We start from the raw sequence: 57,671 nt of genomic DNA, 5'->3' as shown, positions 1-57,671 counted from the left end.
GACCTGGACATGGACCAGAGTTCAGCCGTCCAACGTCCCAGGCTCCGTCAAAAAACGAATCAATTTTCGGCGCTTCACGCAACTGCATGATGCGCGCAGCCGAAGAAACGCATCAATTGGTTAAGAATTCGTAATCTTGCGCGGCGTGATCTTTCGATCTTCGCCACGCAACCTTGTGAAGTAAATCAGGCGAACGAAGCGGGGGCTTTGAACAATCACATCGAACTGATCGTCAAACGACGTTGGTAACAGCTGTTTCCGCACAGAAAGTGCGGTTAGCTGACCAGACCTATGAGCGCCTTTCAAATGAAAATGCGCGATTTCAATCTATGTACTGGTACTTGGATATGAATATGGCTGACAACTATGCTGACAGTAGATTATCAAGTGGTTCATTAATTTTCGGTTTCGACAGCTTTGAGCAGATCGCGCGCAGCTGGACCTTTACGGCGGACACCAAAGACTTCGGCGACGAAATCGTCACCAGGAGATTTACCGGTGACACGCATGCGGTTTGCTGTCCACTGCTGTACATCGCAGCCACCTCCGCCGGTTGTGAACCGATCCTTCACGTCGGCTCCCAGGCTCCTTTGCCGTCGGCGCTACGGCACCCGTCAAACACCTTCTTCCTGTCCCTTCTGACGACAGGCTACAGCGACGCCGCCGACGACGTCCTGTCCATCCCAGACCTTGCTGCCGACCACGGCACCATCGTCGCCGATCTCGATGACGCTTTCAGCGTCACGCCCCAGGCCTCGTTTTTCGGCCACGTAAAGCTTTCCTCTCAATCACAGATGGCGCCGTCGGAACAACCGCGGCGTCAAACTTTTCAATGCTCAGGAGCGACCCAATGACCATCATCACCACCTTCACCCCGCTCGATGAAGACCTTGTCAACCTGACCACCCTGGGCAACCAGTCGGACCCTTCCATCACGTGGCTGGCCGACGGCGGTTACATCATTACGTGGGTCGGCAATGACAATGGCGGCGGTGGGTCGGGTATCCTGTTGCAGCGCTATGATGCTGAAGGCAACGCCATCGGCACGGAAACCATCGTCAACACCTACCTGGCCAACAATCAGACCGCGCCGGCGATCACAGGTCTGGCCAATGGTGGCTATGTCGTGACCTGGGTTTCGAACCTGCAGGACGGGTCCGGCACCGGCATCTATATCCAGCAGTTTGATGCCGCCGGCGCTCTGGTCGGATCGGAATCGCGAGTCAACACCACCACCTCCAGCGCCCAGAACCAGCCGACCATCACCAGCTTTGCCGATTCCAGCTATGTCGTGAGTTGGTCCAGCGCCAGTGGTGACGGTTCAAGCTACGGCGTATTTGGTCAGCGCTACAATGCCGACGGCAGCAAGGCCGGATCGGAATTCCTCATCAACACCTATGCCTCGGGCGATCAGTCGGCTTCGTCGATTACCGCCCTCGATAGTGGCAATTTCGTCGTTGTGTGGCAGTCCGCCAACCAGGACGGATCGGGCTACGGCATCTATTCGCAACGCTACAACAGCTCCGGCGTCGCCCAGGGCTCAGAAACACGCGTCAACACCACGACCGCCAGCAACCAGCAGTTCCCGGCCGTCGCCGCCGACGCCGACGGCAACTATGTCGTCGCCTGGCAAAGCCCGACCAGCGCCGACATCTATTTCCAGCGTTACAACAGTTCCGGTACGGCCCAGGGCTCGGAAACCATCGCCAATCCCGGTGCCACGTCCGGCGTTCAATCCGGCGTCTCGGCGGCCTATTTGAACACCGGCGGCTTTGTCCTGGTGTGGACCAGCACGGTCGGCGACGGCTCGGGCAGCGGCATCTACGCCCAGCGCTTTACCGCGTCAGGCGTAGCGGATGGCAGCCTCGTCCTGATCAACACCTATACCACCGGCGATCAGACTGCCCCGTCGGTCACCACGCTTGAAAACGGCAGCTATGTCGTCACCTGGACCAGCGCCGATCAGGACGGCAACGGCACCGGCATCTACCATAAGATCGTCGAAGCCAACACGGCTCCGCAACTGACGGACGACCAGGCCAGCCTGGCCAACGGCACCGAGGATAACGGCTACTTTGTTTCGATCGCCAGCCTGCTTGAGGGCGTGACGGATGGCGAAGGCCACGACCTGACGATCGCGGCCGTAACCGGTAGCAACTTCACCGCGGTCTATAACGGCAGCACGGGCTTCGACATCACACCTGCGGACGATTTCAACGGCACCCTGACCCTGAATTACACGGTTGCAGATGGCCATGGCGGGACCCTGGCACTTACCCAGAGCCTGGTCATTGACTCCGTCAATGACGCTCCGACCAATGGCGGCACGACCAATGTTGCGGTCACCGAAGGCGGCGCCACCGTTTCGGTCAACGCCCTGGCGGGTGCGGATGATGTCGACGAAGGCACCGACCTCTATGTCGTCCTGACCGACGAACTGCCGGCCGGCGTCAGCTATGTCGGCGAGACCCAAAGCATCGACTTCGAGGACTACACCGCCGGTTCGGTGGTTGGCCAACATGGCTGGACCGACGCCTCGCCGTCGTCGCCCGCCAATGCCATCGTTGACCTGGCCGGCAACAACGTCCTGCGCCTGGCCAATGACCCGACCTCGGGTGACTTCGGCGGCCCCTACACCCCGGCTCTCAGCATCCGTGCGGGTGAAACCGCCTCGGGCGCCGAGGTCAATGGTATCGTCTTCTCGTTCAGCTTCATGGCTGTGCAAGGTGCAGCCGATGGTTCGCGCATCGAAATCGATCTGGCGACCGCGGGCTCCGACCGCCAGAACTTCATGGCCCTGGAATCGGTCGCCGGCGGCATCCGCATCCTGCAGAACACGCCGAACGCCGACGGTTCCTGGGAAAGCAACGACTTCAACTTCGGCACCGGCAATGTCACCCTGGCCGATGGCGTCGACGCCAGCACCTGGCACACCCTGACGGTCGTTGCCACCTTCAACGATGGTTCCAACAACGACGTCCTCAACTACTATCTCGACGGCGTCCTCATTGGCACCGGCGGCAGCTTCGAAGATTATAACGGCGGCCGTACCGGCATCGTCGACAGCATCCTGTTCCGCGCTGGCGACCCGGCCGGCAACCCCTTCCCGGCTGATGGTGTCGGCCCCAACCGCCAGGGCTTCTATATCGACAATCTCGGTATCCAGTCCTTCGACACGGAAGCGTCGTTCACCTTCGATCCGACCGACCCGGCCTATGACTATCTGGCTGCCGGCGAAACCACCGTCGTCACCGTCAACTACGGCATCAGCGATGGCACCACGACAACCGACGACGCTGTCACCTTCACCGTCACCGGCGTCAATGACGCACCCGTAGCCCAGGACACGACGGCAACGACCGAGGAAGACGAAGCCGTCACCATCGATGTTGCCAGCCTGATCTCGGACGTCGATTCTGACACCCTGACCGTGACCGCCTCGGTCGCGGAAGCTGAAGGCACGGTCACCGTCGACGGCACGGTCATCACCTTCACCCCGGCGGCCAATTTCAACGGCGCGGCCTCGATCACCTATTGGGTGTCCGACGGCGATCTGACGGACCAGGGCACGGTCAGCGTCACGGTCAACGCCTTTGACGATGCGCCAGTGATCGGTGCTTCGCTCGACGACACGGTAGCAGAAGGCGCTTCGATCACCATCGACGCCCTCAGCAATGTCACCGATGTCGACAGCGGCAGCCTGACCGTCCTCCCCGGCACCCTGCCGGCCGGCGTCACCTTTGCCGGCTCGTCCTTTACCCTGGATGCGACCCACGCCGCCTATAACGGCCTGGGCGTCGGCGACACCGCCGACGTTGTTATCAACTACCAGGTCACGGACGGCGTCACCCCGGTAACCAGCTCGATCACCGTCACCGTCACCGGCACCAATGACGGCCCGACCCTGGGCTTCTACCAGGGCTTCGAAGCTGACAGCACGGGCGTCATCACGGGCGGTAGCTACGGCACCCTGACACGCTACACCAGCCCCTATGGCGATATCGAAGCCGCCGACGGTTCGGCCTTCGCCGTTCTGACAGAGGCCGGTGGTTCGGGCGCCTTCACCCGGTTTGACGGCTACCGTTCGAACTTCGTCGATGGCCTGACGACCGGCGTCAAGGTCTATCTCGACACCGCCTGGGCCACTGGCCAGGGCTTTGACTATTCGGTTGCCGCCAATGGCAGCGACAGTATCCACCAGCGCGACTTTATCGTCCACGTCGCCAAGGACGCCACGACCGGCGAACTGCTGATCAATGCTGACAATGGCACCAACTTTGCCGTCCGCGCCGACCTCGACACCCTGGTCGACTCCGCCGAGATTACCGCCACCGGCTGGTACACGATCGAGCATGTCTTCAGCGATGCCGGCGGTCAGTTGGCCGTGGAAATCCGGCTGGTGGCTGAAGACGGCACCGTCGTCTTCTCCAAGACCCTGTCGTCACCGCTAGACACCATCCCGGCCGAGGTCGGCGGTAACCGCTACGGCTGGTTCACCGACATCACGGTTGCTGGCGGCCTGGCCGTTGACGGCCTGAGCCTGGGCGACCTGGCCGGCGCCGTCACCGAAGACGGCACCCTGTCCTCCACCGGCATTGTGCCGTTCGGCGATGTCGATCTGACAGACGAACACACCATCGCTGTTTCGGGCGACATGGGTAATCTCGGCACCCTGACGGCCGAGATCACCACGGACTCCACCGGCACGGGCAAGGGCATCGTGACCTGGTCGTTCAGCGTCGATAACGCCGCTGTCCAGCACCTGGCCGCCGGCGAGATCCTGGAAGAGACCTACACCCTGACCCTGGACGACGGTAATGGCGCAACAGCGACACAAGACGTCACCATCGTCATCAACGGCACCAATGACGGCCCGGAACTGACCGGCGCCCAGACTGTGCTGACCGAAGGCTTTGAAGACACCGCCTACCTGGTGACCGATGCCGAACTGCTGGCCGGCTTCAGCGACGTCGATGCCACCGACACCCTGTCGATCGAAGATCTGGTAGCCAGCGACGGGGCCATCGTAACCCCCACAGTCGGCGGCTACTCCATCAGTCATCCGGCCAACTACAATGGCCTGATCACGCTCAGCTACAACGTTGTTGACGGCAACGGCGGTTCGATCGCCGGTACCCTCACATACAACCTTGCACCGGTGAATGACGCCCCCGTAGCCCAGGACACCACGGCCACGACCGATGAAGACGAAGCCGTCACCATCGACGTCGCCAGCCTGATCTCCGACATCGACTCCGGTTCGCTGACGGTCACCGCCACGGTTCCGGAAGCTCAGGGCACCGTCTCGGTCGACGGCACCGTGATCACCTTCACCCCGGCCTCCAACTTCAATGGTGAAGCCTCGATCAGCTACACGGTTTCTGACGGCGAACTGACCGACACCGCCACCGTCACCGTCACCGTCGATCCGGTCAATGACGCCCCGACCAATGGCGGCACGACCGATGTCGCGGCCACCGAAGGCGGCGCCACCGTCTCGGTCAACGCCCTGGCGGGTGCGGATGATGTCGACGAAGGCACCGACCTCTATGTCGTCCTGACCGACGAACTGCCGGCCGGTGTCAGCTATGTCGGCGAGACCCAAAGCTTCGACTTCGAGGACTACACCGCCGGTTCGGTGGTTGGCCAACATGGCTGGACCGACGCCTCGCCGTCGTCGCCCGCCAATGCCATCGTTGACCTGGCCGGCAACAACGTCCTGCGCCTGGCCAATGACCCGACCTCGGGTGACTTCGGCGGCCCCTACACCCCGGCTCTCAGCATCCGTGCGGGTGAAACCGCCTCGGGCGCCGAGGTCAATGGTATCGTCTTCTCGTTCAGCTTCATGGCTGTGCAAGGGACGGCCGATGGTTCGCGCATCGAAATCGATCTGGCGACCGCGGGCTCCGACCGCCAGAGCTTCATGGCCCTGGAATCGATGGACGGTGGTATCCGCATCCTGCAGAACACGGCGAACGCCGACGGTTCGTGGGAAAGCAACGACTTCAACTTCGGCACCGGCAATGTCACCCTGGCCGATGGCGTCGACGCCAGCACCTGGCACACCCTGACGGTCGTTGCCACCTTCAACGATGGTTCCAACAACGATGTCCTCAACTACTATCTCGACGGCGTCCTCATTGGCACCGGCGGCAGCTTCGAAGATTATAACGGCGGCCGTACCGGCATCGTCGACAGCATCCTGTTCCGCGCTGGCGACCCGGCCGGCAACCCCTTCCCGGCTGATGGTGTCGGCCCCAACCGCCAGGGCTTCTACATCGACAATCTCGGCATCCAGACCTTCGACACGGAAGCGTCGTTCACCTTCGATCCGACCGACCCGGCCTATGACTATCTGGCTGCCGGCGAAACCACCGTCGTCACCGTCAACTACGGCATCAGCGATGGCACCACGACAACCGACGACGCTGTCACCTTCACCGTCACTGGCACCAATGACGGACCGACCATCACCGGAACCCCGGACGATAGCGGTTCGGTCACCGAAGACGGTACCCTGACGGCCACAGGCTCGGTCGACTTTGCCGATGTCGATCTCAGCGACAGCCATACGGTCACTGTTTCCGGAACGGGTCTTGGTAGCCTGACCGCCGAGGTAACCGAAGCCGCCAACAGCGCCACCGGAAGCATCAACTGGAGCTTCAGCGTCGACAATGCTGCCGTCCAATATCTGGCCGAAGGCGAGACCCTGCAACAGACCTACACCCTGACGCTCAACGACGGCAAAGGCGGCACGGCAACCCAAGACGTCACCATCACCATCACCGGCACTAATGACGGCCCGGTCGCCAGCGCCATCACCGGTGTGGAGGCAACGGAAGAAACCGCGGTTGTTATCGATGTCGCCGACCACGTCAGCGATGTCGATGACGACACCCTCTTTGTAACCGCGGCGACCAGCCCCCAGGGCACGATCACCAGCATTTCCGGTACGCAGTTTACCTTCACACCGGCTGCCAACTTCTATGGCGAAGCCACGATCACCTACACCATCTCAGATGGCTCGTTGACGTCGCAAAACACCATCACCGTCGATGTCGCCAACAGTTACGACATTCCGTACCTTACCGGGCCGGCGGCGGAACTGGCGGACGGCCTCGAAGACACCGGCTATGAACTGGCTCTGGCCGATCTGGTCCAGAACCTTGCCAATCCCGATAATGCAGAACTGACGATCGGCAACTTCTATTCGGCGGAAGGCACCGTCACCGACAATGGCGATGGCACCTTCCACTTCTCGCCCATCGCCGACTATTTCGGTTCGGTGACGATCAACTACGAGATCGACAACGGTACCGATCAGGTCCTCAACTACGTGACCTTCGAACTGCTCAACAAGAACGATGCTCCGACGGCGCCGGAAACACCAGCCAGCCTGGGTTCGGCTGCTGAGGCCGGCAGCTTTACCGGCACGGACGCCGACCTGCTGGCAGGTTGGAACGACATCGACTTCGACCTGGATCCGGGCCTGCCCGCGCTGACAGTGACGTCGATTTCTTCGTCGGTCGGGACCGTAACCCGCGACGGCAATGACTTCACCATCGACTTCTCCGGCGCTGCCGATGACTTCAATGGCGAGGTCACCATCACCTACGTCGTGTCGGACGGAACCACCACGGTCGAAAGCACGCGCACCCTGACCGTGACTCCGACACCCGATGCGCCGGAGATGGCCGATCCGGCCGATCTGCCCGCAACGGCAGAAGACACAGCCATCACGGTGACCACGGCCAGCCTGTTGTCAGGCATCACAGATCCCGACGGTGATACTGAGTTCACCATCGCGTCAATCAGCGTGAACCACGGTCAGATTGTGGCGGACGGCGATGACTATAGCTACACGCCCGATCCGGACTTCTTCGGCACGGTCACGATCACCTACACAGTCTCTGACGGTGTCAGCACGTCTGCGCCGCTCCAAAACAGCTTTGAGGTAACTCCGGTCAATGATGCCCCGGCCGGCGATGCAGCCACCGTCACCGGTGTCAGCGAAGATGTTGCCAAGGTCTTGACCAAGGCTGAACTTCTGGCAGGCGTCACCGACATCGACAGTGCGTCGAGCAGCTTCTCGATCACGGCCATCAGCGCAACGGGTGGCACGATTGTCGACAACGGTAACGACACCTATACCTTCACCTCGACGGCAAATTACAATGGTGCCGCCTCGATCAGCTACACCGTCTCCGACGGCGAAGACTCTTCCAACTACACCAGCAACTTCACCGTCGCGGCGGTGAATGATGCCCCGGGTGGTACGGCGGCGACCGTGACAGCCGATGAGGATGTCGCAAAGCTGCTGACCAAGGCCGACCTGCTGGCCGACGTCACCGACATCGACAATAGCTTCGCACAACTGTCGATCACCGCCATTAGCGCCACCGGCGGGACGATCGTCGACAATGGCAACGACACCTATACCTTCCTGTCGGACGCCAACTATCATGGTGCGGCATCGATAACCTACACGGTGTTCGATGGCGAAGCCTCGACGCAATACACCAGCAACTTCACGGTCGCCTCGGTGATCGACCTGGTCACGTCCAGCACGACCACCACCCTGGGTGCGACCGACGAGGATCTGTTGCTGACCGGTACCGGCAATATCGATGGCACCGGCAACAGCCTCGACAACAAGCTGACCGGCAATTCGGGCGACAACAAGCTGGATGGCGCAACTGGTCAGGATACCCTGTATGGCATGGGCGGCGACGACATCTACATTATCGACAATAGTGAGGATGTGGCGTCGGAAGAAAGTACGCCGGGTATTGATGACGGCGGGTTCGACACAGTCCGCACCTCGGTGTCCTACACCCTGGGCAACTTCATCGAAGCCATCAACCTGAACGGCACCGGCAACATCAGCGCCTTCGGCAATGCCGGCTCCAACTTCCTGACCGGCAATGCGGGCAACAACCTGCTGGACGGTGGCCAGGGCGCGGACATCATGGCCGGCGGTCAAGGCAATGATACCTTCATCGTCGATACGCTCGGAGAATTCGCCACCGAAACGGCGGGTGGCGGCACCGACCTGGTGGAGGCCTCTGTCACCTTCACACTGGGCACCGAAGTTGAAAACCTGACCCTGACCGGGACGGATAACATCAACGGCACCGGCAACAGCCTGGCCAACATCCTGACCGGCAATTCGGGTATCAATATCCTGGCCGGTGGTCTGGGTAACGACTCCTACTATGTTCAGAACACCAGCGACAACGTCTCGGAAGCCACCAACGCCGGTACCGATATTGTCTTTGCGACGGCGACCTACAGCCTGGCGGGCCGACAAGTTGAGAACCTGACCCTTCTGGGGATCAGCAACCTCAATGCCACCGGTAACAGTCTCGGCAATATCCTAATCGGCAATGTGGGTAACAACATACTGGACGGCGGCGCAGGACACGATCGACTTGACGGCGGACTGGGTACCGACACCAATATCGGCGGTACCGGCAATGATACCTACATCATTGACAATACGTCTGATGTGATCACCGAACTGGCCGGTGGCGGGGCGGATCTGGCTGAGTCGACGGTTTCCTACACGTTGAGTTCGGATGTCGAAAACCTGACCCTGGTCAGCACCGGCACCAACGCTCTGAACGGAACGGGTAACGCCATCAACAACACCTTGACCGGCAGCCGCGGCGGGAACCAACTCTCTGGCCTGGGCGGTTTCGACCTCCTGATCGGCGGCGCTGGCAACGATCTGCTGGACGGTGGCACCGGGGCCGATACCATGTATGGTGGTGCCGACAGCGACACCTATATGGTCGACAATGCCGATGACATCGTGTCGGAAGAGACCGTTTTGGGCGTCAACGACACCGGCAACGATCTGGTCGTCGCAAGTGTTTCCTATACCCTGGGCAACTTCGTCGAACGCCTGACCCTGAGTGGCGCTGGCAATATCGATGGCACGGGCAATAGCCAGAACAATACGATTGCCGGCAATAGCGGCAACAACGTTCTGGTCGGCGCCGGCGGCGCAGATACGATCTCCGGCGACGCCGGGACGGACCGCATCATCGGCGGCACGGGCAATGATAACATGACGGGGGGTGCCGATGCCGATACCTTCGTCTTTGCGCGCTCCGGCGGCGGGATCGACCAGGTCACGGACTTCCAGGCGGGCCTTGACCGTCTGGCCTTCACGGCCATCGATTTCGGCTTTACCGCCGGCCATACCCTGACGGATGCTCAGTTTAACCTGAATGCGGCCGTCGGAACCACGGGTCAGTTCGTTTACAACACGGCGACCAACACCCTGGTCTGGGACTCCAACGGCACCGGAAGCGGTGGCGTCACGACCCTGGCCACCTTCGGCAATGCGCCGTCGCTCACCAAGGCCGACTTCATTTTTGAATAGGTCACGACGGCGTTTATTGAGAAGGGCCGACGGGAAACCGTCGGCCTTTTTCTTTGTTCCTGCCCGCCTTTCTTGAGACGACCTCACAGCAGGCGATTTGTCAGTTCGGAGTCGGCATCGCGCACCAGGCCAGAAGCAGCAACGACTTTATCGGCATGCGCTCTAGGCAAGGCACGGGGGCTCTGTTAAAGCCACGTCATGTCGATGTTTGGGACCGTTATACGAATTTGACGCCCGGTGCGGAAAAGCCGCGCCGGGACGATGCTTCACCTTTGATTCTCCTTGGCCCTATTGCCGACACACTATTACCTGACGAAAAGCCATGCCCGATACCGACCCCAACATGACCCGCGATTACCGCGAAACCGTCTTCCTGCCGCAGACCGATTTTCCCATGCGCGCCGGCCTGCCCAAGGCCGAGCCCGAAATGCTGAAAAAGTGGGACGAAGCTAATCTCTATCATGCCGTCCGCAAGGCGCGCAAAGACGCCGGCGCGCCTTTGTTCGTGCTGCACGACGGCCCGCCCTATGCCAACGGCAATATCCATATCGGCCACGCCCTCAACAAGCTCCTGAAGGACTTCGTCGTCCGTTCACGCTTCCTGCTGGGTTATGACGTCGATTACGTTCCCGGCTGGGACTGTCACGGCCTGCCGATCGAATGGAAGATCGAAGAGGAATTTCGCGCCAAAGGCCGCAAAAAGGATGAGGTGCCCGCCGCCGAGTTCCGTAAGGCCTGCCGCGAGTACGCCCTGAAATGGATCGATGTACAGCGTGAGGAGTTCAAGCGCTTAGGGGTCCTGGGCGAATGGGATCAGCGCTACGCCACCATGGACTTCGGCACCGAGGCCAAGGTGACGGCCGAGTTCCACAAGTTCCTGATGTCAGGCCAGCTCTATCGCGGCTCCAAGCCAGTGATGTGGTCGCCGGTCGAACGCACCGCTCTGGCCGATGCCGAGGTCGAGTACCACCCGCACGTGTCGCCAACCGTCTGGGTGCGTTTCCCGGTAACCAACACCGCCAGTTCCAGCGTCTTTGGCGATACTGCTGAAGAAGCCGATGAACTGAACGAATTGATGGCCGGAGCCCATATTGTCATCTGGACGACGACGCCGTGGACCATCCCGGCCAACCGCGCCGTCAGCTTCAACCCGAAAATCGCCTATTCGGTCTATGAGATCACCGGCATGAAGACAGAGGCCGAACTGGGCTTCGCGCCGTGGGCCAAGCCGGGCGACAAGCTTATCCTGGCCGACAAGCTGGCAGAAGCCGTGCTGATCGCGGCCAATGCGGCGGCGTGGCACAAGGTCGTCGACGTGCCGGGCCACGTCATGTCCGGCCTGGTCCTGGCGCACCCGCTGGCCGCGCTCGATGCCGGTTACGGCTTCGAAGTACCGATGCTGGGGGGCGATCACGTCACAGACGATGCCGGTACCGGGTTTGTCCACACGGCGCCCGGCCATGGTACGGACGACTATCTGGTGTGGCTGAAGTCCGGGCGGTCGCTCGACTCGATCCCCGAAACGGTCAACCCGGACGGCGCCTATTATCCGCATGTCCCGCTGTTTGGCGGCCTGCAGGTATTGGAGGTCGAAGGCAAGAAGGCCGGCAAGTTCGGTCCGGCCAATGGCGCGGTCATGGACAAGCTGATCGAGGCCGGCCACCTGCTGGCGCGCGGCCGGGTCGAGCACTCGTATCCGCATTCGTGGCGTTCCAAGGCGCCGGTTATCTTCCGTAATACACCGCAATGGTTTATTCGCATGGACGGCGATGACCATAATGACGACTCGTTGCGTACCAAGGCTCTTCGCGGCATCCATGCGACGCAGTTCTACCCCGACACGGGCCGCAATCGCATCGGCGGCATGGTCGAGACGCGGCCGGACTGGCTGATCAGTCGCCAGCGCAACTGGGGCACGCCCCTGGCCATGTATGTCGACAAGACGACCGGCGAACCGCTGAAGGACGAGGCCGTCAACGCCCGCATCATCAAGCTGATCGCCACTGAGGGCGCTGATGCCTGGTTCACGCGTCCGGATGCCGATTTCCTCGGCAACGGCTACGATCCAGGGAATTATGAAAAGGTCACCGACATTCTCGATGTCTGGTTTGATTCCGGCTCGACCCACGCCTTTGCCCTGGAAGACCGCCCGGATAACGGAGGGGACACCGCCTGGCCGGCCGACCTCTATCTCGAGGGTTCGGACCAGCACCGTGGCTGGTTTCAGTCGTCGCTGCTCGAATCCTGCGGCACGCGCGGGGTGGCCCCGTTCAAGGGCGTGCTGACACACGGCTTCGTCCTCGACGAGAAGGGCGAGAAGATGTCGAAGTCCAAAGGAAATGTCGTGGCGCCCCAGGACATCGCCAAGGAGTCAGGTGTCGAGATCCTGCGCCTTTGGGTTGCCCTGTCGGACTATTCCGAAGACCTGCGCATCGGCAAGGAGATCCTGCAGACCACGGTGGATGCTTATCGCAAGCTGCGCAACACCCTGCGCTATCTGCTTGGCTCGCTGAACGGTTATGACTCTTCCGAAGCGGTCGATTATCACGACCTGCCGTCGCTGGAACGCTATGTGCTGCACGAAGTCCATCGCCTCGACCAACAGGTACGCGCCGCCTATGAGGCCTATGACTTTTCTGCCGTGATCCGTCCGGTCAGCGAGTTCTGCTCGCAAACCCTGTCGACTCTGTATTTCGATGTCCGCAAGGACTGCCTCTATTGCGACCAACCGTCGTCATTGAAGCGGCGCGCCTGCCGTACCGTTCTGAACATCCTGTTCGAGCGATTGACGGCGTGGCTGGGGCCGATCATGACCTTCACCGCCGAAGAAGCGTGGACGTCCCGCTTCCCGAATGAGACGGCCAATCTTTTCCGCACGCTGGATGACGTGCCCGAACGCTGGGCCAATCTGTCGGAGGCCGTGCGCTGGGGCAAGATCGAAACCGTCCTGTCGGTAGTCACGGCTGCACTCGAGGAAAAACGCCGCGACAAGGTCATCGGTTCGGCGCTGGAGGCCGCGCCCGTGGTCCATATCGCCGACATCTCCCTCTATGAAGCCTTTGCTGACAATTCCGGCGACATGATTGACGCCGCCGAGGTCTTCCGCACCTCGCAGGCGACGCTCAGCCTGGACGCCGCGCCGGAAGATGCCTTCCGCCTGGAGGGTATCGCGATGGTGGCCGTGAACTTCCAGTTGGCAGAGGGCAAGAAGTGCCAGAGATCGTGGCGAATCCTGCCCGAGGTCGGCAGCGACGCCCGCTACCCTGACCTGTCCTTGCGTGACGCCGAAGCCGTCGCTGACTGGGATGCTGCCCATGCGTGAGGATATCGACAAGCTTGTGGCCGAGTTCCGGGCCCCGATTACACCCATCGGCCTGAACCTGTTCTGGATCGTGATCGTCATCGTGCTGGCCGACCAGGTAACAAAAGAATGGGTTTTGTCCGGCTTGAAGCTGCAACTGGGTGAGAGCGTCAAGATTTTGCCGTTCTTTAAGATCAGCATGGTGCACAACGAAGGGATCAGTTTCGGTCTGCTCGGTTCCGGCGGTGCCATGCGCTGGGTGCTGACTCTGTTCCAACTGGTCGTGGCGGGGCTCTTGACCTGGATCATTTTCCGGGTTCGCCGGCCGTTGCTGGGGATTGCCTTCGGGCTGATCGCCGGCGGGGCCATCGGCAACGCCGTCGATCGGATTCGCTTTGGCTATGTCGTCGACTTTGTGGACTTCGCACCGATTTTTCCGTGGGTCTTCAATGTCGCCGACAGCGCCATCTGCATTGGCATAGCGTTGCTGGCCTGGTTCTTCTACCAGACAGAGCGCGAAGCCAAGGCTGCACCGCCTCAGATGTGACCGTTGTCGGGCGTGACCGTTTCCGGTTAACCCCTTGGCAGACGGCCATAAACCAAGTATCACTCCCTGTCCGGGCGGTTGCGCCCGCGGCGGGGGCAAATGGAGCTTACTACATGAAGTCGCTTAAGGTCGCGGCCGGATTGATGCTTTTGGCGGGAGTGGGCCTGACGGGCTGCGAATCCACCAAGAGTGCGCTGGGTCTCAACAAGGTCGTGCCGGACGAATTCCGCGTCGTCACCAAGGCGCCACTGGTCGTTCCGCCGGACTATGCCTTGCGTCCGCCGTCGCCGGGTGAACCGCGGCCGCAGGAATTGCAGCCGGAAAGCGCGGCGCGCCAGGCCCTGCTGGGTCAGCGCGATGCCGTCAACCGGACCCAGGGCGAGCAACTGTTCGTCGCCCAGGCTGGCGCCGAAAAGGCCGACCCTCTGGCGCGTTATGTCGTCGACGACGAGTTCGGCGATCTAACCTACAAGGACGCCAGCTTCGCCGATACGGTGCTGTTCTGGCGCAAGAAGGACACGACCGTGGCCGGTTCGAACACGGCGATCGGGGCGGAAGTCGCACAGGTCGATGCCGTTGCCGAGGCCGAGCGCGTCAAGGCGCTGACCGGCGACCAGCCGATCGTCATCGCCCAGAAGAAGGAACGCAAGTTCAAACTTCCCGGCCTGTGATTGCAGAAAATTCACTTGTGAGATTTTAGAAAAAGGCGTTCCGTCGGGACGCCTTTTTTCGTGGCATGTTTTGAGCTCAAACGCCGGACCAGGCGCCCCCCAATGGCTCGCCGCATAAGCGGCGGCGGCCAAGATGCGTTATCTGGCGCCCTTGCCATGCTGCTTCGCAGCTTGGCGTAAACCAGAGGAGGATACCATGGTGTCGCTGCGTTCCCTTTCGCTTGCCCTGATCCTGATGCTGGGGGCGGCCCCCGCCTTCGCCAGCCCGGAATGCGCTGCCGATGCCACGACGCAGGCCCGCGTCTCGGCCGCCTTGGCCAGGGCCGACCGTCCCGCCGACCAGGTTGAGCGCGATGCGGTCCGCAAGGCCGAGATCGACTTTCTGCTGAGTCACATCAAGCCAGGCGACCGCGTGTTGGATATTGGCGCGGGTCAGGGTTATGCCTCATATCTGCTATCGACGGCGGTATGCGACGGCAAGGTGGTGTCGCAGAACCCGCAGAGCTGGGTCGACTACTACAAGATGGGTCCAGCGCGCGATGCCATGGCGGCGGCGCGGCCCAATGTCAGCCTGATGACGGCCGACTTTACAGCCATACCGGCGCCAACTCAGCCCTATGACGTCATCTTCCTGGGCATGGTCTATCACGACACCTACAACTATCAGCCGGCCGACTATAATGTGCAGACTTTTCTCGGCCTGCTGAAGGCACAACTGAAGCCGGGCGGCGTGGTGATCATCACCGACCACGATACAGCGGCGGGCGTGGGTATTACGCAGACCAATACGCTGCACCGAATCGAGAAGGCGCGCGTGCTGGCCGACTTCCATGCGGCGGGATTTGTGCTGGCCGAAGACAGCCCAGTGCTGGAAACCGACGAGGACCACAGCAAGAACGTGTTCGACCCGACGGTGCGCGGGCATACGGATCGGATGGCATTGGTGTTCAAGCGGCCATAGTGTGTGAGGCTCGACGGTTCGTAAGCGTTTGACCACGAACCGCCGCTACGCGGCTTCACGAAAAGCACGAACTTCAGGACGTGCTTGAAATTATGCCAACCCGAGATAATACCAACCCTCGATGACCTTGACTCATCGCGGGTTGGCATTTTCCTTGGCCCCGCTTCGCATCGAGACAGGGGCCGCCCCACGTGCAGATACGCCCTAAAGTTCGTGCCGTTCGTGTGGTTCGTGGTCAAAAACTTCCTTTCTTAACAACCGCGACGACTCCGGCTAGTATGAACCGATGTCGAACATTCAGCGTCTGCCCCAGGATACCATCAACCGCATTGCCGCCGGGGAGGTCGTCGAACGCCCCGCCTCGGCCGTCAAGGAACTGGTCGAAAACGCCATCGATGCCGGCGCCCGCCATATTGACATCCGCGCCGAACAGGGCGGGCTCAGCCGTATCCTGATCGAAGACAACGGCTCCGGCATGGCCGGCCCTGATCTGGAACTGGCCGTCGAGCGCCATGCGACCTCCAAGCTGAAGCCTCAAGCCGACGGTTCCTGGGACCTGCTCCATATTCAGACGCTCGGTTTCCGCGGCGAGGCCCTGCCCTCCATGGGGTCCGTCGCCCGGTTGAACATCGTCTCCAAAGCCAGGGGCGCCCAAGCCCTCGCTATCCAGGTCGAAGGTGGCGCGGTGTCAGGTCTCAAACCCGCCGCCTTCGGTGGCGAACACGGCACCCGCATCGACCTGCGCGATCTTTTCTATGCCACGCCGGCGCGGCTGAAGTTCATGAAGTCCGAACGGTCGGAAAACATGGCGATCGCCGAAGAGGTTAAGCGCCAGGCCATGGCCCACGAAGACGTCGGCTTTTCGCTGGAACTGGACGGCAAGCGCGTGCTGAAACTTTATGCCGAACAGCCCGGGTTCGAGGGACGCCTGCGCCGGTTGGCGGCCATTCTGGGGAGCGATTTCGGCGACAATGCCCTGCTGATCGACCAGTCCCGCGAAGGCGTATGCCTGACTGGCTATGCTGGCTTGCCGACCTTTTCGCGCGGCAACGCCATGCACCAGTACCTGTTCGTCAATAGCCGGCCGGTGCGTGACAAACTGCTGACCGGCGCATTGCGCGCCGCCTATGCCGACTTTTTGGCGCGCGACCGCCATCCCCTGGCCGCTCTGTTCGTCGAAATCGACCCACAAGACCTCGATGTCAATGTCCACCCGGCCAAGGCCGAGGTCCGCTTCCGCGATCCCAATCTGGTGCGCGGCCTGATTATCGGCGCGCTGAAGCACGGCCTCGCCTCAGCCGGCCATCGCGCTGCCACCACGGTCGCCCAGACGGCCCTGACCGGTTTCCGGCCCGAGAGCGTTCAACCCTTACTCACCGAAGGAAGGCGAGTTTGGCAAGGCAACGACGACTGGCAGAACCGGCCGACACCGTCCCAGCTTGCCGCTGTTCGCCCCTTCATGGCGCCGGAGCCGTTCGCGCCAACGGCCCGAGTAGAGCCCGGTCACGCCGCGCCCTTCGCGCAAGGTGTGTCCGAAGCGGCAGTGCTGGAACGCGCACCTGAGGTTATCGCCGCCCCGGCAGAGTTTTTTCCGTTGGGCGCGGCGCGAGCCCAGATACACGAGACCTATGTCATCGCCCAGACTGCAGACGGCCTGATCATTGTCGACCAGCATGCCGCTCATGAACGCCTGGTCTACGAGCAGATGAAAGTCGCGATGGCCGATGGTCACGTGCAAAGCCAGGGCTTGCTGATACCGGAGATCGTCGATCTCGAACGCGAGGAGGTGGCCCGGCTGATCGCCAGACGCGACAACCTGGCCGAGATGGGGCTGCAAATCGAGGCTTTCGGCCCGACCAGCGTCCTCGTCCGCGATGTTCCTGCGCTTCTGGGGGATTGCGACATCGCCGGCCTGGTCCGAGATCTGGTCGACGATCTGACCGAACACGGCGAACTGCTGGCGCTGAAGGAACGGATGGCCGAGATTTGCGGCGACCATGCCTGTCGCCACAGCGTGCGGTCGGGTCGGCGGCTCTCTGCCGACGAGATGAACGCCTTGCTGCGCCAGATGGAAGTCACCGCGCATTCCGGACAGTGCAACCACGGCCGCCCGACCTATGTTGAGTTGAAGCTTAAGGATATCGAGAAGCTGTTCGGCCGCCGGTGAGTGCCTGGCGTTAGCTACCTTGCAGCCCACATAAGCAGAGGGATGCGGCAACCGCATCCCTGATCTTGCGCACTTATATCCGACCTAAGGATTTCATATGGAAACCCGCGAACCGGAGGGCGCGCAGGCGTGTTTGAAATATCAGTGGGTCAGGTTGAGAATGATGAGGCCAAGCCCCATGACGACACCCCAGGCCTGAACGCTAAGTCCCGCAATCAGCAGGAGTTTCAGCGCGTCCGGCCGGCGCTTGGACGCCTTGGTTTTCACCGCATGAGCCGATTGATAGTCCATGTCATCACCCCTAGTTTTCTAGTTTTACACTACGAGGCGTTGCAGCAAGTTTTATGCCTTGCTTATCATTTACGCCTTGTTAACGACATATTGTGGATAAGACCGGCTAACCGTCAATACATAATCTCGTGCCGTGAGCCAAAAATACCACTCGCAGGCGCGAAACGTAATTTTTTATTATACAATTCAATGACTTATTAAATGTAAATTTTTTGTTTAAGAAACAAAACCTGCGCCGCGCCGTAGGTTTTAGTGTTGACTATTTCCCACACCCCTGTGACAAAATCATCCTCATCCACGCCCCGTTCAAAGACGATTGTGGCATTTTCGGACAGCCAGTTACCGCTAACAAGAACGTCCAAAGCCTTCTCACCCAAGCCTTTGCGGTAGGGAGGATCGAGAAAAACGAGATCAAAGGCTTCGCTTTTCGGGCCGGGACGGACGCCCAGGTCGGTCGCGTCCCGGCGATGGACACGCGTTGTGCCAAACAGACCGAAGGTCTCTACATTGTCCCGAATCGCGCCACGCGCCGTCTCGTCGGTCTCCACGAACAGGCAAAAGGCGGCGCCGCGCGACAAGGCCTCCAGGCCCAGAGCGCCGGAGCCGGCAAAGGCATCCATCACCCGGGCACCGTCGAGGTCGGGCGCCCAGTCGGCATGGGCCAGGACGTTGAAAATGGCTTCGCGCGCACGATCTGAGGTCGGACGCGTCGTGCGTCCATCCGGAGTCGTGAGGTTGCGCCCCTTGAACTGACCGCCAACGATACGCATCGTGCCGTCAGGTCTCAGCTGTCACGCGACGGCTTGCGGCCGAAGGACGGCTTGCCGCCGAATGAGGGTTTGCCGCCCGGACGCGGGCCACCAGGACGCGGGCCAACAGGACGGGGCCCCTCGGAGCGTGGCCCATCTGAGCGTGGCCCATCGGAGCGTACCCTGTCGGATCGCGGGGCGTCTGAACGGGGACGGTCTGAACCGCCGCCACCAAACTTGCCGCCCGGTTTGCCGCCGAAGCCACCCGGCCGCGGCCGGTCGCCGTAGCTCTTGCGCGCTTCACTGCCTGCACCGTCGCGGCCCTTGTAGGCAGGACGCTCACCCGACGACCGGTCACTGGCTGGCCGGTCATTGGTTGGGCGGTCGGAAGGCCGTGCACTGGAGGGGCGATCACCGGAAGGGCGAAATGGCTTCTTGTAGCCGCCGCCAGCTGCGTCGCGATCCTGTCGTGGTGCATAGGGTTTCTTGTAGCCCTCGCCGGCCGGGCGTTCGGCACGCGGCTTGCTGTCGTAGGGCTTGGATGTGTGGGGTTTGGAGGCGTCGCCGCCGCCACGATCCGGACGGGGGGTATAGCTGGAACGAGCGTCGTCGCCTGCCGGACGGTCGAAGCGCGGCTTAGCCCCGAATTCACGCTTGGCGCGATCATAAGCACCGGCCTCACCCTGGGCCGGGCGCGGCGCATAAGGTTTCTTGGCATAAGGCTTGGAGGCGTAAGGCTTTTGGGCGTCACCGCCGCTGCGGTCGGGGCGCGGAGTATAGCTCGAGCGGGCGTCATCGCCGGCCGGGCGGTCGAAGCGCGGCTTGGGCCCGAATTCGCGTTTGGCGCGGTCGTAAGCGCCAGCTTCACCCTGAACCGGCCGCGAGGCATAGGGCTTCTTTTCGTAAGGCTTCTTGTCGTAAGGCTTCTTGTCGCTGCCGGCGCCACGGTCCGGGCGCGGGGTGTAGGTCGAGCGGGCATCACCGCCGTCACGAGGCGCGCCATAGGACTTGCTCTGAACTGGTCGCTCGAAGGGGCGTTCCGGCTTGCGGTCGCGGGCTTCGCCGTCGCCTTCGAAGCGTGGACGCTGATCGAAATCGCGTTCCCTGTAGTCGCGCTTTTCCTCAAAAGCCGGCTTGCCGCGTGGTGGTTTCCTGTCGAACCGGTCACCGCCACCGCGGCGGCCGCCCAAAGCTTCACCACGAGCCTCGCCGCTTCTAAACGACTCGCGCGGGGCATCGCGCGTCTGGGAGGCGCTTTCCGGCGGCAGATTTTTCAACGGCACGACATCCGCCAGCAGTTCGCGAATAACGCGCGGGCCGACTTCTTCGACCTCGCCACTTTCGAGATTGCCGAGTTGGAACGGGCCATAGGCCAGGCGGATCAGTCGGTTAACCTTCAGTCCGATCGATTCCAGCACCTTGCGGACTTCGCGGTTCTTGCCTTCGGTGATGGCCACCGTCAGCCAGACATTGGCGCGACCGTCGGCCTTTTCGGCGATCTTGTCGATCACGGCCTCCATCGGGCCGTAGATGACGCCGTCGACCGTCGTGCCGTCCTTCAGCGAGTCGAGGCGCGCCTGCGAAGTGTTGCCCAGCGCGCGGACTCTATAGCGCCGGACCCAACCCGAAGACGGCTTTTCCAGCGAACGGGCCAGTTCACCATCATTGGTCAGCAGCAGGAGGCCCTCGGAATTGAGGTCGAGACGCCCGACCGAAATGACGCGTGGCAGGTGCGACGGCAGTTGTTCAAACAGGGTCGGACGGCCTTGCGGGTCGGAATGGGTGGTGATCAGGCCGACAGGCTTGTGATAGCGCCACACGCGGGTTGGTTCGGCCTTGCCGATAACCTGCCCCTCGACGGTGATAACATCGACCGAAGACACCAATACGGCCGGGGTTTCCAGGATGCGGCCATTGACCGCGATTTTCCCCAGGCCGATCAGGCGCTCGACTTCGCGGCGCGAGGCCAGGCCGGCGCGGGCCAGGACCTTGGCGATGCGTTCGGTAGCCTTCGGGGGGGGCTTGCCATCCTTGCCGCCGTCCTTCTTGAAACCCTCCTTCTTGAACCCGTCCTTCTTAGCAAAGGGTTTCTTGGTGAAGGTCTTTTCGGGTGTTGGGGTCGCTTCGTTCGGTTGCGAAACGTCACGCTCTCCAGCGTTACTCTCGTCGGTCACGGTCATATCCTTGAATTGTACTTGACGCCGCAGGCGGAGCCGTCTTTGAAAACGCTATGAAAAGCGAAGACGAAACCTTGATGCAGACGGCGCTGGACCTGGCCCATGAAGCGGCCCGGTCCGGTGAGGTGCCGATAGGCGCCCTAATCTTCGATCCGTCAAGTAAAACTGTTGTGGCTACGGCAAGAAATTCGCCAATTTGGCTTAACGATCCGTGCGCCCACGCGGAAATCCTGGCCTTGCGCGCCGCGGGGCAGACCATCGGCAATTATCGCCTGAGCGGCTTGTGGCTTTACGTCACGCTGGAGCCTTGTGCCATGTGCGCCGGCGCCATTTCCCACGCCCGGATCGCCCGGTTGATCTATGGCGCTTCGGATCCCAAGGGCGGCGCGATCGCCCATGGGCCGAAGTTCTTTGTCCAGCCGACCTGTCACTGGCGGCCGGAGGTCAGCGATGGCGTGCTGGCGAAGGACAGTTCGACCCTGCTCAAAAGCTTCTTCAAGGAAAGGCGCAAGGCGTGACCAAGCCCCCTGTAACGCCCGATATTGTCAACCGCGTGCTCAGCCACCCGGACGTGCTGACCAATATCGCCATCGCCTGCATCATCCTGCTGATTACGCTTTGGGTGTCGAAGTGGCTGGCCGACGGCGCCAAGAAACTGGTCCGCCGCTTTGTGCAGAATGACGCCGACCGGACCCTGCCGGAATTCATGTCCCAGGTTATCCGCTGGCTTTTGCTAACGGTCGGCGTGGTGGCGGCGCTGAGCCGGCTGGGGGTCGAGACCACCTCCTTCATCGCCGTTCTGGGTGCCGCGTCCCTGGCCATAGGCCTGGCTTTACAGGGAACGCTGGGAAATGTCGCCGCCGGACTGATGATCCTGTTCAACCGGCCGTACCGGATCGGCGACACGGTCAAGATCGGCGAGGTTACGGGCACGGTCCATCGCCTGGGACTGTTCGCCACCGAAATCAACACAGCTGAAAACCTGCGCGTCTTTGTGCCGAATACCAAGATATTCTCCAACGAAATTAACAACTTCACGACCAATGGCGCGATCAAGATCGAGGTCAAGCTGGAGGTCGGCATGGCCACAGACCTGACCGCCTGCCTCGACCTGCTGCTGCATGTGGCAAAGGCTCAGGCCGGGCGCATGGAGTCGCCTGAGCCGTGGGTGGCGCTGCAGGACTTCGCGCCCAGCGGCATGATCTTCAAGGTCGCCATTTTCGTGCCGCCGAATGCGGCGCAGGGCGCCCGGACACGGTTGATCCTGGACCTCAAGGCGGCTTTGACCGCGGCAGGGATCGAAGTGCCCTACCCGCATCAGGTTTCGGTGGAACGCCCCGGGTAAAAATGTCATTAGAGCGGGATGAGTTTTGATGGAATCAACACCCCGCTCTAAGTTTTTGTTTTGTCGCGCAATTTATCCGAAAAGTGCGTCACACTTTATCGGATTGCGCTCTAAGATGACAATTCGCTTGCATTCGGCGGCACCGCTTGGTTTCAATACAAACCAGTTGCCGCTGTCCGCAGGAGCGAATGTGAAGCATATTGTGTTGGGAATGGCGCTGCTGATGGCGCCCGCCGTGGGGTTTGCCGATCCGGTCGAGCAAACCAAAGGGAAGTTCGAGGACAAGTTCCGCCAGCTGGAAGGCGAGGCCTGGCCGACCCCGACCGACTACCGCAACGCCGCCGGTGAGCCAGGTTACCGTTACTGGCAGCAGAAAGTGGACTATCGCATCAAGGCGACGCTCGATGAGGCGGCCAAAACCATCACCGGCAGCGAAACCGTCACTTACCAAAACAACTCTCCCGACACACTGCGTTATCTGTGGCTGACGCTCGATCAAAACAATTACAAGCGCGGTTCAATCGCCGAGTTGACGCGCACCACCGCCGGCAAAGAACTCACGACCTCAGGCGTGCGCCGCGCCAAGCGGATGCAGACCTGGGAAGGCGGCTTCAACGACCTGAAGGTGACCGATGCGGCAGGCGCACCCCTGCCCTTCACCGTGGTCGATACCCTGTTGCGCATCGACCTGGCGCAACCGCTGAAAAGCGGAGAAACTTTAACATTTTCAATGAACTGGTCGTTTCCCATCCCGGAAACCAGGGTGGTCGGCGGTCGGTCGGGCTACGAATGCTTCACCAAACCGGGCGAAGACGGAAACTGCATCTTTTTGGGGGCGCAGTGGTTCCCGCGCCTGGCCGTCTATTCCGACTACGAAGGCTGGCACAACAAGGCCTTTGTTGGCGCCGGCGAATTCACCCTGGAATTTGGCGACTATGAGGTCGAGCTGACGGTACCCGCCGACCATATCGTCTCGGCAACCGGTGAATTGCAGAATCCGGAAGCCATATTAAGCGCTGCCCAGGCAAGCCGGTTGGACCAGGCGAAGACTGCCGCAGAACCGGTCTATATCGTCACGGCTCAAGAGGCGGCCGCGGCGGAAAAGACCAAGGCGGCCGGCACCAAGACCTGGCGCTTCACGGCCGGCAATGTCCGCGACTTTGCCTTTGCCTCGTCGCGCAAGTTCATCTGGGACGCCCAGGGCGTCAAGAATGCCGATCCAGCCCATCCCGTGGTCATGGCCATGTCGTTTTATCCAAAGGAGGCGCGCCCGCTGTGGGACGCCTATTCCACCAAGTCGATCGCCCATACCTTGAAGGTCTATGGCGATTTCGCCTTCCCCTATCCCTATCCGACGGCTCAGTCGGTCAATGGTCCGGTCGGTGGCATGGAATATCCCATGATCACCTTTAACGGGCCGCGGCCGATCAAGGACAAGAAGACCGGTGAACTGACCTATACCGAACGTGCCAAATACGGGCTCATAGGGGTCGTCATCCATGAGGTCGGTCACATCTGGTTCCCGATGACCGTCAATTCCGATGAGCGCCAGTGGACATGGATGGACGAAGGTATCAACTCCTTTGTCGAGTTCCAGGCGCATAAGCAGTGGGACAAGAAGTTTCCCTCGCGCCGGGGCGAGCCGCGCGACATGATCGAATACATGGTCAGCGAGAACCAGGTTCCGATCATGACCAATTCGGAATCGATCCCTCAGTTCGGCAATAATGCTTACGGAAAGCCGGCCACGGCCCTGGTCATCCTGCGCGAAACCGTCCTGGGTCGCGAAACTTTCGACTTTGCTTTCAAGGAGTATTCCAGGCGCTGGGCCTTCAAGCGACCGACCCCCTATGACTTCTTCCGGACCATGGAGGAGGCCTCCGGCGTCGATCTCGACTGGTTCTGGCGCGGCTGGTTCTATTCCACCGACCACGTCGATATCGAGCTGGTCGACATCAAGAAGGCGCGCATCAACACCCGTGATCCCGAGATCGAAAAGCCATGGGAAAAGCTGCAGGACGACGAAAAGCCCGACTCGCTGACCGAGATGCGCAACACCGAACCGACTGTCGTCTCCACCGATCCGAAAACGCGCGATTTTTATGACGAAACCACCGCGTTCACGCCGACCGTCAAGGCGAAGAAGAAATACGCCGACGCCATGAAGGACGCCGAACCGGAGCTGAAAGAAGCGTTGGCGGTCAAGGATAGCTTCTACAACCTGACTTTCCGCAACAAGGGCGGGTTGGTCATGCCGGTGATCGTCAAGCTCGATTTCACCGACGGCACGTCAGAAACTGTGCGCATTCCTGCCGAAATCTGGCGCATGAATCCTGTTGAGGTCACTTGGCAGTATGTGACGCCCAAGACGCTGAAACAGGCCGAACTTGACCCGCTGTGGGAAACCGCCGACGCCAATACCGCCAACAACGCCTTTCCACGCCGCATCGATTCCGTCACCTTGGGGATCACCGATTCCGAAGAACCAGCCAACCGGATGAAAGACATGGAACTGATCGTCACGCCCGACAGCACCAAGACAGCGCCGCAAGCCAAGAAAGATGAGAAGAAGTGAAAATGCTGCTTCTGCTGGCGGCCGCCGGGCTGATGGCGGCCGGCGCCGCCCAGGCTCATCGCGGCCACCATACCCTGTCGGTAGTTGAGATCGGCGACAGCGGAGAGGTCACCGTCACCCACACCCTGTCGGCGCACGATACCGAACCGGAACTGGTCGAATTGGCGCCCGATGCCGCCCCCAGCGTCGACGACCCATTGGCACTGAAGGCTCTGGAGAACCATCTGTCCCAGGCCTTCACGGTCAATGGCCAGGCTCTGGAGTTTATCTCGCGTGATTTCCAGGGCGATGATCTTACCTTCGTGTACCGCGGCAAACTACCATCACAACCCGCCGTGGTGACCATCGGGTACGGCTTGTTCCCCGCTACTGAGCATCCGCCGGAAGGCGTGGTCAATGTCCGTGCGGGCGGCGTCACCCAGACGCTGCATTTTGAAGGCGGCGACGCGCCGAAAAGCGTCCGTTTCGCCGCCGCTCCCTAAACGTGTGTTGGACAACAATCGCTGTATGACTACGGTTGAGATTGCGAAACCGCTTGCCGTTTTGTGTGCGCGCCGCTTCGATTTTTTCCCAACGGGCTCTGATCAGAATCGGATACCAACCGCCAGTGACACGACCGGCCAGGTCTTGGTACTGTCGAGGTCTTTCTCGATTGACTGGCGCTCCTGCTCCAGTGACGACTGGTAGGCTGGGTTGCTGGCGAAGCTGCCGTCGGAGGTCAGGGTGACCTTCGGCGCGCCCTGGAAGAAGGCGCCAGCTTCCAGGCTGATCACCGCCGGGTAGAGACTCCATTCGGCGCCGACGCCGAGATAGGGTGCTGTCTTTTCGTAGCGGGCGCGTGCCGTCAGCGTGCCAATCTGGTCGGGCGTGTAAGTCGCGCCACCGATTTCGGCATTGCCGGTCGGGCGCGCCGAGGCGTCGATCTTGTTGCCGTTCGAATAGAGGCCGGCCGAGACAAAGACGGGACCTTCGTTAAACGGAAAGAAGTCGGCCTGAACGCCGACCGAACCCAGCTTGAAATTGCCGTTATACCGAATGTCGTCGATCTCGTCGTCGTAATCGATATCAAGCGTCTGGGCTATGCCTCGCAGACGAATGAAGGGCAGTATCTTGGCCCCACCTTCAACGCCGACACCGAGGGTGCTGGCGCGGGCAGCGATATAGGGATCTTCTATAGCCTGGGCCGAAGTGGCGGGCAGCAGGACGGCGGCTACAGAAAGGGCGGCCGAGGCCAGAACGAGCTTGCGCATGGGGATGTCTCCGCTGAGGATGGAATCACTCAAGCGTAGGAAGCACCCCGTCGGGTTACAAATTGGTTAGTGGCCGAATTATGTGAGGACGGCGTAAGCTCAAAACTGATCGGCGATCCGGACGTCGGATGCGACCTGGTTCCTGGCGATATCGCGGACCAGTTTCATAAAGATCAGGGTCGCTAAGACCGACAGGGCGCCTCCTGCAACAATAAACACCGAACCCAAAACCTCCAATTCAAAGCGATCGGCAATTCGAAGCAACAGATTGCTGATCAGGAAGGTCCACCACCAAATGATCAGTAGCGGCGGAGCCGCCGCGGCATAGCGGCCGTTGGTTTGCCCCATGGCTGTAAGCCAGATATCGCGCATGTACTGATAGGGCTTGTAAAGGGAGGCGAAGGGCACAAACCACCAGCCGACCGCCCACCCCGGATGCAGCGTCAACGTCGGACGGATCGCCATGGTATTGCGCGTGGCGCCGTAGAACCAAACCAGTGCCACCACACCCCCGATAACCGTTGCGGTCACATAGAGCAGGCCTGCGAGCGCGGAACCAATCGCCATAGGATCTTCCATCGTCTCGTAATCAAAGGGAAACCCGGTTGCGACCGGCACGACATTGCACAAAGCATAAAGAGCCAGAGCCCCGGCCTTGACGCCCGCCAGGATCAAAGTCCACGTCGTCAGTGCCTTAAGTGGCCGAAAATGGTAGTTTTTCTTTTGCATCATTGCCCCCCTTATTATCGTTCAAGCTAGCCCAGGCCGACCCGTCCGATATCGTAAAAGCGCTTGGCGCGCTGTTCCACCAATTGTTCCGGCGACAGGAAGCTGAGCGCTTTCAGTTCCTCTTCCAGGACATCTCCCAGCGATTCAATCATGAACTCCGGATCGGAATGGGCGCCGCCCGCCGGTTCTTCGACAATACGGTCGACTATACCCATCTTCAGCAAATCGGGCGCCGTGATCTTCATCCGGTCAGCGGCATCCCTGGCGCGGGCGCCGTCCTTCCAAAGGATAGAGGCAGCGCCTTCGGGTGAAATAACGCTGTATATCGAATGCTCCAGGATCAGGACGCGATTCGCCGCGGCCAGCGCTATGGCGCCGCCCGAGCCGCCCTCGCCCGTTACGGTCGCCACCATGGGCGATCTCAATGTCAAACCGCGCTCGGTCGAGCGGGCAATCGCCTCGGCCTGGCCACGCTCTTCGGCGCCGATGCCCGGCCAGGCGCCGGCCGTGTCGACAAAGGTCAGGACCGGCAGGCCGTATTGCTCGGCCATATCCATCAAGCGCACTGCCTTGCGGTAGCCTTCCGGCCGGGCCATACCGAAATTGTGCTTCAGCCGGCTGGCGGTATCAAACCCCTTTTCATGGCCCATGACCACGACAGCCTGGCCACGGAACCGACCCAAGCCGCCGACGATGGCCTGATCGTCGCCGAACTTGCGGTCACCGCGAAGTTCGACGAATTCGGTAATCAGGCCGCCGATATAGTCGACAAGGTGCGGTCGTTCGGGATGGCGCGCGACCTGGGTTTTCTGCCACGGCTCCAGCCGGGCATAGGTTTGCTTGCGCAGCACTTCGGTGCGATCGCGCAGGGCCTGCAGTTCCAATTCAAGATTGGCGCCGCCGGATTGAGACAGGGCGGACAACTCCTCGATCTTGGCTTCGAGGTCGGCGATCGGACGTTCGAAATCGAGATAATGTCGCATCAGGTCGCTCTGTGAATGGCCCAAGTGTTCGCGCGAAGCGCAAATTTGCAATGATCTTCTAAGGGAGCAGCGCTTTAACAGCAAGTCTGCGCAACGGAAAGCGGATTCTTCTTAGCTGACTCTGGTCCTGGACAGGGGGTGATGGGTCTCGACGACCTCGCGCAGGCGTTCTCCTGCAACGTGGGTATAGATCTGAGTCGTCGAAATATCGGCATGGCCCAGCAGCATCTGGACGACGCGGAGGTCGGCGCCGCCTTCCAGCAGGTGGGTGGCAAAGGCATGGCGCAGCACGTGCGGCGACACCCGCGCCGGATCGATCCCGGCCTCAACCGCCGCCTGGTCCAGCAGTTGCCCGACCCGGCGCCGGGTCAGGTGGCCTTCCTTTCCGCGGGAGGAGAAAAGGTAAGGGTTCGCCTTATCTCCGCTGGGCAGGAAGGTATAGCGGATATCGAGATATGCCTTGATCGCCGCCCGTGCCGAAGGGTTCAGCGGTACAAGACGTTCCACGCCGCCCTTGCCCTTGATGATCAGAAAGGCCGGGTCGCGAGCAACGGCGTCCAGTTTCAGCCCGACCAACTCCGAGATGCGCATACCCGAAGCGTAGGCCATCTCGATCAGGCATTCCAGACGCACGGCCTGGTTGGGCGCGATGGCATCGGCGGCGTTGATTAAGGCATCTACCTCGTCGCACTCCAGGATCTTGGGCAGTTTCAGTCCCTTCTTAGCCGCGGCGACTTTGCGCGACGGGTCATGCGTCATCAGGCTTTCGGCGACGCAGAAGCGATAAAACTGGCGCACGGCCGAGCGCTTGCGCTGCAGGGAGGACGAGGCCAGACCGCGCGCCGCCAGGCCTTCAAAATACCCCCCGATATCGCTCTCACCCAGGCCCAGCAAACCCTGCGGTGAAACCTTGCATATCGTCATCAGGTCGTCGAGATCGCGGCCATAGGCGTCCAGGGTCTGTCGGGCGGCATTGCGCTCGACAGCCATCATCTGCAGGAATTGTCGTACCGGATCGAGGCGGGAACTGGGGTGGGACATGAGGGCTTTAGGGGCTCTGGCGGGTTTTTTCCCGTGGAGTCTGGCAAAGCCCCCCTAACATCGTGTAAAAGTTTCGTATTATGACTCCTTTCTCCTTTTCGCGGCCGTGATATGACCGCGACACCCCAGCCTGCGGCGGCGCCAGAGCCCGAACGCCCCAGTTTTATTCTGCCCAGGACCGTCGCCCTTATCGGCTTGATGGGGGTCGGCAAGACCACGATCGGCAAGCGCCTGGCCGAACAGTTCGCCCTGCCCTTCGTCGACGCCGACGAGGAAATCGAAAAGGCGGCCGGGCAGAGCGTTGCCGACATCTTCACGCACTACGGCGAACAGGGCTTCCGCGACGGCGAGGAACGGGTTATTGCCCGCCTGCTCGATTCGCCGGTTCATATCCTGGCCACCGGCGGCGGCGCACTCACCTCCGTCAAGACCCGCGAACGGCTGAAGGCCAAGGCCATCACTGTGTGGCTAAAGACCGATCTGAAGGTACTGTCCCGTCGCGTCGCCAACAAGCCGCACCGGCCGCTGCTGCGTGATCGTTCGCCGATGGAGGTGCTGAAGGAGCACGCCCGAATCCGTTATCCGCTGTACGAAATGGCCGATGTCGTGGTCGATACCGGCGACCAGTCGCACAGCAAGGCCGTCGAGATGGTGCTGAACGCCCTGCAAGCCTATGTGGAGTCCCAGGCATGATCACCCGCATTCCCGTCGAAGGCGTTGGCTTCAAGGCCTATGAGGTTCTGGTTGGCAAGGATCTGTTGAAGGACGCTGCCGGCTATATATCCCCGTTCCTGAAGATCCGCCGCGTCTTTATCGTCACCGACGCCAATGTCGCGCCGCTGCACCTGGCGCCGCTGGAGGCGCAGTTGACCGCTGCGGGTATCACCGCCCAGCACCTCATCGTTGAGGCCGGCGAGCAAACCAAGTCGTGGGAAGGTTTAAAGACTGTGACGGACGCCTTCGTCAGTGCCGGTCTCGACCGCAAGGACATCGTCCTGGCCCTGGGCGGCGGCGTTGTCGGCGACCTGACCGGTTTTGCCTGCGCCGTCTATATGCGCGGTATCGACTTCATCCAGATCCCGACAACCGTCCTGGCCCAGGTTGACAGCTCCGTTGGAGGGAAAACCGCCATCGACCACCCCCAGGGCAAGAACCTGATCGGCGCCTTTCACCAACCTCGCCTGGTGCTGTGCGATCTGGACGTCCTGACCACCCTGCCCGCCCGCGAAGTGCGCTGCGGTTATGCCGAGATCATCAAATACGGCCTGTTGGGTGATCGCGATTTCTTTGACTGGTTGGAGGCAAATGACGCAGGTGTGTTGGCGCTGGAGCCCGAGGCCATTCGCCATGCCGTCGCCCGCTCGGTCGAGATGAAGGCGCAAATCGTCGCCCAGGACGCGCGCGAAGGCGGCGCCCGCGCCCTGCTCAATCTGGGCCACACCTTCGGCCATGCCCTGGAGGCCGAGGTCGGTTTCGGCGACCTGCTCCTGCATGGCGAGGCTGTGGCAGTCGGCATGGCGCAGGCCTTCCGCTACAGCGCGGCCACAGGTGCCTGTGCGGCGGGCGACGCCAACCGCGCCATTGCCGCCATCCGCCACGCTGGCTTGCCAACCGCCATGTCCGACATTTATTGGAAGGATGGGCGCAACTCCCCCTTCGACCCCGAGCGGCTGCTGGTCCATATGGGTCACGACAAGAAGGCCGAGGGCGGAACTCTAACCTTCGTCCTGGTTGAAGGCATCGGCAAGGCGTTCGTAGCCAAGAAAGTCAACCGTCAGTCGATTCACGATTTCCTGGTGCGTGACGGAGCGCACTTCCAAGAGGCTTAAAATGCTGATCGCCACCCTGCTGGTTCTGGCGCCGTTTCTGATCGTCCTGTTGTTTTCGTCAGCGCTGTTTTCTGCCGGCGAGACCTCGCTGACGGCTGCCTCGCGCGGCCGCATGCACCAACTGGAGCGCGACGGCGACAGGGGTGCCAAGCGGGTTAATATCCTGCTGAGCGACCAGGAAAAGATGATCGGCGCCATTCTTCTGGCCAACAATGTCCTCAACATCGGCGCGTCGGCCCTGACGACCAGCGTCCTGGGTGGTTTGTTTCCGGGCTACTGGGGCGTGGCGATATCGACGGCGGTGATGACGGTGCTGATCCTGGTATTCGGTGAAGTTCTGCCCAAGACTCTGGCCATTCTTAAACCCGACGATGTCGCCCGCAGCCTGTCGCCCCTGGTCATGTGGACCGTCTATATTTTCGGACCCGTCGTCCAGGCCGTGCAGTGGTTTGTGCGTGGCACGCTGCGGCTGTTCGGCGTCAGGCTGTCGATGGAGGTCGACGTCCTGGCGGCGCACGAAGAGATCCGTGGCGCCGTGGAGTACCACCACGACGAAGGCGCCGTCGAGGCGGAGGATCGCAACATGTTCCGCGGCGTTCTGGATCTCCAGGATCTGGACGTCAGCCAGATCATGGTGCACCGCAAATCGATCGACATGATCGACGCCGACCTGCCGATGGCCGAGATCATCGAGGCGGCGCTGAACTTCAGTCATACCCGTATCCCGATGTACCGCGACAACCCGGAAAACATCATTGGCATCCTGCATGCCCGCGACCTGATGGCGGCGGTGACCCGCGCCCGGGGCGATCTCGGCTCGGTCGACGTCATGGGCATTACCCGCACACCGTGGTTCATCCCCGATACCACCAACCTGAAAGATCAACTGGCCGCCTTCCTGAAACAGAAGCAGCACTTCGCGCTGGTTGTCGATGAATACGGCGCCTTGCAGGGCCTGGTGACTCTGGAAGATATCCTGGAAGAGATTGTCGGCGAAATCGATGACGAGCACGACGCGGTCTTTACCGCCATCCGGAAGCAGTCGGATGGCTCGATCCATGTCGACGGCGATATGCCGATCCGCGATCTGAACCGCGCCATGGACTGGGGCCTGCCCGACGATGTCGCCGTGACCGTGGCCGGCCTGGTCATCCACGAGGCGCGGACCATCCCCGAGCCCGGCCAAACCTTCCTGTTTTACGGTCGCCGGTTCCAGATTATGCGTCGTCAACGCAACCAGATTACGGCGCTGAAGATCACGCCCGTGTCGGTGGCAACGGGACTAAATTCCGAGGCCTGAGCGAGACTGGTTTCAAGGGTTTGAACCACGGATGGACACAGATAGACACGAATTTCCGGGTCCTTCGGAACCTGCTGCGTAGCGACGCCTGTATAATGTTTGGAACCGCGAAGGAACGCGAATGAACGCGAATAAGAAGAGCTCCAAAGGCGCTCAATAGCTTCGGTTGTCAAAATCAACCTGAAGAAGTAAATTTTCACGAGTATTCGCGTTCATTCGCGTTCCTTCGCGGTTCCAAACACTTCAGGCGCCGTTTCGCGGTTGGTGCGGGACGACCCGGAAATCCGTGTCCATCCGTGATCCAAATGACAAAATGACCCGACCGGGCTCAGACGTTCCAGCCAGAAAAAGGCCCTCCGGATCACTCCGGAGGGCATTTTTCATCAGTATTTCCACTCTTCAACCGGCTGGGGGGCCGGATCGGGCTCAGGTTCAGGTTCGTCCTTACCCTGGGCCTGGAAGGCCGGCGAGATCAGCTTCCCTAAGAAGTGCGAAATCTGGTCGATCACCGTATAGGTCGCCGGCACGAACAACAGTGACAGCAGGGTCGAGGTGATCAGACCACCGATCACTGTCACCGCCATCGGTTGACGGAAGGCGTCTTCGCCGACAACCACCGGGATCATGCCGGCGCCCATGGCGATGGTGGTCATGACGATCGGACGGGCGCGCTTCTTGGCGGCTTCGAACAGAGCTTCGGTCCGCGTCATGCCGTCCTTGATAGCCACCATGGCGTACTCGACCAGCAAGATCGAGTTCTTGGCGGCGATGCCGACGAGCATGATCAGGCCGATAAAGGCCGGCATGGACATGCTCATCTGGAACAGTAACAGGCCGACAAAGGCACCGCCAAAACACAGGGGCAGGGCCAGGATGATGGTGAACGGATGCGAGAACGACCCGAACAAAAGCACCAGAACCACGTACATCAGGGCGATGCCGGTTAAGATGGCGATCCCGAAGTTCAGCGGCATTTCGGCAAAGTCTTCCGTGTCCGGATTGACCACGGTGCGGACACCGGGAATCTGGTTGGCCTTGATCTTCGTCATGGTCGGCGTCTTGGCAACCGCCCCATCCGCGACACCTGTCGGCACTCCGTTCAGGTCGGCACGGATGGTCGCCGTGCGCGTCCGGTCGAGACGGTTGATCTGGATAGGGCCGGCACCGAAGCTGATGTCCGCCACGGCCGAAAGCGGTACCGAAGTGCCGAAGCGGGTCGGCACCATGAGGTTGTTGAGATTGGCGACGTCGAGACGGGCATCCTCCTTCAGCAGGACACGGATCGGCACCTGGCGGTCGCCCTGGTTGAACTTGGCCAGGATCTGGTCGATGTCGCCGACCGTGGCGACGCGGGCCACCGAACTGATGTCCTGAGTCGAAACCCCCATCAGAGCGGCCTGGTCAGGCTTGGGCGTAATGACGATTTCCGGCCGGGTCAGATTATCTTCCGAACGAACATTGGCCAGTTCCGGCAAGGCCTGCATCTCGCGCTGGAGCTGAGCCAGGGTCGACATCAGAATCTTTTCGTCTTCGCCCACCAGGATGTAGGCCACGCCCGTACCACCACCGCCGGCTTGGCCAAAGCTGGCGCGTACACCGGGATAATTCTCAAGCTGCCTGGAGAAAGCCTGTTCAAACTGAGGTTGCGACAGGTCTCGTTCCGGGCCCTTGTAGATATGGAACTTGCCGTCCTCACCCGTCTTGAACCATTCGACATGCCGCGACGTCAGATTGGCGACGATGGTGGCGCTGTTCATATTGATGGTGGCGTAGGTGCTCTCGACCTCGTCGCGAGCGTGGAGTTCACCGATGACGCGTTTGACGATGGCATCCGTCTCGGCCAGGGTCGAGCCGGGCGGCAGCGAGATGTTCATCACCGACATGCCGGAATCCTCGGGCGGGAAGTTGTCGCTGGGGATCAGGGTCGAAAGGCCCAGCGATCCGATGAAGAACGCAATACCTCCGATGATCACGGCCCAGCGCCCGCTGAGCAGCGACGTCTTCATTCTAACCACGATGAAGAAAGTACCGACCAGCAGAAGTACGCCGAAAACGACAAGCCGCATCGAGGCGACCAGCGGACTTCCAGCGAAGAAGGCCCCGATGAAAAGGAGAGTACCGGCCAAAGCCACGATCCAACCGAGCAGCGGCGGGAAGTTCTTCGGCTTCGCCATCCAGATCAGCCCGCCCAGCAAGACCAGAAGGCCGAGAAGGCTGAACAGTATGACGACGGCGGTATTTCCCTGAGCTGCAGCGGCGGCGCTCGCCGCGGCGGCAGCCTGTCCGCCTCCGGGCTGAGGCATGGCCATGGCTACCCCGAGCAGGATCAATCCGATGGACCCGATCAGACCAAATTCCAGCGCCGCCCAACGGGCCTTCATGTACTTGTTGTGGAACAGGAAGAACAGGATGAGCGTTACCAGGAACACGGCGCCTCCGACGCCGGAGATGACCAGGTTTTTACTGGTAAACCCTGCGATGACGCAGGCCAGCAAGACCGTCACCCCATGGAACAGGATGTACCAGCGCCACTTCAGGTGACCTTCCAGTGTCCACTTCAGCATCGCTTGGTAGGTGGGCATCCAGAAGGGTACATCATGGTCGTGCTCGGCGTTGGCGCGCAACAGGTAAGCCCCCATCAGCGGGGTCAGTGTCCGCGCCACCACTAGCGAGAAGAAGACGCTGACGCAGGTGGCCACCGCAAAGCTTTCGAAGAACTGGCCGACAATGCCCGGCATAAAGCCGGTCGGTGCAAACACCGCGATCAGGGTTGCCGTGGTCGCCACGACGGCCAGGCCGATTTCGTCAGCGGCTTCGATGGCCGCCGGATAGGGTTTCTTGCCTTCGCGTATATGCCGGACGATGTTCTCGATTTCCACGATGGCGTCGTCGACAAGAATGCCGATGGTCAAGGACAGGGCCAGCAGGGTCACAACGTTGAACGACTGGTTCAGCAGCGCCATGACAAAGAAGGTCGGCAGCAGTGACATCGGCATGGCTACCGCCGAGACGAAGGTCGCCCGCCAGTCGCGCAGGAACAGGTACACCACCAGGACGGCCAGAATCGCCCCGATCACCAGGGCCTCCATCGACGCACGGAAACTGCGGTCAACCTCCTCGACGCTGGAAGTTACCTCCTCGATTTCGACATTGGGGTTCTGCTTTTTCAAATCATCAATGACTTTGCGAACCCGCTCCGCGACATGGTGTTCGGACGTGCCGCGCGTGCGCTGGATACCAAAACCCACCACTTCGTTGCCATCGAAGCGGGCGCGGGCCCGCGGCTCGGTCCAGGTGTCGGTGACGGTGCCCAGATCGCCCAGGCGAACCGTGCTGCCGTTGGACAGGGTAATGCGGGTTTCCGCGAGTTGCGTCACCGAGTCGGCGCCGCCGATGGTACGAATGGTCTGTTCGGTCGTGCCGGCATTGAAGCGTCCGCCGGGCATGTTGACATTAAAGGCGGAGAGCTGGCGCGAGATGTCGCCGGCTGAAACGCCCTGGGCGGCCAGCTTGGCCGGATCCAGCTCAATGCGGATTTCACGGGTGACACCGCCGTCGCGGGTCAGTTGTGACACGCCTTTGACGCCGAGCACCTTCTTGGCGACATCGTTATCGACATACCAGCTGAGCTGATCCGGAGTCATGTCGGCAGCGCGGATGGTATAGCTGAGCAAGGCCTGGCCCTGGGCGTTCTCGACGCGCGACACGATGGGATCCTGCACGTCGCCGGGCAGGTTCATTCTCACACCCGCCACGGCATTTCGGACGTCGTTCGTCGCTTTTTCCAGGTCGGTTTCGAGTTGGAAGGTGATGACAGTCGTCGACGCCCCTTCGTTGACATAGGACTGGATGTGGCGCACTCCGCCCAGACCTGAGACCGAGTCCTCGACAATGCGGGTGACCTGGTTCTGCAGTTCCGTCGGCGCAGCGCCGGAGCGCACCACCGTCACCACCACAATCGGAAAATCGATATCGGGCCAGTTGTTGATGCGCAGGCTGTTGAAGCCGATGACGCCGGCAATCGTCATCACGATGAAGAAGACGATGACAGGGATGGGGTTGCGGATCGACCAGGACGATATCTGGAAGCCCGTAGGTGGCGTTTTGGGGGTCGGCGTTTCGGTCGACATCTTACTCACCGGCCGCTTGCGGGTTGGCGGCCAGTTTGACCGTGTCGCCATTGTTCAGGAAGCCCGAACCGGTGGTGACGATGCGTTCGCCGACGGCGAGCCCGTCACGGACGATGATATTCTTGCCCTGCTGGCCGCCCAGGACGACGTTGCGGAAGGCGACCTTGTTGGCCGGGCCGATAACGTAAACGCCCGGCTTGTTCTCGGCATAGGCCACGGCCGTCTGCGGGATAAGGAGCGCCGGCTGGCTGCCGGCGTCGATTGAGCCTTGGGCAAACATGCCCGGGCGGAGGCCCGACTCCCACGGTACCGAGATGCGGGCGTACCCGAGGCGCGTTGCCGGATCTACCTGGGGCGTGACGATGCGCACCGTGCCGGTAACCGCACCGGTCGATTGCGACGTGACGGTGGCGGCCATGCCCGACCGCACCAGGCCGAGCTCGATTTCGACGACTTCCATGTTCAGTTCGACGCGGCCGTCGCGGACCATACGGAACAGCTCGACACCGGGCGACACCACCTGACCCAGCACAGCCGTGCGCTTGGTAATGATGCCGGAGACCGGCGCGCGGACCGTAGCCAGCGACAACTGGGTCTGGGCGGTTTCCATGGCCGCCTGGGTGGTCAGCATCGAGGCCTGGGCATTGTCGAGCGCTGCGGCCGAAAGGTAACCCTGCTTGAACAGCGTGTTGGCGCGTTCATAGGCCTTGCGGGCCTGCTCGTAACTCGCATTGGCCTGCTTATACTGAGCTTGGAGAAGGACGTCATTCATCTTCAGCAGGGGCTGACCCTGTTTTACGAACGCGCCTTCGTCGACCAGCAGTGAGATGGCCGTCAGTCCACCCGTTTCGGCGGCGACGGGCACCTCCTGCCACGCGCTGATTGTACCCGACCCGGTAATGTTGATCGGTGCGCTGACTTCACTAACGACCGCGTAATTGACCGTGGAGGCGTGGACGGCGGATTTCTTTTCGTCCGTCTTGCTCTCTTCCTTCTTTTCCGAGCATGCCTGAAGGCCAAAGCTCATCACCAATGCTGCCGCTAAACCGGCGGCTACCCGCAGCGGCCGCGAACCCATGCCAAGCCCCATAAACATGCTTTAGAATCCTGTGTCTCTTTCCACCACCCCTGATGGCGGCGGCCTCTCACCAAGTCAACGAAACGTCGCAAAAAGTTCGCAAGTGCAGCGTCACTTTGACAGCCCTGTCATACCGGCAATTAGTTTCAGCGGCCACCTGAAATTGTCAGTATTGGGTACCGGCGAGGTTAAAAATTCTTCACGTTGTGCGGCCGACACACAGCCTCTTGAAAATAGGGTTAAGATATGTGTGAGTCTGGTGGGCACAAACAGGTGCGATCCATGGAGGGCTTGGGATGAAGTGGCAAGGCGGACGCAGAGGCGGCGTAGAGGATCGGCGGGGCATGGGCGGTCCTGGCATGATAGGTGGTGGCGGGGTTGTCGTCGTGATCCTGGCATTGGTTGGCTACTACGTCTTCGGCATCGATCCGCAAACCGTCGTGAACGGCTTGGAATCGATTCAGGGAAGTCAGTCCCAGCAGCAGGCTTCGGTCGGCACGCCGAAGGACGAAGCTGGTCAGTTCGTCGAAGTCGTCCATACCTCGGCCAATGATACCTGGACGGCATTGTTCCAGGCCCAGGGCAAGACCTACAGCCCGTCGACCGTGGTGCTGTATGACAACGCCACAGGCACAGGGTGCGGCACCGGCCAGGCAGCCATGGGGCCCTTCTATTGTCCGGCTGATCAACGCGTCTATATCGACCTCAGCTTCTGGACCACCCTGGATCAACAGTTGGGCGCCAAGGGCGACTATGCCCGTGCCTATGTCATCGCTCATGAGGTCGGCCACCATGTCCAGAACCAACTCGGGATTACGGACTACGTCCAGCAACAGGAGCGCCGGGTCAGCCGTAGCGCCGCCAACGCCTTGTCGGTAAGGCTGGAACTACAGGCTGACTGTTACGCCGGCGTGTGGGCGTATCAGTCGAATCTGAAGATGAACTGGCTTGAGGCCGGGGACATTGAGGAGGCCATCGGAGCGGCATCGGCCGTCGGCGACGATACGCTCCAAGAGGCGTCCCAGGGACGCGTGGTCCCCGACAGCTTTACCCACGGCAGCGCTGCCGACCGCGTGAAATGGTTCAAGACGGGCTTTGCCAACGGCGACCCGAGGCAGTGCGATACATTCGGCGCGTAACGCCGCGAGGTCTGGGGTTTGGGTCCCAAACCCCAGACCCCGGACCCTTAACTCAACAGCATCACGTTTCCGGCAGCATTCCCGGTAACGCGACTTCGTTTTCGCGCAGGCCTTCTGTTGCCCTGGCTCCCGCATGCGCCGCGCCCTTGGGCGACATCAAGGCCGCCGTCTTCATGCTGGCATGCGTCACGCCCGCCAATCGCGCGACCGCCATCTGACGGTAGTTGTCGAACCCCTGAACCATGCAAGCGCCGGCCGAAAGCTTCGCCGCCGCCGCCAGGGTCGCCAGATACTCCTGCAACACCGCCTCGTCACGCCTGACACCATCATATTCGATGCATACTCCGGACAGCCCGCACTTGTTCAGCCCGGCAATCGTTTTGCGGTCGGCATTCACCGAGCCCACCGCGGTCATGCAGAAAGGCTTGATCATCGATACGATTTCCAGCACGCGATGCGGCGGCACGCCATCCAGGCCACGCACCTCGAACAACACCTTCAAGCCCATCTCAGCCGCCGCCTTGGCGACTTCGGCGGTGATCTTTTGACGCGCCCGGGCCGAGGCGAAGGTCGAAAACGCCGCGGGAACCACCATGATCATCTTGCGCTGTTCGGCCGTTCGCATGCGCAACAGCTTTAGCCCCTGATCGATATTCACCATGTCGATCTGCTCACGCAGATTCCAGTCGAGATTGGCCAGGTGCTTGCGGTCCAGCAAGGCATTGTCGAGATTTTCCATCACCATGGCTTCGAGACGATGGCCAATCATCACCATCTTCTTCATCTCGAATAAGGGCTCGACCGAGCTGGCGACCTTCAAGGTTCGGCCGGCATAGGCGACAGTCGCCGCAACGATGAGCGGCCGCTGGATCGACACGGCATTTGCCAGGCCGCCAACCTCTGGTCCGGCTTCGCCGGCATCGTTGTGGACTCGGCCGAGACGGGCCTTCAGCGGACCGGCGTCGTTTTCGCACGGACCGACATAGGTGCCCAAATCAATTTTGGCGATCAGCAGTTTGTCGACATCTTCGACCAGGACGTCATGGAGGGGCACCTCGACCGCCGACATATCACCGACAAAAAAGCCGCACAGGTCGCGCCACATATCCGCCACAGCCAGAGCGCCCTTGCGCGGACTGAGTTGTGGAACCATGACCAGCCAGGCGTCGCCATTAATGGCCACGCACCAGTTAGGCTCAAGGTAGTGCTTTTCGAAATTGGTCTTGAGGTGGTCGAACACGAGGCCGGCCTTGGAATCCCACTTGACGCCGAGGCGGACGATCAAAGCATCCAGTTTGAGGAGGAATGCGTGACCCGTGATGTCGGCATGGGTTTCGCGCAAACGCTCAACGATCGTGACCGCGTCGTCCCGCTTCAGCAGCAACCTGTCTTGCACGGCACCACGCTGCGCCCGACCTGCTGCCGAAATCCTGGATGTTTCCTGGTCACTTCCGGACATGAACTGCCCTTCTTTAGTACTGATACGAATTCCACTGTAACGACGTTCAATTGAAACAAGATTAACATCGCTTGGTATTGATAAGTCCCCAATAATGCTCATGTCTTGGGTCCCGTTTTTCGGCTCATGACAGCCTGTGCGGCGCAAAAACATTGTCGCACGCGTGCCTCCGGTGGCGCCTCGCAAAAGCTCGGGCGCCCCGGAAACGTCCTTTGGCGCGCTTGCCAGCCCACGATGAGTCGCGGTTATCGCGGGATGGCGTTAAGTTGTATCATTAAACAACTATTCACCCTGTCGGCGCAGACTCATCACGAATCGTGGAGTTCGCCGTGCCGGCCCTGAAATCTGTTCTGCCCCCTGCCGAAGCCACCCCGCCCGCGACGGAGCCTCGTCCGGACTTTTGTGCTGTCCGCTTCCACGCGTCGTATTGCCAAACCCGACCTGTCGCCCATGCCCCGGAGCCGATGCGCAACGATCACGAACTGATCGTGCGCCTTTGCCGCATGCCGGTCGACCTCGCGGCGCCCCTGCTGCGCTCGTCTCTGCCTTCGCTGGACGGGCCCGCCCTGCTGGCCCTCATCGCCGCCACGGGTGAGGCCCACCACGTGTTGATCGCACAGCGCCCCGGCCTCGATTGGAAGGTGGTTCGCGCGCTGCTGAAAAGTGGTCACGACAGCGTCCTGGTCGCTCTGGTCGACAATCCCGCGGCCGAACTGGACCAAGACGACCAGGCGCGTTTGGAACGCCTGGCGCAGGAACGCCCGGAATTGCGCCGGGCGCTGTCAGAACGATTCCACCGCACGGCACCAGCCGTGGATCCCGCGACCTGGGACAGCCACAGCAATCTGAAACTCCTCAAGCTGATGCGTTCGGGTGAAATCGATGGCTTCGTGCGCGAAGCCGCCCGCCGGTTGAAACTTGACGCCGACGCTTTTGGTCGCCTGCTGGCGGCCGGGTCGGCCGTGCCCCTGGCTCTAACGGCCTGCGCCCTGGAACTCGACAGGGCGGTTTTCCTGCATTTGCTGTCTTTTTGGCAAAGCCGCAACGACGGCCTGCCTTTGGTCAATGCGCGTCACCGCCCGGTGGTCCTGTCTGTTTTTGCCCTCTCCGCCGCCGAAGCCCGGCAAAAGCTGAAGGCGCAACTCGCCGATTGAACGCCTCCTGGCCCTTGCCGATTGAATTTATTCCGCAAACGGCTACAACCCTTCCATGTCTCTGCGCCTCGACTTTATCGCCTCCGACCGCCCCGAAGCCCAGACCGCGTGCGCGCGACTGAAGGCGCTGTACGGCTCAGCAGCCCATCCGGATGTGGTGGTGGCACTGGGCGGCGATGGTTTTCTGCTCCAAAGCCTGCACAAATATCTTATGGACCAGGTGCCAATCTTCGGCATGAATCGCGGTTCGGTTGGCTTCCTGCTGAATGACTTCTCGGAAGACAACCTCATGGAGCGAATCATTCGCAGCGAAAGCAGCCTGATCAGCCCGTTGAGCATGACAGCGGTCTGCCGCAGCGGCAAGGAACACCGAGCCCTTGCCTTCAATGAGGTGTCGCTGCTGCGACAATCGCACCAGGGCGCCAAGCTGCGCATCCTGATCGATGGCAAGGTCCGGTTGGACGAATTGATCTGCGACGGCGCCCTGGTGTCGACTCCGGCCGGCTCAACGGCTTACAATCTGTCGGCCCACGGCCCGATCATCCCCCTCACCGCCCAGGCCCTTGCGCTGACGCCGATCAGCGCGTTCCGGCCGAGGCGCTGGCGCGGCGCTATACTGCCGCACACCGCCAAGGTTCGCTTCGAAGCGCTGGAGGTCGATAAACGCCCGATCAGTGCGTCCGCTGACACATTTGAAGTCCGCAACGTCGTCCACGTCGATATTGCGGAGGCGGAGAACCTGAAAGCAACTCTGTTGTTCGATGCCGGCAAGGGCTATGACGAACGCGTCCTGGCGGAACAATTTATCGCCTGACACTAACCCTTATTAAACGCCCTTGGGTTAGTCTCAGCGAAATTGTTGCGTATATGTCTGCCCGCCAGGAGTCGCTATGCAGGAGAAAGCCCAGATCATCCAGGTCCCCAACACGCTGCGCGCCAAGGTCGGCGGGCGGTTGGGTGCGCTCGACGCCGAGTCGATCGCCAAGGCCGAAGCCGCCCTGGCCGACCTGTCGACCCAGTTCGATTCGTGGCTGCTGGAAGAAGTGAAGAAGCTTGAGGACGTTCAGGCCACGATCAAGGTGGAAGGCTTGAATGCCAGCAACGTTGAACAGCTGTTTTACCGCGCCCACGATCTGAAGGGCCTGGGCACGACCTACGGATTTCCACTCATTACACGCATCTGCGGCTCGCTATGCAAGCTGATGGATGATGAAAGCAAGCGCGCTGAGGCCCCGCGCGTTCTGGTGGAAGCCCACCTCGATGCCGTGCGCGCCATTGTGCGTGATCAAATCAAGGCAGAAAACCACCCTATGGGCCGGGTCCTGGCCGAAGCGCTGGAGCAGCGCGTCAAGGAACATCTCGACGTCGTCCAGAAGGCGTAGTATCGGCCCTTGATGATCCTGGATCACTGCGGGTTGGCATACGCGCCAGCGTAGGTTTCCGGGGCGGCCGAGCTTAGGCCAGAGAGCACTCCAATAAATTGTAATACCAATCCACGATGACCTAGACTCATCGTGGATTGGCAAGGGCGACTGCCCGCCCGAGCTTACGCGAGGAGCCATGCGGCGCTTGAGCTGAAAAAATGCGAATACAAAGCGTCATTCTTTATGAGGCTTGGTATAACGCACCCGCACGGGCACTCCCGTTTTCGGATTGCGCCATTAACCCTTACAACCGAATGCTGACCACTTCGGCCCGCGGATCAGGCCGCTACTTTCGGCGAGATCGTCATGCCAGGACCGGCGGCTTCCTGGACCTTGTTCCAGCGCCGGCCTTTGGAATCGCGATCCAGCCGCTCATAAAGATAGACCAGGTCTTCGCGCGGCGCGAACGGCACCTGGGTCAGGAAACGCTCGATCAAACGCTCCTGAAAGCGTACCGGATCAAGATGACCGGCTTCTGCCGTCAGGCCGTGATAGGTGTCGACCGCTATACGGAAGGTCTGGAACATGCGGCCGGGCAGACCGGCGCGATCATAGACCGCGCGAAGCCCCAGAGAACCGGCGTCGTGGACCATAAGCCAGGTGCGTTCATGCGGCACGCCCGACAACTCAGCCAGGGCGTGTTCGAAGAAGCCCATATGGCCGCGGGCCAGGGCGCGCAGCATCAGAGAGGCCGTCAGTCGGTTGGTAGACATCAGGTGTTGCGCCAGGCCCTTCGGGTCCATGTTGGCACCGGTCTGATCGGCCATGTCGAGCGTCGCACGTTCCTGAGTCGCCTTAACCAGTTCGACAGCCGTTTCCGGCTTGATGGCATGGCGGGTAATCAATTGCTCGCGCAGGGCGACCGAAACAATATGGACGAGACGCTCACTGACCGAGACAGGCAGTTGTCTACGGTTGATCAGCACACTGTGAACGACTTCAGAGGTGCCGAAGCGGTCCATAACGCGGTTCATACCGCCGTCACTGAAACGGGCATTGTCATTGGCGCAGGCAATGACAACCGCTTCCTCGACACCGGTTTCGGCGAGAGTCGTGGTCACGGCTTCGGACAAGGTCTCGCGCTTGGAGATGGCGATCTGGCGGGTTGGTCCGCCGCTGCGGATGATCTCGCGCAGGTCCTGGTCGGTGAACAGCGGCGAATGGGTCAGGACTGGCACGGCTACCGTCGTCACGTCCTGCGCCAGTTTCATGGCGACGTCGTGGGGCAGCAGGTCCGAGGTCCGCAGGGTAACGGCCAGGGCGCGTCGGACCAGTTCCGCGGCATCCTGGGATAGCATTCGGATGATTTCCTGGGCGGCATCACGGTCACCCTCGCTCATCTCGCTACGCTCCATCACACGGCATATCTTGTGGGTGGCGACGGCGCGGTCATCGGCATTTTCGCTCTTCACCAGACGCTTGATGTCGGCGTCGGACAAAACGGTACGCTGGGACAGCAGACTGAGGGCAGACATGAGGCGGATCCTTGGTCGACTCGGGCAAATCGGGCGCATTACGCCCCAAGCTGCAAGTTTCGCCCTTAAGGCCTAACGAATCCTTTATCCGCGCCGTTAAGTTTCGCTTTACCTTAAAAATAGCCGGTTTGGTTGCGCATTTCATCGTCACTTCACCGTGAAGTAACCGGGTGGCAATCTGTCTTTGCTAGGGTGGCGCCATGCGCAGCCGACTCCCCACTCCCGCCTCTCACATTCCGGCTTCTGGACAGGACGTTGTCGTCACCGACTTCGCCCTGCGCGCCCAGTCCAGGTTGTCGCCCTACGTCATGGGCTTTTTCGGCATCGGCCTGCCTGTGTTCGTCTGGAGCGCCCAACTGAGCCTGTCGACCTGGCTGCTGGCCAGCTACCTGATTCTGTTTGTCGTCAATTGGACCGCCTTCATGGTGCTGAAAGGCCAGGCGGAGACGCGCCAGGCCATTGAACCCGACAGTCTCGAACAACGTCGCAAACTCGCACGCGCGCGCCTGTGGCGCCAGGGCGCCGGTGGCGGCGTCTGGGCCATCAGCCTGACGATTATTGCCCTGTCGGCCGCCACTGCCGGCCCGGGGGCCCAGATGTTCCTGATGGTCTGCGCCGGCGCCGCGGTCGGTATCATCTTCTTCTCCGCTCCCGTGCTCCTGCACCTGCTTATCCTTGGCCCCGTCGCCATTTCCGGCCCGATCCTGGCCTTGCAGATGCTTCACGAAGCCCCGGAAACGAGCCAGTTGATGACCGGCGGCCTTGTCCTGGCCCTGGCCATGGGCGTCGTCCTCAACCGTCACATGCGCGAGAACTACCTGTTGCAACTCCGCCAGGACGAAATCGCCGCCGAACGCGAAGCGGCGCGCGCGGCTACCGACGACGTCAAGGAAGCGCGCCTGGCCTTGATGGAAACGCTCCAGCGTGAGGTTCAGACCTCTCTCAAAGGCCTGGAGCAAAACCTCGCACAAAGCCTGACGCACCTGAGCCGTGCGCCCGCGCCTCGCCATTACGTCGAAGCCGCCTTGACTGAGGTAGGGCACCTGCAATCCATACTTGTCACCACATTCGACAACGATGTCGCCGCCGCCGGCGGGATCGCGGTAGAGGCCGTGCCGCTCGATATCGACCTGCTGTGCCAAAAGGTTATCGCGCACTTCAGCCACATCGCCCAGGGCAAGGAATTGGGCTTTACCTATAACAGCCAGGGCCTGCCCGATCAGGGTGCGGCCATCGGTGATGCGTACCGCGTCGAACAGGTGTTGTCGCACCTGGTGTCCAACGCCCTGCTCTATACCCAGCAGGGCCGGGTCGAGATCAAGGTCATGCCGGCCGACGACTTTCTGCGCCTTGAAGTCGTTGATTCCGGCCCCGGCCTCAGCGACGACGAACTGGCGCAGGCCTTCCAGCCGCACAACCGCATCCATCGGACGTCGTCAGGCCATCCCGGCGCCGGCCTGGGCCTGAGCCTCTCGCGGTCCCTGGCGGGGCTGATGGGCGGTCGTATCGGCGGGCAAAGTACGCCCGATGTCGGCTCCAAGTTCTGGCTCGACCTGCCCTTTGACAAGGCCGCGACGACGCCGGCAGCTTCGGAAGCGTCACAGGACGTCATCGAAGACGCCGGCGACCACAGCCTGCGCGTCCTGCTCCTGTCGAACGACTCGCTGCGAGCGGCGCAGTTGCGCGATTCGCTGGAACGGATGGGCCATAAGTGTCTGACCTCGACTTCCCGTGAAAGGGCCGTCGCCCTGGCGCGCAAGGCACCCGTCGATGCCTGCCTGATCAGCACGGGGGCGTTCGAAAACCTGGACGAACCCGAAAGCCGCCTACGACTGGAGACCTTCCTCGACAGCCTGCGCGCCACCCAAAAGACAGCGCATCTGAACATCCTGGCGCTCGTACCAGCTGGAGATCAGGTCGATGATCTTCAGGCGCTCGGCGTTCGTCCGCTGCTGTTGCCGCAGAACCGCGAGAGCCTGGCGCGCGCCCTGGCAGCGGTTTAAGGGATTAACCACGACACCCACGAACTTCACGGCTCGCCGGGAAGGTCTTGGCCGCCACACCTTCTGCCTCAACCCATGTCGTTGCCTCCAAGACCAAATGCCTTACCCAGGCCCTTGTCGTAGCTGTCGACGCCGTCGCGGCGGTCGCGCACGTCTTGCTTCTCAGGCCCGAACGCCGACATCAGCTGGGTGTTGAACAGCATTCCCGCCTGGCCGTCCTGGCCGCCAAAGACCAGGTTGATGATCGCCTGATCCGCCTGGACCTTGTCCCAACGCGCAATCGTTACCCGTTCGGTGTCCATCTGGGGCGCCACCTCTCCCATCGGCATGGGCGCATTGCCACCCGTTTTGGTCAGATTGGCCATGACCTCGGTTACTGTCCGGGCGCGGCCGTGGCTGTAGAAGATGGTCGGATTGGCGCGCGCTGCCGCCGGAAACAGGGCTGCAGCCGACGCGGCCGGCCGGCTCTGGCTGGCACTAATCAGGTTGGCTGCGCCCTCGGGCCCAAGGAAATGCGCCATATAGAGCTCACCCTGGTTGGCATCGCGTCCGATCCTGCCCTTCAGGTAGGCGGCATGCCCAGCCGTCAGTTCTGCCCCCATAACAGCCGCTGCATCGGAGTCGTAGCGCAGGTTGAGGATTTCGCGCCGCGCGGTCGGGCTGTTGACGTGAAAGCGGCCATCGCGGGCGCGTGAAATCTGGTCGGCATAGGCGCCGTACCCGTGCTTGGCGCCGGCCGATTTCAGAGTGCCCAACCAGGTCTGCTCGATGAACTGGAACAGGCCGGCGGCCGAAGAGGTCGGTGCTTTTGCCCTGGGGTTCAGCGAACTTTCGCGCTGGGCGGTTCGCAGCAGGTAATCGAAATTGACCCCCGTGGCATTCGCCGCGCGCTGTAGCGACCCCATGACGCCGTCCGCCCCGCGATGCACGGTGCGCCCGACATTGTCGGCCATGTTAGACAGGAACTGGCCTTGACTCGGGGCCTGGGTGAATAAACGCATGACGATACAACCTTAAGCCAGGATAGCCTTAAGAATGGGCAAATATTGCCGCATGCGTGGTTAACATCGCTTTAAAACCGGTTGGGGTCGTAGAGCTGGGCTTCCGCCGGAGTTTCGCCCGCCAGCATCTCGAGGATCAACGATGCTGCGAGCGGAGCGAAAATGTAGCCGTTACGGCGCATTGCCGTAGCGACATAGACGCCTGATTCGGTGTCGCGACCGATCATCGGCCAGGTGTCAGGCGAAGACGCACGGAGGGCTACAAGCGGACGAGCGGCGTCTAAATCCAAGTGCGGAAAGAGGACGTGCGCCCTCGCCTTCAGCGCTTCGACGACATCTGGCTCGATCCTCAGGTCGTCGCGGCCGCTTTCCATTGTGGCTCCGAAGCGGGCACCGGCGGACAGTGACGCCAGATAACCGGACGATGACCGTATAACGCCGATCCAGCCCTGCGGAGGCAGGTCGAGGAGCACGCCGCGGATTGGCGCCAGAGCCTTCAAACAGGGAACCTGCCGGCGCAAGTCATGGCTGCCATAACCCGCAGTGACCACAACCTGATCGGCGCGCAACCACCCGCCATCGCGCAGTCGTACGCTTTTAGCGTCAAGGCCCTGGATTTGGCCGGCGACGACACGCCCGCCTGCGCCCGTCATCAGGTCGCGCAGCGTTTTCAGCATCCACAAAGACGGCATAACCCAATCGCCGAAGACCCGTACGCCCGCCATGCCAGGCGCTAATCCCGTTTGGCGCTGCTCGACAGCGGTCATGGCCGCCAGCTCCGCCCCCAGGGCGCGCAGGCGATCGCCGGAGGACTCCGTCCCCGATTCGGGCCAGACAAACCAGGTAGGCGCAGACGTCAAAACCGGCAGCGCCAGATCGACAGGCGCAGGGCCAAATCCCGTTGATGAAGGCCGCAGCGCCGAGTCGTGCCAGCAGGCCTGGGCTAGCCTCAGGCGGCGAAAGCTCTCGGCTGGATCAGCATCGTTTAATGCCTCCAGGGCCGGAGCGACCATGCCGGCGGCCACACCCGAAGCGGTGTGCTCATCGGTGTCGCAGGTGACAACCGTAACCTGATACCCGCGCACCGTCGATGCGACGGCCAGGGTCAGACCGACGATACCGCCACCAATAACGATCAAGGATTTCGCGGAGTGCGTCATGCACCGGCCCTAAGCGATTCCGCCGGTAACGACCATACGGCATATGGGCCGGACTAGAAAAACTCGCGATGGTACCGCCTGCTGGTTTCGAACCGGCTACCTCCAGAGCCACAATCTGGCGCTCTACCAAGTGAGCTAAGGCGGCATATCCATCGTAAGGACGGCGTATCTAACGCGGGATGTCCCGATGATCAAGGGCTAATACCAAGCGTCATAAAGAATGACTCTTGGTATTCGCTTTTTTTCGGCTCAAACGCCGCGTGGCTCCTCGCAAAAGCTCGGGCGCGCCGGAAGCGTCCTTTGGCGCGCCTGCCAACCCGCGATGAGCCAAGGTCGTCGAAGGTTGGGAAAAGGTCGAAAACCTCGCTCCGACGCATCCCGTCGTTAAAGTCAGTCCGACGCTATTTATAGCCCTTCGACGCGATATAGTCCTTTAGTCCCTTTATGCGCGTCGTGTCGGACGGGTGGGTCGACATGAACTCCGGCGGCTTATTGCCCCCCAAGGCCGCCATGTTCTGCCACAGGGCAACAGATTCCGACGGCTTGTAACCGGCCTTGGCCATCAGATCGACACCGATAAAATCAGCCTCGGATTCGTGCTTTCGCGAATAGGGCAGCAGAATGCCCAATTGAGCGCCGAGACCGCCGTAGTTGGAAACGGCCTTCTGCACGTTGCCCTTGGTGACACCGGTCACCACCTGGAGCCCCACCTGGGTAGCGGCATTCTGGGAGGCCCGCTCCGCGGCGTGGCGGGCGATGACATGGCCGGTTTCATGACCCAGTACGGCCGCCAGTTGGTCGTCGTTTTTTGCGGCCTTGAACAGGCCACTATTGACCCCGACCTTGTTGCCCGGCAACACAAAGGCGTTGGGCTGATCGTTTTCGAATACGACATACTCCCACGGCTGACCGCCCATGCCGGCCGCCGCCACAATACGGGCGCCGACCTTCTGGACGCGAGCATTCATGGCCGAATCTTTGGAGATCTTGGCCGACTTGAGCTGCGCCTGCCAGGCGGCGGCGGCCGCCTGTTGCATCGCCGATTCATCGACCAGGATGAGTTGCGAGCGGCCGAGAGTGTCATTGGTGGTGCAGCCGTTCAGGGCGCCGCCGGCGGCTGCCAGGACGGCAATGGCGACAGTCTTTTTCAACAGGTTCCGCATGGTTTTTGTCCCTCTCACCGGAAAGTTTGACAACACCTTAGCCTGCCGAAAACAAAAAAGACATCCTGAAAGACGTTAGGCGTGTCACGGCGGCGTATAGCGCGGAAGCCTGTTGGGATCAATTCAGGGTCCATTTGACAAGCGTGCGAAGCTTCGAGCCCACGGGGACGTCGCCCTGGCTGGTATCGACGCGGCCCTCCTTCTCGACCATGGTGGCGGTCGCCTTACCGAAGCCGTAACCCCTTGGGTTCTCCGACAGCACGATGCAACTGACACGGCCCCTTGCGTCGGCCACGGTGCATTCCAGAAGCGCCTCGCCGACAACCTCGTCGGCTTCCGCCCGCGAAGGATAGTAGTTCATCAGGGCTGTGCTGTCGGGAAAGCGGGTCCAGCGCGCTGCGACATAGGACGCAGGTACGGGCGCTGCCGCCGGCCCATTGCCAGGTGTTGACACAATGACGGGTGGCATCGGTTCTGCGACGTTATCGGGCCCCTTGAGTGGCGCGATTGGCGTCGTTTCGACCGAATCGGGCGCCGGGGCTTCTGGTTCACGGATTGTAAGAGGCGTTGGCGCCGGCGGGGTAGCCGGCTTGACGGGCCTGGGCACGTCCTTGGGCTTGGGCCGCTCGAAAGTCACTGTCGTGACCGTCCCGGGATTGCTTTCTGGAACAACCATGGAAAATTTTTGGTTAATCATATAGGCGGCCAAGATGCCGTGTAGTGCAGCAGCTACAGACAAGGCAATCCAAAACGATGATCTCAGTTTACGGCTTGGCGTGCCGTCAAAAACAGTTGAATGAAGGGTTTGAACGGCTTCCATGATGCTTGGTCCTTTCAGATACAGACTTTTCGGCAAGCGCCATTTGGCATCCTGCAGGGTTTTATCCTGCGGATTTCGTTTCCTGGCCGGCCCGGCCAAGCACGATGACTATGGCTTTACTGTATCAGGATACGCTCGTCGCGTTCTTTGGGCAAATGTAGAAAACCCTTACGGCATAAGGCCCGAACAAAAGAAAACACCCCGAAGTCGCCTTCGGGGTGTTCGTAAACGTACAGTGACGTAGGAGTCTTAGAGTTGCCACTTGTAGAGGAACTTCTTCCGGTCCCCGTCTTTAAGTTCACCGCCCACCGAAGCTGGCTTGACCTTGGCGTAACGGATGAAGAGCCTCACCGTCGCAGCACCGAAACCATAGCCTTTCGGGGTTTCCTTGATGATGTCACAGGACGTCACCTTACCAGCCGCGTTGATGGCACAGTCGATCGTGACTTCACCCATAACTTCGTCATCAAGAGCCCGCTCCGGATAGGCGTCGGACATCTCATTGGAACCTGGAATACTCCAGTCACCAGCCACGTAACGCGGTCCCGGAGGCGCCACGGGTGGCGGGGTGCCAGTGTTCATCTGCGCCGGCGGTGCGGTATACTCCTGCCGCTTGGTTTGAGGCACAGGAGGAACCGGGATCGGTGGTGGCGGAGCAATGTCCGTCGGCGGCGTCTCACGCGGCTGGACCACAGGCGGTGGCGGCGCGTTGGGCGGCGGCGGCGGCGGAGGCGGAGGCGGCGGTGGCGGTGGTGGCGGTGCCACCAGATCGACATTCACCTTCTCGTCCGTGAAGCTGTGTTCCGGAATCTCAAACTTCGCACGAAGGAAGTAAAACCCGATACCAACGTGGAGGGCCACAGCGACCCCGACACCCACCCAGAAGGACGTCTTGTTGCCCTGGGGTGCGTCATCGAGGATAGGGTCCCGTTTTCTAATGGGTGTTTCGTCAACCATATGATTAAGACCCTCTACTGTGTGTCATCTTCGCCGACGAGCGCGACGGAGTAGTAGCCGTTGTCCTGCAGCTTGTTCATGACTTTCATGAAGTCAGCATAACGGGTTTTCTGGTCGCAGCGGATGTAGATACGCTCCTGATCCGGGTCCCGGGCGCCAACGGCTCTTTTCATGTCTTCGCCCAAAGTATCGAGCGAGGTCGAGAAGTCACCAATGAACAAGTCCCCGCTCTTTTGAAGCGTAATATAGATCGGCTTGGGCGGCGAAGGCTGCGGTTTGGCGACAGCCTTGGGCAGTACTACCTCTTTCGACACAGTGGCGAGCGGAGCCGCCACCATGAAGATAATGAGTAGAACCAGCATAACGTCCACGAACGGGGTAACGTTGATTTCCGCGTTCGCTTCGACATGCAGTTTCGAGCCGCCGCCACCACCTGATAGCTTAGCTCCCATGGTGCTTACGCCCCCTTGTCGAGCTGACGCGACAGCGAGTTCATCAGTTCGGAGACGAATTGTTCCGAACGGATGCCGTAGTTGGAGATCGAGTTGTTGAAGATGTTGTACATGACAACGGCCGGAATAGCGGCGATCAGGCCGATACCGGTAGCCATCAGAGCTTCAGCGATACCCGGAGCGACGACGGCCAGGTTGGTCGTGTTCGAGTTGGCGATACCGATGAAGGAGTTCATGATGCCGTAAACGGTACCGAACAGACCGATAAACGGCGAGGTCGAACCGGTCGAGGCCAGGAAAGACAGGCCACCGCCCAGACGCTTTGCCAGCCCAGCCTGAACGGCATGGATCGACGCTTCGGCGCGGGCAAGCGTCGAGTCACGATGTTCGCCCGAAACCTGCAGGCCGGCTTGCTTGGACAATTGGACTTCTTCGGTGCCAACAGCGGCCATGTCGGCAAGCGGGTTGCCGGCGAACTCGTCCGAAACCGCGATACGGTTGATGTCGGCGATGGAGCGGGCGCCACGATAGGCTTCAAGGAAGTTGGTGGTGACGCGGTTCAGCGATCCGAAATCCATCATCTTCATGATCAGCAGGATCCACGAGAAGAGAGACATCAGGATCAGCATGATCATGACGACCTTAACGACAATGGTGGCCTGATTAAACATGCCAACAAAGGTGAGGCCACCAGAGCCATGACCAGCGTCGGCCTTTTCGGTGCTTTCCTCAGCTGCGGCCGGTGCCGGCGTTGCGGGGGCCGGGGCAGCTTCCGAAGTGGCGGCGGCAGGAGCCGGGGCCGCAACAGCCATTGCGGGGACGCTCATCAGAAGCGCGGCAGCGCCCAGCAGAGCGATAAACGGATTAGAATTTTTGTGTTCGAGCATTTTTCGCCAATTCCTGATTATGGACGGTACCCGGAGGGGGGCTGACCAAGGACTAAAGGGGGGAAGCGTTACCCCGTGTTGAAAACTAAGAACCGCCTGGAACTTCGGATGACCCGAACCCCTAAGCATTTCCCTCGTGTCTGAGCGCGGGCACGTACAGAAGTCTGACGGTCCGTATCACGCCATGGCCAGAGCACAAACCCTGCCACTATGAACCATTTTGGTTCAAAAGGCGACCGATTTGTTAACGGCTTGCGGCCCCCATCAAATCGGTTTGGAGCTAAATGATCCAGCAAAGCCTTAAACGTCAAGGTGTCTGTTGCAGACTTTTCATGGTCCGTTCCTGCCTAACGCTAAAGGCTTAGAAAAGCGTGAATTAAAAATCCATATCTGTCCGAGAGTTATTCATTACGCACGCAAAATGGTTCAAGACGGCGCACTGTGAAAAAAAAGTTTGCGCTGTCTGGGAAAATCTCAGCCGCACCCCTTCACACGCGAATTTTGGGTTGGCGACACAACCATATGGGTGGTGGCCTCAAACGAGTCGTTGGGACCGCTAACATATGCGCCTTAACAATGAACTGTCCGAAAGCGGACGATTGTTTACGAAGCCGGCGACGTAACAGATTTCACAGGCGTTTCTATTCGGGACGCGGAACTAAGGAGTGTTTTTCCGGACGCGCAGCAATGACGTGCAGAACTGGTGTGCCATAACGCTGTTAACACTACGAAGCCACCAGCGAAAGATCAGCACCCCCGTTTACGCCATACCTGCTTCTGGAAGGTATGCTTGGCTGCGCTTTGTTTGCGAAGGATGGTGCCTGGAGCCGGAATCGAACCAGCGACACGCGGATTTTCAATCCGCTGCTCTACCAACTGAGCTATCCAGGCCCGTCACAAAGGCCCACGCGAGACTGCGCGTCGCCTCGGGGAGGCAGGTCTATAGGCGAGCCGTTTGCGCTTGGCAAGTCGGAAAGTGCAGTTTTTCAGGGTTCTTCTTCGCCTGCACGCAGCGCTGACGCCGCCGGGTCCGGCGCATTCTCGGCGAGGCTGAGATCGCCGTCGTCGCCAATAATATACTCGCCTTTCAACCAATGAACCAGGTCGACATCGGCGCACCTTTTCGAACAGAAGGGAGCGTAGCTGGGGGCGGCATTGATGACGCCTTCAACGGATTCGCCGTAAGCTTTACGGCAGCGGGCACAGTGGCGGACAGTCACAGGGCGATAACCTCGGGTTGGGCAGATACTTCCAGGCGCAACATCGGCGCCAGCGGATCCAGCGCGCCGACGATCAAGGGACGAAGGATGTCAATTATGCCAGCGGTGTGGCGGATAACGATCGTACGGCCCCGGTCCTGGTCCGACAGCCGGATGGCCTGCCCCAGACTACATAGTGCCTTGGTGACGGGATTAATGTCGTCACCAACTGGGCAGGCCCCCCATGGCCGGACGAATTCCAGCGTGCCGAACTTGCCCATGGGCGCTATGACGATACGCGATGCTTCGGCGGCGAAGCCCTGTGTCAGCAGGGTACGTAATCGGTCCCCGTCATGGCGCTTGCCGATCAGGTCGACCACCACCAGGCCTGACAGGCCGGCCAGGCGCAACCGGCGCGGCAGATCGCGAATCGCGGCTTCGTTGCAGACCCGGGCGTGGATGCCAGACGGCGACATCACAGCTTCGGATCCGGCTGTATCGACGTCACAGGCAATAAGGGCGCGGGTCGATTCGACAGAAAGATAGCCTCCGCCTGGCAGGTTGCCGGAGGGGACATTGGCTTCATCCTGAGCTTCGTCGATCGCGTTGCGATCACTTAGCTCCTGGACCGGCATGTCGCCGACCAGGCTGTGCGCCCGTTCAAGCAAGCGGTCTTTTAGACTCAGCACGCGCGACAGACGGCGGGGATCGCCGGTCGCCACGGCGATAAAACGTGCCCGCGCGAGCTTGGCTCCGCGGACGCGTGCCTCGGCGATGATCTCGACCTCGACGGCCGCACCTTCGTTGACCTTGGCCAGTATTTCTGGAGGGCCCTCCAGCACGGCATCCGTGCCGTCGGCGAGCTTCAGGAACGCTATCGCGCCGGAGCGGCTACGCAACCGGGCAACCGACAGCGTCCCCAACACAGCCAGGGACGGATCGTACTCGTAGCCCTGGGCAAAGAGATGCGGCTTGCCTTGCCAGTAGACCGCCCCACGCGCCAGGCCAAAACGGGCCTCGTAATGCAGGGTCAGCACGGCCGGATCTAGCATTTGAAACCCGCGCCCTCGAGCAGGCAACGGGTCTCGTAAAGGGGCAGACCGACAACCGCGGTGAAACTGCCGACGAGGTGGGTGACGAAGCCCCCTGCCCGCCCCTGGATACCGTAACCGCCGGCCTTGCCCAGCCCCTCGCCCGAGGCCGCGTAGGTAGCGATTTCGGCGTTGGTTAACACTTTAAAGGTCACGCGGGTCTCAACAACACGCGACGACAACCTGCCTGACGGCGCGATGACGGCAATGCCGGTATAGATGCGGTGGCCACGCCCGGACAGAAGTTCCAGGCTGCGAACCACATCCTGGTTGCCATTGGCCTTATCGAGGACGCGGCGTCCCATACAGACCACCGTATCGGCGGCCAGGACGAAACCTGCGTGACTCAAAGCGACAGCGCGGGCCTTTTCCTGGGCCAGACGCAGGGCCAGGAGACGCGGTGTTTCGTCTTTAAGGGGCGCCTCATCGAGATCGGCAGCAGCTATGATGTCGGGAACGATGCCAAGCTGGGCCAGCAGATCGCGTCGGCGCGGGCTTGCGCTTGCCAGAACCAACAGGGCTCTATCGGCCATGACCGGCCCCGGATTATTTGAAGCGATAGGTAATGCGGCCCTTGGTCAGATCATAGGGCGTCATTTCGACCAGGATACGGTCGCCGGCCAGGACACGGATGCGGTTCTTGCGCATCTTGCCTGCCGTGTGGGCGATAATCTCATGGCCGCTCTCTTCCAGCTTGACGCGAAACGTCGCATTGGGGAGCAGTTCGACGACCGTACCCGGAAACTCAAGGAGTTCTTCTTTTGCCATTCGGCCCTCAGATTAGTGGACGACGCGCCGGTTCCACTACGGGACTCAAGGTGGCGTATGTCGTGAGTGCGCCCGTTTATACCGAAAGCCCTAAAAGGGAAAGCGTTTAGTTTAGCCCCAAACCCCGCCTAGCCTTGCCATTCTTCGCGTCTTCGCGCCTTCGTATGAAACAACTGGGGCCAGGACCACGCTACGATGGCAACAGACCGGAAGATCGTGTTCGGGAAAGAAATGACTTTCACGCGAAGACGCGAGGAAGGCAGGTACTCAACAAAACGCCCCTCGCTGCAAAGCAAGGGGCGCGTTAACGCAGCTTTCGGAAGTTTAGAACTTCTTGATCAGGCTGACAGAGGTTGTCCCGGCTTCACCCTTGTCGCCGTTAAAGTCGGCCTTGGTGTAGTCGGCGCGCAGGGCAAGGTCGTTGTCGAAGTGATACTGGGCGCCGACGCCATACTCCAGAGCCGTCCCCTGTTCCAGCTTGCCGGCAGCGGCCGGCGCCTTCAGGTCGGTGTCGGAGACACCCACACGACCGATGAGGTCAAAGCGCGGCGATACGGGAAGGAAACCGACGCCGTAGGCGGCCACCTTGTTCGTCAGCTTGTATTCGCCGCCTGGGCCCTTGTCGCTATCGGTGCCTAAAGCGGCTTCGCCTTCGATGCCGAAATACGGGGTAAGCCTGGTGCCGATACGGGCATTGATCCCGTTGACATTGGTGTCGGTGGTGTCGTTCTGGGTGCCTTGGTAGCCGACCGAGCCGTAAACTTGGCCCACATCCTGGGCATTGGCAGCGACGGCGCCCGAAAGGGCCAGGGCAGCAGCGGTGGTCGCGATAAGAAGGGTCTTCATTGTATGTGCTCCATAGTCTTTTAGCGGCAGCGATCATGTCACCGCCTGAGACCTAATATGGCGTCTGGAGCAGGCCACCGTGGGGCCATTTACGGGTCTTTTCAGGGTATTTTCGTCCAACTATGGCGAGATGAACATGCGGACGCCCTTTATGTGTTCGAACGTCCGGTTTTGGCCGTGTTTCAGCCGCGTTGATGAACGCGAGATAAATGACAAAATGGTAAGAAAATCATAAGGATAGGAAATTTTTGCCGATCAAGGGCGCCGTCAGAATCCCCTCTCCCCGTTCTTCTGCCTGCCGGCGAGGCCGGGGGGAGGTTAGGGTGAGAAGCAACGGTAATGTCCGCTGCTCGATCGTCTTCAAAAGGCCCCTCACCCGATCGCCCACGCTTCGCTCGGCTCTCGTCCTCTCCCCGTGAACGGGGAGAGGTAAAAATGCTACAGACGCAGATGCAGGGCGTTGATCAGCGTGAACAATCGCCGCGAGGTTTCGTGGTCGATCTCGATCTTGCCCTTCAGTCGCTCGGTCAGCAGTTCGGCGCCTTCGTTGTGGACGCCACGGCGGCCCATGTCGATCGACTCGATCTGCGCCGGCGTAGCGTTTTTCAGCGCCTCGTAATAGCTCTCGCAGATCATCTGGTAGTCGCGCATCATGGTCTTGAACGGCGACATGGACAGCATGATCTTGCGCGTAAAGCCAGGGCCCGCGATGTCAAAAACCAGACGATTGTCCTCGAACGCCAGGCGCAGGTCGAAAGGCCCTTCCGACCCGGCCTCGGCCGCGCCGTCCGGTGTGAAGCTGTTGCGCTCGACAAGGTCAAACATGGCGACCTTGCGCTCGTGCTCTATCTGATCGGTCGGGGCCGACAGGCTGGCTTCGTCAATGTCGATGCGGGCGAGTTTCATGGTTTTACCCTTTCAGGCTTCTCCAAATCACGACTCTCCGTGACTTGGCAAGGGCGCCAGAGACGCTTCTTGGCCGCCCGAGCCCATGCGAGGCGCCCACCGTCTGGTCCATGGCGATGAGTTGGCGTGTTGAAAACACGCCGGGCGCTTGAGCGCCAAAGCGCAATCCGATAAAGTGGCCACCACTTTTCGGAGAAATTGCGCGACAAAACAAAAACTTAGAGCGTAGTTTTGATTCCATCAAAACTACGCT

Annotated in this window: 44 protein-coding genes and 2 tRNA genes; 19 read left to right on the top strand and 27 right to left on the bottom strand. The window is 60.9% G+C overall.

Annotated elements, in window-relative coordinates:
- The first annotated feature begins 353 nt into the window (after window positions 1-353).
- The 7 genes from ABAC402_RS36150 to mutL all read left to right on the top strand — a co-directional run bounded on the left by ABAC402_RS36150 (window position 354) and on the right by mutL (window position 18,037).
- Window positions 354-854, top strand: a complete 501-nt coding sequence (locus tag ABAC402_RS36150) for a cadherin-like domain-containing protein (protein ID WP_155847456.1) — start codon at window positions 354-356, stop codon at window positions 852-854.
- The gene (locus tag ABAC402_RS36145; RefSeq protein ID WP_023450774.1) at window positions 851-10,390 is read left to right on the top strand and encodes an S-layer family protein; all 9,540 of its coding nucleotides are present in this window, start codon (window positions 851-853) and stop codon (window positions 10,388-10,390) included. The genes ABAC402_RS36150 and ABAC402_RS36145 overlap by 4 nt, the downstream gene beginning before the upstream one ends.
- 322 nt (window positions 10,391-10,712) lie before the next feature.
- Window positions 10,713-13,712 (top strand): isoleucine--tRNA ligase, encoded by a 3,000-nt coding sequence (gene ileS, locus ABAC402_RS36140; protein ID WP_023450773.1) that lies wholly within the window; start codon window positions 10,713-10,715, stop codon window positions 13,710-13,712.
- Entirely contained in the window at window positions 13,705-14,238 is a 534-nt protein-coding gene (gene lspA / locus ABAC402_RS36135) for a signal peptidase II (protein WP_031235939.1), read from the top strand. Before ileS ends, lspA begins: the two co-directional genes overlap by 8 nt.
- Window positions 14,239-14,351: 113 nt before the next feature.
- Window positions 14,352-14,909, top strand: a complete 558-nt coding sequence (locus ABAC402_RS36130) for a DUF3035 domain-containing protein (RefSeq protein ID WP_023450771.1) — start codon at window positions 14,352-14,354, stop codon at window positions 14,907-14,909.
- 196 nt (window positions 14,910-15,105) lie between these two features.
- Window positions 15,106-15,870 (top strand): methyltransferase domain-containing protein, encoded by a 765-nt coding sequence (locus tag ABAC402_RS36125; protein WP_023450770.1) that lies wholly within the window; start codon window positions 15,106-15,108, stop codon window positions 15,868-15,870.
- A 286-nt stretch (window positions 15,871-16,156) separates the two neighbouring features.
- Entirely contained in the window at window positions 16,157-18,037 is a 1,881-nt protein-coding gene (gene mutL, locus ABAC402_RS36120) for a DNA mismatch repair endonuclease MutL (RefSeq protein WP_023450769.1), read from the top strand.
- 141 nt (window positions 18,038-18,178) lie between these two features.
- On the opposite strand, the gene ABAC402_RS40585 is transcribed toward mutL, so the two are convergent.
- The 3 genes from ABAC402_RS40585 to ABAC402_RS40985 all read right to left on the bottom strand — a co-directional run bounded on the left by ABAC402_RS40585 (window position 18,179) and on the right by ABAC402_RS40985 (window position 21,251).
- A complete protein-coding gene (locus ABAC402_RS40585; RefSeq protein WP_023450768.1) occupies window positions 18,179-18,328 on the bottom strand; it encodes a hypothetical protein in 150 nt (49 codons plus the stop codon).
- A 197-nt stretch (window positions 18,329-18,525) separates the two neighbouring features.
- Window positions 18,526-19,098: a 16S rRNA (guanine(966)-N(2))-methyltransferase RsmD gene (gene rsmD, locus ABAC402_RS36115; protein WP_023450767.1), complete on the bottom strand. Its 573-nt coding sequence runs from the start codon at window positions 19,096-19,098 to the stop codon at window positions 18,526-18,528.
- 14 nt (window positions 19,099-19,112) lie between these two features.
- Window positions 19,113-21,251, bottom strand: a complete 2,139-nt coding sequence (locus ABAC402_RS40985) for a pseudouridine synthase (RefSeq protein ID WP_235079996.1) — start codon at window positions 21,249-21,251, stop codon at window positions 19,113-19,115.
- A 56-nt stretch (window positions 21,252-21,307) separates the two neighbouring features.
- Here ABAC402_RS40985 and tadA point away from each other — a divergent pair, with 56 nt between their 5' ends.
- From tadA to ABAC402_RS36090, 4 genes are all read left to right on the top strand, one after another.
- Window positions 21,308-21,772 carry a tRNA adenosine(34) deaminase TadA gene (gene tadA, locus ABAC402_RS36105; protein WP_023450765.1) on the top strand — a complete coding sequence of 155 codons (465 nt, stop codon included), beginning with the start codon at window positions 21,308-21,310 and terminating at the stop codon, window positions 21,770-21,772.
- Complete coding sequence (locus ABAC402_RS36100; RefSeq protein WP_023450764.1) at window positions 21,769-22,599, top strand: mechanosensitive ion channel family protein; 831 nt, start codon at window positions 21,769-21,771, stop codon at window positions 22,597-22,599. The genes tadA and ABAC402_RS36100 overlap by 4 nt, the downstream gene beginning before the upstream one ends.
- A gap of 211 nt (window positions 22,600-22,810) precedes the next feature.
- Window positions 22,811-25,174: a M1 family metallopeptidase gene (locus ABAC402_RS36095; protein ID WP_023450763.1), complete on the top strand. Its 2,364-nt coding sequence runs from the start codon at window positions 22,811-22,813 to the stop codon at window positions 25,172-25,174.
- Between the two features lie 2 nt (window positions 25,175-25,176).
- Entirely contained in the window at window positions 25,177-25,656 is a 480-nt protein-coding gene (locus ABAC402_RS36090) for a DUF6702 family protein (RefSeq protein ID WP_023450762.1), read from the top strand.
- A gap of 102 nt (window positions 25,657-25,758) precedes the next feature.
- Here ABAC402_RS36090 and ABAC402_RS39465 read toward each other — a convergent pair whose 3' ends face one another.
- The 4 genes from ABAC402_RS39465 to ABAC402_RS36070 all read right to left on the bottom strand — a co-directional run bounded on the left by ABAC402_RS39465 (window position 25,759) and on the right by ABAC402_RS36070 (window position 29,177).
- Complete coding sequence (locus ABAC402_RS39465) at window positions 25,759-26,424, bottom strand: hypothetical protein (RefSeq protein WP_023450761.1); 666 nt, start codon at window positions 26,422-26,424, stop codon at window positions 25,759-25,761.
- 99 nt (window positions 26,425-26,523) lie between these two features.
- The gene (locus tag ABAC402_RS36080; RefSeq protein ID WP_023450760.1) at window positions 26,524-27,156 is read right to left on the bottom strand and encodes a DUF4328 domain-containing protein; all 633 of its coding nucleotides are present in this window, start codon (window positions 27,154-27,156) and stop codon (window positions 26,524-26,526) included.
- 23 nt (window positions 27,157-27,179) lie between these two features.
- The gene (locus ABAC402_RS36075) at window positions 27,180-28,139 is read right to left on the bottom strand and encodes an acetyl-CoA carboxylase carboxyltransferase subunit alpha (protein ID WP_155847458.1); all 960 of its coding nucleotides are present in this window, start codon (window positions 28,137-28,139) and stop codon (window positions 27,180-27,182) included.
- Between the two features lie 108 nt (window positions 28,140-28,247).
- The gene (locus ABAC402_RS36070) at window positions 28,248-29,177 is read right to left on the bottom strand and encodes a site-specific tyrosine recombinase XerD (protein ID WP_031235932.1); all 930 of its coding nucleotides are present in this window, start codon (window positions 29,175-29,177) and stop codon (window positions 28,248-28,250) included.
- Window positions 29,178-29,288: 111 nt separating this feature from the next.
- Here ABAC402_RS36070 and ABAC402_RS36065 point away from each other — a divergent pair, with 111 nt between their 5' ends.
- From ABAC402_RS36065 to ABAC402_RS36055, 3 genes are read left to right on the top strand one after another with little or no spacing between them, the layout of a single operon-like run.
- Window positions 29,289-29,870, top strand: a complete 582-nt coding sequence (locus ABAC402_RS36065; RefSeq protein ID WP_023450757.1) for a shikimate kinase — start codon at window positions 29,289-29,291, stop codon at window positions 29,868-29,870.
- Complete coding sequence (gene aroB, locus ABAC402_RS36060; RefSeq protein ID WP_023450756.1) at window positions 29,867-31,006, top strand: 3-dehydroquinate synthase; 1,140 nt, start codon at window positions 29,867-29,869, stop codon at window positions 31,004-31,006. The genes ABAC402_RS36065 and aroB overlap by 4 nt, the downstream gene beginning before the upstream one ends.
- 1 nt (window position 31,007) lies before the next feature.
- Window positions 31,008-32,306, top strand: a complete 1,299-nt coding sequence (locus ABAC402_RS36055) for an HlyC/CorC family transporter (RefSeq protein ID WP_023450755.1) — start codon at window positions 31,008-31,010, stop codon at window positions 32,304-32,306.
- Window positions 32,307-32,689: 383 nt separating this feature from the next.
- On the opposite strand, the gene ABAC402_RS39460 is transcribed toward ABAC402_RS36055, so the two are convergent.
- Both ABAC402_RS39460 and ABAC402_RS36050 read right to left on the bottom strand, forming a co-directional pair.
- A complete protein-coding gene (locus ABAC402_RS39460; RefSeq protein ID WP_023450754.1) occupies window positions 32,690-36,436 on the bottom strand; it encodes an efflux RND transporter permease subunit in 3,747 nt (1,248 codons plus the stop codon).
- A 1-nt stretch (window position 36,437) separates the two neighbouring features.
- On the bottom strand, window positions 36,438-37,532 hold the full coding sequence (locus ABAC402_RS36050) for an efflux RND transporter periplasmic adaptor subunit (RefSeq protein WP_023450753.1): 1,095 nt from the start codon (window positions 37,530-37,532) through the stop codon (window positions 36,438-36,440).
- Between the two features lie 278 nt (window positions 37,533-37,810).
- On the opposite strand from ABAC402_RS36050, the gene ABAC402_RS36045 reads away from it, so the two are divergent.
- The gene (locus tag ABAC402_RS36045; protein WP_031235931.1) at window positions 37,811-38,653 is read left to right on the top strand and encodes a neutral zinc metallopeptidase; all 843 of its coding nucleotides are present in this window, start codon (window positions 37,811-37,813) and stop codon (window positions 38,651-38,653) included.
- Between the two features lie 61 nt (window positions 38,654-38,714).
- On the opposite strand, the gene ABAC402_RS36040 is transcribed toward ABAC402_RS36045, so the two are convergent.
- Complete coding sequence (locus tag ABAC402_RS36040) at window positions 38,715-40,112, bottom strand: hypothetical protein (protein ID WP_031235930.1); 1,398 nt, start codon at window positions 40,110-40,112, stop codon at window positions 38,715-38,717.
- A gap of 464 nt (window positions 40,113-40,576) precedes the next feature.
- Between ABAC402_RS36040 and ABAC402_RS39455 the strand changes: the two genes are divergently transcribed.
- From ABAC402_RS39455 to ABAC402_RS36025, 3 genes are all read left to right on the top strand, one after another.
- Complete coding sequence (locus ABAC402_RS39455) at window positions 40,577-41,266, top strand: DUF2336 domain-containing protein (RefSeq protein ID WP_023450750.1); 690 nt, start codon at window positions 40,577-40,579, stop codon at window positions 41,264-41,266.
- 55 nt (window positions 41,267-41,321) lie between these two features.
- Window positions 41,322-42,080, top strand: a complete 759-nt coding sequence (locus tag ABAC402_RS36030; RefSeq protein ID WP_023450749.1) for an NAD kinase — start codon at window positions 41,322-41,324, stop codon at window positions 42,078-42,080.
- 76 nt (window positions 42,081-42,156) lie between these two features.
- On the top strand, window positions 42,157-42,648 hold the full coding sequence (locus ABAC402_RS36025) for an Hpt domain-containing protein (protein WP_023450748.1): 492 nt from the start codon (window positions 42,157-42,159) through the stop codon (window positions 42,646-42,648).
- Window positions 42,649-42,968: 320 nt separating this feature from the next.
- On the opposite strand, the gene ABAC402_RS36020 is transcribed toward ABAC402_RS36025, so the two are convergent.
- On the bottom strand, window positions 42,969-44,165 hold the full coding sequence (locus ABAC402_RS36020) for a DUF2336 domain-containing protein (protein ID WP_023450747.1): 1,197 nt from the start codon (window positions 44,163-44,165) through the stop codon (window positions 42,969-42,971).
- Between the two features lie 200 nt (window positions 44,166-44,365).
- Here ABAC402_RS36020 and ABAC402_RS36015 point away from each other — a divergent pair, with 200 nt between their 5' ends.
- Entirely contained in the window at window positions 44,366-46,168 is a 1,803-nt protein-coding gene (locus ABAC402_RS36015; RefSeq protein WP_023450746.1) for an ATP-binding protein, read from the top strand.
- 68 nt (window positions 46,169-46,236) lie between these two features.
- Here the strand turns inward: ABAC402_RS36015 and ABAC402_RS36010 are convergent, their stop codons facing one another.
- From ABAC402_RS36010 to ABAC402_RS40975, 16 genes are all read right to left on the bottom strand, one after another.
- Entirely contained in the window at window positions 46,237-47,169 is a 933-nt protein-coding gene (locus tag ABAC402_RS36010) for a transglycosylase SLT domain-containing protein (protein ID WP_023450745.1), read from the bottom strand.
- Between the two features lie 71 nt (window positions 47,170-47,240).
- Entirely contained in the window at window positions 47,241-48,329 is a 1,089-nt protein-coding gene (locus tag ABAC402_RS36005; protein ID WP_023450744.1) for an FAD-binding oxidoreductase, read from the bottom strand.
- A gap of 69 nt (window positions 48,330-48,398) precedes the next feature.
- A tRNA-His gene (locus ABAC402_RS36000) sits at window positions 48,399-48,474 on the bottom strand.
- A gap of 256 nt (window positions 48,475-48,730) precedes the next feature.
- Window positions 48,731-49,492, bottom strand: coding sequence for a M48 family metallopeptidase (locus ABAC402_RS35995; RefSeq protein WP_023450743.1), 762 nt, complete (start codon window positions 49,490-49,492; stop codon window positions 48,731-48,733).
- Window positions 49,493-49,610: 118 nt separating this feature from the next.
- Complete coding sequence (locus ABAC402_RS39450) at window positions 49,611-50,168, bottom strand: hypothetical protein (RefSeq protein WP_052025364.1); 558 nt, start codon at window positions 50,166-50,168, stop codon at window positions 49,611-49,613.
- Window positions 50,169-50,561: 393 nt separating this feature from the next.
- Window positions 50,562-51,269, bottom strand: a complete 708-nt coding sequence (locus tag ABAC402_RS41150) for an energy transducer TonB (RefSeq protein ID WP_023450741.1) — start codon at window positions 51,267-51,269, stop codon at window positions 50,562-50,564.
- A gap of 14 nt (window positions 51,270-51,283) precedes the next feature.
- Window positions 51,284-51,721, bottom strand: coding sequence for a biopolymer transporter ExbD (locus ABAC402_RS35980; RefSeq protein WP_023450740.1), 438 nt, complete (start codon window positions 51,719-51,721; stop codon window positions 51,284-51,286).
- Window positions 51,722-51,726: 5 nt separating this feature from the next.
- A complete protein-coding gene (locus ABAC402_RS35975; RefSeq protein ID WP_023450739.1) occupies window positions 51,727-52,608 on the bottom strand; it encodes a MotA/TolQ/ExbB proton channel family protein in 882 nt (293 codons plus the stop codon).
- Window positions 52,609-53,423: 815 nt separating this feature from the next.
- Window positions 53,424-53,499: transfer RNA gene (locus ABAC402_RS35970), tRNA-Phe, on the bottom strand.
- Between the two features lie 95 nt (window positions 53,500-53,594).
- The gene (gene yacG, locus ABAC402_RS35965) at window positions 53,595-53,768 is read right to left on the bottom strand and encodes a DNA gyrase inhibitor YacG (protein WP_235079997.1); all 174 of its coding nucleotides are present in this window, start codon (window positions 53,766-53,768) and stop codon (window positions 53,595-53,597) included.
- A gap of 56 nt (window positions 53,769-53,824) precedes the next feature.
- Window positions 53,825-54,859 (bottom strand): ribonuclease E/G, encoded by a 1,035-nt coding sequence (locus ABAC402_RS35960; RefSeq protein ID WP_023450737.1) that lies wholly within the window; start codon window positions 54,857-54,859, stop codon window positions 53,825-53,827.
- The gene (locus ABAC402_RS35955; protein WP_023450736.1) at window positions 54,853-55,431 is read right to left on the bottom strand and encodes a nucleoside triphosphate pyrophosphatase; all 579 of its coding nucleotides are present in this window, start codon (window positions 55,429-55,431) and stop codon (window positions 54,853-54,855) included. Before ABAC402_RS35955 ends, ABAC402_RS35960 begins: the two co-directional genes overlap by 7 nt.
- 13 nt (window positions 55,432-55,444) lie before the next feature.
- The gene (gene infA, locus ABAC402_RS35950; protein WP_023450735.1) at window positions 55,445-55,666 is read right to left on the bottom strand and encodes a translation initiation factor IF-1; all 222 of its coding nucleotides are present in this window, start codon (window positions 55,664-55,666) and stop codon (window positions 55,445-55,447) included.
- Window positions 55,667-55,990: 324 nt separating this feature from the next.
- On the bottom strand, window positions 55,991-56,512 hold the full coding sequence (locus ABAC402_RS35945) for a porin family protein (protein ID WP_023450734.1): 522 nt from the start codon (window positions 56,510-56,512) through the stop codon (window positions 55,991-55,993).
- 438 nt (window positions 56,513-56,950) lie between these two features.
- Window positions 56,951-57,418 (bottom strand): UPF0262 family protein, encoded by a 468-nt coding sequence (locus ABAC402_RS35940; RefSeq protein WP_023450733.1) that lies wholly within the window; start codon window positions 57,416-57,418, stop codon window positions 56,951-56,953.
- Between the two features lie 4 nt (window positions 57,419-57,422).
- A partial coding sequence (locus ABAC402_RS40975) for a hypothetical protein (RefSeq protein WP_235079995.1) occupies window positions 57,423-57,671 on the bottom strand: 249 nt, incomplete at its 5' end.

This window comes from Asticcacaulis sp. AC402 (assembly GCF_000495835.1).
Taxonomy (GTDB): domain Bacteria; phylum Pseudomonadota; class Alphaproteobacteria; order Caulobacterales; family Caulobacteraceae; genus Asticcacaulis.
Note: the sequence above shows the minus strand (reverse complement) of the source record. Positions and strands in the feature narration are given on the sequence as shown.

Bases quoted from the DNA above. Each gene is read 5' to 3' on its own strand.
- ABAC402_RS36055 (WP_023450755.1), top strand. From the start codon at position 31,008: ATGCTGATCGCCACCCTGCTGGTTCTGGCGCCGTTTCTGATCGTCCTG.
- rsmD (WP_023450767.1), bottom strand. From the start codon at position 19,098: ATGCGTATCGTTGGCGGTCAGTTCAAGGGGCGCAACCTCACGACTCCG.
- lspA (WP_031235939.1), top strand. From the start codon at position 13,705: ATGCGTGAGGATATCGACAAGCTTGTGGCCGAGTTCCGGGCCCCGATT.
- ABAC402_RS36005 (WP_023450744.1), bottom strand. From the start codon at position 48,329: ATGACGCACTCCGCGAAATCCTTGATCGTTATTGGTGGCGGTATCGTC.
- ABAC402_RS35960 (WP_023450737.1), bottom strand. From the start codon at position 54,859: ATGCTAGATCCGGCCGTGCTGACCCTGCATTACGAGGCCCGTTTTGGC.
- ABAC402_RS36045 (WP_031235931.1), top strand. From the start codon at position 37,811: ATGAAGTGGCAAGGCGGACGCAGAGGCGGCGTAGAGGATCGGCGGGGC.
- ABAC402_RS39460 (WP_023450754.1), bottom strand. From the start codon at position 36,436: ATGTCGACCGAAACGCCGACCCCCAAAACGCCACCTACGGGCTTCCAG.
- ABAC402_RS36130 (WP_023450771.1), top strand. From the start codon at position 14,352: ATGAAGTCGCTTAAGGTCGCGGCCGGATTGATGCTTTTGGCGGGAGTG.
- ABAC402_RS36040 (WP_031235930.1), bottom strand. From the start codon at position 40,112: ATGTCCGGAAGTGACCAGGAAACATCCAGGATTTCGGCAGCAGGTCGG.
- ABAC402_RS36015 (WP_023450746.1), top strand. From the start codon at position 44,366: ATGCGCAGCCGACTCCCCACTCCCGCCTCTCACATTCCGGCTTCTGGA.
- mutL (WP_023450769.1), top strand. From the start codon at position 16,157: ATGTCGAACATTCAGCGTCTGCCCCAGGATACCATCAACCGCATTGCC.
- tadA (WP_023450765.1), top strand. From the start codon at position 21,308: ATGAAAAGCGAAGACGAAACCTTGATGCAGACGGCGCTGGACCTGGCC.
- ABAC402_RS41150 (WP_023450741.1), bottom strand. From the start codon at position 51,269: ATGGTTGACGAAACACCCATTAGAAAACGGGACCCTATCCTCGATGAC.
- ABAC402_RS35975 (WP_023450739.1), bottom strand. From the start codon at position 52,608: ATGCTCGAACACAAAAATTCTAATCCGTTTATCGCTCTGCTGGGCGCT.
- ABAC402_RS39465 (WP_023450761.1), bottom strand. From the start codon at position 26,424: ATGCGCAAGCTCGTTCTGGCCTCGGCCGCCCTTTCTGTAGCCGCCGTC.
- infA (WP_023450735.1), bottom strand. From the start codon at position 55,666: ATGGCAAAAGAAGAACTCCTTGAGTTTCCGGGTACGGTCGTCGAACTG.
- ileS (WP_023450773.1), top strand. From the start codon at position 10,713: ATGCCCGATACCGACCCCAACATGACCCGCGATTACCGCGAAACCGTC.
- ABAC402_RS40585 (WP_023450768.1), bottom strand. From the start codon at position 18,328: ATGGACTATCAATCGGCTCATGCGGTGAAAACCAAGGCGTCCAAGCGC.
- ABAC402_RS35940 (WP_023450733.1), bottom strand. From the start codon at position 57,418: ATGAAACTCGCCCGCATCGACATTGACGAAGCCAGCCTGTCGGCCCCG.
- ABAC402_RS36125 (WP_023450770.1), top strand. From the start codon at position 15,106: ATGGTGTCGCTGCGTTCCCTTTCGCTTGCCCTGATCCTGATGCTGGGG.
- ABAC402_RS36020 (WP_023450747.1), bottom strand. From the start codon at position 44,165: ATGTCTGCCCTCAGTCTGCTGTCCCAGCGTACCGTTTTGTCCGACGCC.
- ABAC402_RS36010 (WP_023450745.1), bottom strand. From the start codon at position 47,169: ATGCGTTTATTCACCCAGGCCCCGAGTCAAGGCCAGTTCCTGTCTAAC.
- ABAC402_RS36065 (WP_023450757.1), top strand. From the start codon at position 29,289: ATGACCGCGACACCCCAGCCTGCGGCGGCGCCAGAGCCCGAACGCCCC.
- ABAC402_RS36050 (WP_023450753.1), bottom strand. From the start codon at position 37,532: ATGTTTATGGGGCTTGGCATGGGTTCGCGGCCGCTGCGGGTAGCCGCC.
- ABAC402_RS36150 (WP_155847456.1), top strand. From the start codon at position 354: ATGGCTGACAACTATGCTGACAGTAGATTATCAAGTGGTTCATTAATT.
- ABAC402_RS35945 (WP_023450734.1), bottom strand. From the start codon at position 56,512: ATGAAGACCCTTCTTATCGCGACCACCGCTGCTGCCCTGGCCCTTTCG.
- ABAC402_RS35980 (WP_023450740.1), bottom strand. From the start codon at position 51,721: ATGGGAGCTAAGCTATCAGGTGGTGGCGGCGGCTCGAAACTGCATGTC.
- ABAC402_RS35995 (WP_023450743.1), bottom strand. From the start codon at position 49,492: ATGCGGAACCTGTTGAAAAAGACTGTCGCCATTGCCGTCCTGGCAGCC.
- ABAC402_RS36145 (WP_023450774.1), top strand. From the start codon at position 851: ATGACCATCATCACCACCTTCACCCCGCTCGATGAAGACCTTGTCAAC.
- ABAC402_RS36080 (WP_023450760.1), bottom strand. From the start codon at position 27,156: ATGATGCAAAAGAAAAACTACCATTTTCGGCCACTTAAGGCACTGACG.
- aroB (WP_023450756.1), top strand. From the start codon at position 29,867: ATGATCACCCGCATTCCCGTCGAAGGCGTTGGCTTCAAGGCCTATGAG.
- ABAC402_RS36070 (WP_031235932.1), bottom strand. From the start codon at position 29,177: ATGTCCCACCCCAGTTCCCGCCTCGATCCGGTACGACAATTCCTGCAG.
- ABAC402_RS36025 (WP_023450748.1), top strand. From the start codon at position 42,157: ATGCAGGAGAAAGCCCAGATCATCCAGGTCCCCAACACGCTGCGCGCC.
- ABAC402_RS36095 (WP_023450763.1), top strand. From the start codon at position 22,811: ATGGCGCTGCTGATGGCGCCCGCCGTGGGGTTTGCCGATCCGGTCGAG.
- ABAC402_RS36090 (WP_023450762.1), top strand. From the start codon at position 25,177: ATGCTGCTTCTGCTGGCGGCCGCCGGGCTGATGGCGGCCGGCGCCGCC.
- ABAC402_RS39455 (WP_023450750.1), top strand. From the start codon at position 40,577: ATGCGCAACGATCACGAACTGATCGTGCGCCTTTGCCGCATGCCGGTC.
- ABAC402_RS36030 (WP_023450749.1), top strand. From the start codon at position 41,322: ATGTCTCTGCGCCTCGACTTTATCGCCTCCGACCGCCCCGAAGCCCAG.
- ABAC402_RS35955 (WP_023450736.1), bottom strand. From the start codon at position 55,431: ATGGCCGATAGAGCCCTGTTGGTTCTGGCAAGCGCAAGCCCGCGCCGA.
- ABAC402_RS39450 (WP_052025364.1), bottom strand. From the start codon at position 50,168: ATGGTTGTTCCAGAAAGCAATCCCGGGACGGTCACGACAGTGACTTTC.